We start from the raw sequence: 57,671 nt of genomic DNA, 5'->3' as shown, positions 1-57,671 counted from the left end.
TTCCGTCGAATTCGCAATTAGAATATAAGATAAGTCCTTTAGTTGCTTAGGCGCTGCACCTGAAGTGTCCTTTAGACTTTTCATGTGCTTATTGTAAAAAACTTTAACGTTAGAAATGTCTTGTGAAAAGAGAGCTTCACAAGACATTAAAAAAATAGAAATTAATAATACGTGTGTTAAATATTTATTCATAACTACATAAATACTGGGTCTAAAATATTATCTGCACCTCCTGCCGAAACACAGGCATTGTAATAATACTGATATGCCTCTTGAACCTCTTCATTATTTGCAAAACCATAGGCTTGATACTCTGCATTCATGGCTCTTGTTCCATACTTAACACATTCTATATCTGACTGAACTTCAATAGAATCAAAACTACTATTTGAAAAAATGCTCATTGTAAGGAATACAAATACACTAAAAAATTTTATCATAACTCATAATTTTTTACTCACGATATTGATATATTTATCACAAGTAGTGGTTAATACATAATTAAAGCAAAGTCTAAAAATTACAAAGTCTTGGTTGCAAAGCCAAAGGAGCAAAGTCATTAAAAAAACCAACGTTGGTTGTAGATTAATCTATATTGTTGGTGCAACAAATGAGCGACTTTGCAAATAACTCAAATTATTACTTTCAACTTTGTAAACCTACAAAAAAAAAAAAAAAATTGAGAAAATAGTTTATGTTAATTTTTAACTAAATCGCTGTGAATAAGTTTTTTAGGTGATTTTAGATTAGCAAACTACTGCTATGATTACAGACTACGGAAAAACCGTAATTTAAAGTAAGTATTCACCTTCTATTTTAACAGTTTTTCGTTTGGATATTTAAAAAACTCTTGAAAGTCAATCGTAGTAAATAATCTACAAATTTAAAACTGTTAACATTGACAAAAGATAATACAATTATTGATATATAGAAATCTAAATTTATGAAATGGATTCCGTATCAAATGTGGAATGACAACTAGTTGTTGCATAAAAGTAATAGTATTAAAATGAAATCTATAAGGTTTTACAAGTTTTAAAACAATTCTTCGTTACACTTCGACTTCGCTTAGTGACCACGCTCAAAATGACATTAGAATTACGACATAAAAAAGCCATTCAAAAATGAATGGCCCAAATATATTATTATAAAATAGAGGCTTTAAAAATCCAATACACCATCTAATTCATCAGAAGGATCGGTACCTTCTTCGCCATTACCTTTCCATTTTGCACAATCTACTTCTATAGAGAGGTCTGCAGGTTTTTCAAAGTTTCCTTTAGAAATTCCTAATTCTTCATCTCCATAGCAAGCCTTCATATACATTCCCCAAATTGGTAAAGCCATAGAAGCACCTTGTCCATAAGAAATATGTCTGAAATGCGCTGCTCTATCTTCGGCACCAACCCAAACACCTGTAACCAAATTGGGAACCATGCCCATAAACCATCCGTCACTTTGATTTTGTGTGGTTCCTGTTTTTCCTGCGATAGGGTTTGTTAGTTCGTATGGGTAGCCTGTAATAATTTCTTTATATAAAGTTTGGTTGGCTCTCCAGCTATCTCTCAATCGGCTTCCCGAACCAGATTCTACTACACCTTGCATTAAGTTTACCGTTGTATAGGCCACTTCAGCACTTAAAACATCTTTAGTTTCTGGAGTAAATTGATACAATACGGTTCCGTTTTTATCTTCAATACGTGTGACCATTACAGGTTTATTATACACCCCTTTATTGGCAAACGTAGCATAAGCGGCTACCATTTCGTAGACACTTATATCTGGTGTACCTAATGCAATTGCTGGAACAGCAGGAATTTCAGAATCGATACCTAAATTTCTAGCCATATCAACTATAGGTTGTGGTCCAACTTTATCCATTAATCTAGCAGTAATGGTATTTACTGAATTTGCTAAAGCGTCTTTAAGCGTGAGAAAACCGTCATAGCGACCAGATGAATTTTTGGTTGTCCAAGGATCAGGGTTTCCATACTTACCAGCTTCTATTGTGATTTGTTGTCTTGGTAAGGTATCACAAGGTGATAAATGTAATTGATCTATGGCTGTCGCATACACAAAGGGTTTAAAAGTAGAGCCTACTTGTCGTTTCCCCAGTTTTACATGGTCATACTGAAAATGTCTAAAATTCATACCGCCAACCCAAGCCTTGACATGGCCTGTTTGCGGGTCCATAGACATCATGCCAGGTTGTAAAAACGATTTGTAGTAACGCATAGAATCGATAGGCTTCATAATCGTATCTATTTCACTTGGCTGGCCATCTTTCCAAGCGAAAATGCTCATTTGTGTCGGTTTTTCAAAAGAGGCTTTGATATCCTTTTCAGATTTACCTTGAGCTTTCATCACTCTCCAGCGTTCTGAGCGTTTCATGCTCGAATTCATTAAATCTTTGATCTCTTGAGGGTCGAGGTCAAGAAATGGTGCTGTTTTGTTACGATCTGGCGTATTTTGATTATCAAACTCTGCTTGAAGTCTAGGCATATGACGACCTACAGCTTCTTCGGCATAGGTTTGCATTCGCGAATCTATAGTCGTGTATATTTTGAGTCCGTCATTATATAAATTATACCTCGAACCATCTGGTTTGGGATTGTTTTTTATCCAGTCTTTCATGAATTTATCTAAGTATGCTCTAAAATAAGTTGCAGTACCTTCACGGTGAGATTCTGGTGAATAGTTTAAATCTAATTCTGTTTGCTGAAGACTGTCTTTAACGGCTTCAGTGATGTACTCATATTTGTTCATTTGAGCTAATACCACATTACGTCTGTTTTTAACACCTTCCGGATTGCGATGCGGTCTCGGATTGTATAAGGATGAATTTTTAAACATCCCAACGAGCATAGCCGATTCTTTAAGTTCCAAATCTTTAGGTTCTTTTCCAAAGTAAATACGTGACGCACTACGAATACCATCGGCATTGTTTCCGAAGTCATAAATATTGAAATACATCGCAATAATTTCTTCTTTGGTATACTGGCGTTCTAAACGGATGGCAATAACCCATTCTCTAACTTTTTGAAAAACACGTTGAATTTTATTAGAAGAGACCTGCTTGGTAAATAATTGCTTTGCCAATTGTTGCGAAATAGTACTGGCTCCACCACCACGACCCATTTTTACAATAGCTCTCATAGTCCCTCTAAAATCAATACCTGCATGTTCGTAATGTCTAATATCTTCGGTAGCGACTAAGGCATCGACGAGTTGTTTTGGCAGCTCTTCATAATCTACAGGTGTTCTGTTATCGTCTAGATAAAATTTCCCCAGCGTTTTATTGTCTGAAGAAATGATTTCGGTGGCTAAAAATGTTTTAGGGTTTTCTAGAATGGTGTGATCTGGCATTTCTCCTAAAAGTCCCCAAGACGCTAAGAGAAACATAAAAAAGAATGCAAAAACACCACCTCCAAATAGCATCCAGAAGCGTTTAATATATTTTGAAAAGTCTTGAGTTTTAGCCTTAGTAGGCTTCTTTTTTGCTACTGTTTTTTTTGCCATAATCAATGAGTTTGCGAATGCTCTATTCTAAAACCAACATCAGTGATGCCTTCTAAATTATCGATGCCATAGACATTTCCGTTTTGTCTCATCGCATGTTGTATATTGACGGTATACTCTCCAGATTCATTAAAAACAAAAGGCGTTTCATAGCCTTTATACCACAATTTATTTTCTTTAACATCTGTAAATCCTGTTCCTAAAAAAGTACCATCTGGATGAGTCATTTTATATTCTAAAGTATCTTTTAAAGTTTTTCCGTTAGGATAATTAAGCTCTACAATAAGAAACAAATTATTGTATTTATAAGCGTCTGTATTTCTTAAATTAACAAACAAATTATAAGCCTTTATTGAGTCTGGAGGCGTCACCTTAAATTCAATTTTATTGTCTTTATTCCATTGGTTGGGCACCGATTTGTATTCATCAAACACTCGGTTTGAATCACAAGATGTCACTATTATTAAGATAACTAAACCAATGACCCAATAGTTACTTTTTTGCATTACTGTTATTTGGTTTTTTGTTATGCCGTCTTTGTTTCCCTCTATTATTTCTACGTTTCTTTTTGCGTTTTGGATTATCGAAACGTGTTAAACTATCTTGACCAACAACGTTTTCAAACTCTGTTTTAGTATCTTCGATAAGTTCTGAAGCATATTCTTCTAGGCTTGCAACTTTTTCTTTCCGTTTATTTTTATCAATAATTTCATTGGCTTGATCTGTCGTTAATTTATGCCAATTCATCCATTCGCCTTCATAGGCATACCACATATGACCTTTAAAAATGTCTGTTTTTTGACATACAGCTTTCCCTTTTTCAGTATACAATCTGGTTTCGGTTTTAGGAAACGCTTTTAAAGCGTCCAGATAAGCATCTAATTCATAATTTAAACAGCATTTTAGTTTTCCACATTGACCTGCAAGTTTCAAAGGATTTAATGACAATTGCTGGTAACGTGCTGCCGAAGTGCTTACAGACCTAAAATCGGTTAGCCATGTGGAACAACAGAGTTCCCTTCCGCAGGAACCAATACCACCAAGTCGTGCAGCTTCTTGACGAAACCCAACTTGTTTCATTTCAATTCGGGTTCTAAACTCTCGGGCAAATACTTTTATTAATTCTCTAAAATCGACTCGTTCTTCAGCTGTGTAGTAAAATGTGGCTTTACTGGCATCACCTTGATATTCGATATCTGAGATTTTCATTTTAAGCTTTAAGTCAATGGCAAACTGCCTTGCTTTGACTTTCATAGGTTCTTCTTTGTCTCTTGCTGCAGACCAAATATCGATATCTTTTTGTGAGGCTTTTCTATATATTTTTAGAACATTTTCCTCATCATTAATATCAATTTTTTTGCGCTTCATTTGCACTCTTACCAATTCTCCTGTAAGGGTTACCATACCAATATCATGACCCGATTTTGCTTGGGTAGCAACGATATCTCCTATGCTTAGTGTTAAATTTTCTGTGTTTTTGTAGTATTGTTTGCGTCCGTTTTTAAAACGTACTTCAATACCTAGAAAAGGTTCTTGACCTTGTGGTAACGACATATTGGCCAACCAATCAAAAACAGTGAGTTTATTACAGCTATCTGTGCCGCAAGTTCCATTGTTTTTGCATCCTTTGGGTTGTCCATCTTTTCCAGTTGAGCAACTGTTACAACTCATGAAATGTTATATATAATTTGGTATCATGATTACAATACCAAATGACGATTAATGTTTCTTTTGAAATGTAAAGATAAGATTATTTATTCATAAAAATAATGAAAGAGAACTAAGCTAAATTAATAGTCGGTTTTTTAATACAAATGCTTTATTTTTAAAAAGTTATAAAAATAAATGCTCACCTTTTTACTTAGTTTCGATGAATAGCTATAAACTTAAAACCAACTATTATGACTTCCAAAATTACACACCTTCTCTTTATCCTTTTAACTTCTGTATATTGCTTTGCTCAAACACCAAGTTTTGAAGCAACAGAAGGAGCATTTGTTTTTAATCCCGAAAAAAAACCATGCTTGACCGAGCAACAGAGAAACGACATGCGCCTAACCGTTGAGACCGGCATCGCTAGTTTAAAACATCAAAATAGGTTGTCTTTTTCTGAAGAACGACGCGGTAACCATCCTCTTTTTAGCTGGCCTATTCAAAAAGCAAACACTGTTGATTTTAATGATGTTTGGGCTATATCAGGTTATGTAGATCATGATTCTGAATTCAATAACAACTTGTTAGATTATAATTGCGGATCCAGAACTTATGACACCTCTAATTACAACCACCAAGGACTCGATGTATACACCTGGCCGTTCACCTGGAAGCTAATGGACGATAATGGCGTGGAGATTATTGCTGCTGCTCCCGGACAAATCGTTGCCAAAAGTGATGGCGCGTTTGATCGTAGTTGTGATTTTAATACCACAACACCTTGGAATGCTGTCTATATTCAGCATAGTGACGGAAGTGTTGCCATTTACGGACACATGAAAAATGGGTCTGTCACCACAAAAAACATTGGTGACATGGTAACCGAAGGCGAGTATTTAGGTATCGTAGGGAGTTCAGGAGTTTCAACGGGACCTCATTTGCATTTTGAGGTCTATGAAGGTGTCGTAGATAATGTTCTTACTGGTTTAATCGATCCGTTTTCTGGGAGTTGTAATAGTATGAATGCCGACTCTTGGTGGGCAGACCAAAAGCCCTATGTAAACCCTAAAATTAATGCCGCCTTGACCCATAGTCAGGTTCCTAATGTTTTTCCGCCTTGCCCAACAACCGAAACACCACATATAAGCAATACATTTGAAACAGATGATACTATTTATTTTGCAGCTTATTTAAGAGATCAAACTGCGGGTGATAACATTCAGCTTGAAATCATTAGACCCGATAACTCCTCTTTATTTGGCAATTGGAATATCACCGTAGGAACAACAGCTTCTTCCTGGTATTACTATTGGTATTATTCTGGTTATTTTGATATGGTAGGCGAATGGAAATGGCAGGTTACTTTTGCAGGAGAAACCGTTACACATACCTTCAATGTCTCTAGTGCTTTAAATGTTGATCAATCAGACTTTAATCAAACTTCGGTTTATCCAAATCCGTTTAATGATGTCGTGACAATTTCTTCAGTTAAAAAAGTAACATCGGCAACTGTTGTTGATGTATTAGGAAAATCGATCCTTTCGCTCAATAATACTTCGGAAGGTATTAACAGTATCGATCTTTCTCATCTGTTAAATGGCATGTACTTTTTAATCATAGAAAGTGAAACCAAGGAAACCAAAACAATCAAGCTCATAAAAGAATAAATAGTAAGATAAAAGGCTCCAAATTGGAGCCTTTTATTATTTTGAAAATGAATCAAAAATATTTCTTAAATCCTTTTTATAGGGTAAATGATCTGCTCTTCCTTTTTTGAAAATATCATTGCTGTTTCCTTGTCCCTTTCGCAAAGCTTTTTGTTCTTCATAAGGCAATCTATTAATTTCCATACAAGGAGTTGAACAGCAGTTTTCCATTTGAGCTTTACAGTCATCACACTGAATAAATAGTAAGTGACAGGCTTCGTTAGCACAATTGGTGTGCATATCTGCTGGTTTTCCGCATTGATGACAATGAGCAATTACATCATCACTAATGCGTTCAGATCGGCGTTGATCAAATACAAAATTTTTACCAAGAAACTTATTTTCTAAATTATTAGCTTCAACTTGTCTCACGTAATTAATAATGCCTCCCTCTAGTTGAAATACTTTTTTAAAGCCTTTGTGTTTATAATAGGCACTTGCTTTTTCACAACGGATTCCACCTGTACAATACATCACTAAATTTTTGTCTTCCTTGTGATCTTTTAAATCTGCTTCAATCAAATCTAAAGACTCTCTAAAGGTATCTACATCGGGAGTAACCGCATTTTTAAAATGCCCTATTTCACTTTCGTAATGATTACGCATATCAACCAAAACGGTGTTTGGATCTTCGATAAGTTCATTAAACTTTTCAGCATCAACATGAACACCTTTATTGGTCACATCAAAAGTGTCATCATTTAAACCATCAGCAACAATCTTATGACGCACTTTCACTTTGAGTTTTAAAAAAGCAAAATTATCATGTTCTATAGCAATATTTAATCTTACGTTTTCTAAAAATGAAATGGTGTCTAGGTGATTTTTAAATGCTTCAAAGTTTTCAGCAGGGACAGAAAGCTGCGCATTAATCCCTTCGTGAGCAACATAGATGCGACCTAAGACGTCTTGTTCGTCCCAGGCTAAGAACATGTGATTTCTAAAAATTTCGGTGTTGCCAATTTTGGCGTACTTATAGAAAGAGATTGTTAAGCGTTCTTTTCCCGCTTGTTCAATAAGTTCGGCTCTTTCTTTAGCACTTAAGTTATTGTACAGTTGCATGCTATACTAATTTTAAGGTTAAAGATTAATTTGAATTGCAAAGGTATTCTTTTTAGAAGAAAATCAAATTATGGTAATAAAAAAGCCCTTCAGACGATCTGAAGGGCTTTTTTGAGGACTAACTCGTTATTAATATTTTTAAAATGTGTGTCTTAAAAACAAATAACGAGCTATCCGCCATCGGTTTTGCAGTGACTGCTTACTGATACAGTTACCGAAATGCCTAAGGCATTGTTAAAAATAATTTTTCTTAAAAATTTCATTCCTCTGTAAGAATTAAATTTCGGATAAGCCATTTAAGGCTTGGTTTTCATAGCAAGATTTCCCAATCTCAATTAGTAGATGCAAAAAGTTTAAAAAGGTTGCGTCATAACCCCAAAAAAAATTAAAAGTTGTTGTATTTTAGCTATCCGCTTCAAACGAATATTCAATTAAAACATTAAGATCAATGAGCAGTGAAAAAGACGCAAAATTAAAAGCGCTAAAATTAACATTAGACAAATTAGACAAAGCCTACGGAAAAGGAACTGTAATGAAAATGAGCGACCAAGCAGTGGTCGATGTCGATGCGATTTCTTCGGGATCCTTAGGACTTGATATTGCTTTAGGAGTTGGCGGTTATCCTAGAGGCCGAGTTATAGAAATTTACGGACCAGAATCCTCTGGTAAAACCACATTAACTCTACATGCTATAGCTGAAGCGCAAAAAGCAGGTGGTATTGCCGCATTTATTGATGCCGAACATGCTTTTGACCGTTTTTATGCTGAAAAATTAGGTGTAGATATTGATAATTTAATCATTTCTCAACCCGACAATGGGGAGCAAGCACTTGAAATTGCCGATAATTTAATTCGCTCAGGAGCCATAGATATCGTGGTCATTGATTCGGTGGCAGCATTAACTCCAAAAAGTGAGATAGAAGGTGAAATGGGTGATTCTAAAATGGGATTACACGCACGATTAATGTCTCAAGCTTTAAGAAAACTAACTGGATCCATTAGTAAAACCAATTGTACCGTAATATTCATAAACCAATTACGTGAAAAAATTGGAGTGATGTTTGGTAACCCTGAAACCACTACCGGTGGAAACGCATTAAAATTTTATGCTTCAGTACGAATAGACATTAGACGCTCTACTCAAATTAAAGAAACCGATGGTAATGTTGCTGGAAATAAAACCCGAGTAAAAGTGGTAAAAAACAAAGTCGCTCCACCTTTTAAAATGTGTGAATTTGATATCATGTATGGGGAAGGAATCTCAAAAGTAGGAGAAATTTTAGATCTTGCTGTAGACCATGAAATCATCAAAAAAAGTGGTTCCTGGTTTAGCTATGGTGACACCAAATTAGGTCAAGGTAGAGATGCTGTTAAAGCCTTAATTAAAGATAATCCAGAACTTATGGATGAACTCGAAGAAAAGGTGCGTGCTATTGTAAATGCCGTAGACTAATCACTTAAAGAGTCTATAAAACACTATTAAAATTAAAAAAATCCCTCTTTTTGGGATTTTTTTTGTTTTTAGACGCAACCTTTCCTTAAGTTGTGCATCTATTAATAGAAATCATATGTATTTCTTAACATTAAATGAAGTATGAAAAAGATAATTTTTTTAAGTTTTTTAATGGTTTCGCTGTTCTCTTGTAAGATATCAGACGATACCCCAAATTTCTATTATGAAGCGCAACCTGTAGTAAGCGCAACACTGCCAGATTCATTTCAATTTGGTGAAACCTATGAAATCACTATGACTTATATGAAGCCTAGTGGTTGTCATGTTTACAACAACTTGTATTATGATGTTGATTTAAACCAACGTGATATAGCTATAGTTACAGTTGTTTTTCCAGATGAAGATTGTGAAGAAATTGCTGAAGAGGAAGAAGTTTCGTTTAACTTTAAAGTGAATAACACAGGAATTTACACGTTTAGATTTTGGCAAGGACCAGATGACAATGGTGTGGACACTTATCTGGTTGTTGAAGTACCAGTAGAAGAATAAACTAACTAAACCTAACCATTTGAGTTTAGAACAACTCATAGAGCGATGTAAAAAAAATGATGCTCAAGCACAAAGTCAACTATATAAGCTATATGCGAGTAAACTGTTTTCGATTTGCTTGAAGTATTCGCGCAACTATGCCGAAGCTGAAGATAATTTGCAAGATGCATTTATCACCATTTTTAAAAAAATTGATCAGTTTAAAAACAAAGGCTCGCTCGAAGGTTGGATGAAACGTATTACCATCAACACTGCTTTACAACGGTATAGAAGTGCTGGTGTTTTTGACATAATTAATGAAGATCAAATTGAAGACGTAAGTGTCGAAGTTGATGATGATAGTATAAGTATTGATTTTTTGCTTAACATCATTCAAGAATTGCCAGACAGGTACCGATTGGTTTTTAATTTATACGCCTTAGACGACTATTCGCATAAGGAAATTGCAAGCCTGTTAGCTATTTCGACAGGCACCTCAAAATCAAATCTGGCAAGAGCTCGATTGATTTTAAAAGATAAAATAGAACAATACAAAGCGAGACCCAACTCGCAAAGTTTATAATGAGTGAAAAGAAGCACATAGACAAACTCTTTAAAGAGCAACTTAAAAATTTTGAGGTTGCTCCTCAGGATGCTGTCTGGGAAAATATTGAGCGAGAGCTTCATCAAAAGCGTAAAAAACGCAGAGTAATTCCTATTTGGTGGAAGGTTGCTGGCATTGCTGCTGTATTAGCCTTATTGTTTACAGTAGGTAAAGTGTTATGGACTAACAACACCAACAATCAGGAAAATCTTGAGGTCGTAGATACCGAAAAAGCCAATGATAAATCTATTAACGATCTAAACAACAGTTCTAATACTTCTAATGAGGATACAACTCCAGAGGACACGTATAATAATACTGTTGTAGACTATGATACATCTGAAAAGGCAAATGACAAGCATTCTGAAAATAATTTAAACACCACTTCAGAAGATGAACATACGAATTCCTCTATAGCAACCTCAAAACAGAAGAAAGATAAGTCATCTATACATCCCAAAAAATCACAACAAAAAGAGGCTTTTGCTAATACTGATGTTCAGCAACAAAAGACCAACACTAAAGAAAAAGAAGCGACTGTAAACACTACCACTAAAAATGCAGTTACAAATCGTTCTAAGACTGATGAGGAACGCAATCAAGACGACCATCAAAACCCTGTCAAAACAAACAAAACTGAAATTGATAAGCTCATCAAAACATTAAAAGATTCAGAAACTACTAAGGTTACCTCATCTGATAATTCAGAAAAAGACAAGGTTAAACAGGAGACTGCAATTGATTCGGCTGCTGTAAAAACGGCATTAACAGAAAAAAATGCTATTGAAAAAGCTATGGCTGATGCCGAAAACAATGAGGATTCAACCCTTATAACTGAAGCACCAATGAAACGCTGGAGTGTTGCTCCAAATGTGGCTCCCGTATATTTTAACACCTTAGGAAAAGGGTCTTCTATAGATGATCAGTTTGTTGATAATACCAAAGAAGGTCGTGTCAATGTGAGTTATGGTCTTAAAGGCAGCTATGCCATCAATGAAAAATTAAAAATTAGAGCTGGAGTTAATAAAGTTGATTTGGGATACTCTACCAATAATGTGCTGGTATTTGATGCTGCTGGCCGAAACCCAAGTGTTAGTGGAAGTGCACAACTTGGAAACATTAGATTTCACGATTCTTTAAGTAGTAATAACGGGTATGTAAGTGCTGATAATTTTAGTTTCGCTACAGGACCAGAAATTTTATTCACTAAAGAACAAGGTTCATTAGATCAACAACTCGGTTTTATAGAAGTTCCTATAGAATTAGAATACAGTATTATCGATAAAACATTCGGCCTCAATGTGATTGGTGGTTTTAGTACACTCATTTTAAGTAATAATGAAGTGTATGCTGTTCAGGAAAATGGCAGTAAAACCCTATTAGGTGAAGCCACAAATATTAACGATATGAGTTATAGTGCCAATTTTGGAATTGGTGTCAACTATAATGTTTCAAAACAATTACAATTTAATCTTGAACCCATGTTCAAGTATCAAATTAACACCTTTAATAATACGTCTGGCGATTTTAAGCCATTCTTTATTGGTGTTTATACAGGACTTAGTTTTAAGTTTTAGGTTTTTTAGTTGGTTAGATAGTTATTGCAAACTTAATGCAATGATGACGAAAAGCTGCTCTGTGCCAAGAGCAGCTTTTTTGTGTTTAGTTATGAAACGCCTTAAGCTGGTTTAATAGTAGGTTATGAGCCTTTGTGTTGGTTGGTTTTGTATCGTCTATTGTCAATCCTTCAGTAGCAATAAATTTATGGACTTTAACTCGCATAACTCCAGGACTTCCGCTAAAAAAAGTATAGGAAAACCGCTTTTTATTATCGGCAAATGTGATTGGTACAATCGGGATTTGGTGATTGATGGCCATTCGAAATGCACCATCTTTAAATGCGTCTAAAACTATAGACTCTTCAGGAACACCTCCTTCAGGAAAAATACAAATACTCATCCCTTGTTTTAAACGTCGTTGCGCTCTTAAAAATACAGCTTGCCGGCTTTTAGGACTGCTTCTGTCTACTAAAATGCTCGTCCGTTTATAGAAAAAACCAAACAATGGGATTTTAGCTAATTCCTTTTTTCCAACAAAAACAAACGGATTTTTAACCGTAACCAACATCAACATAATATCGGCCATAGAAGTATGATTGGCAATAAACATATAGCTTTTTCCAGGTTCGGGTGTTTGTTCTCGCTCAATTTTTATACGAAAGCCCATACCAATCAAAATAAAACGCGCCCAAAAACGCGCCAGTTTAAAAAAGTATGGATACCAAGATTCTTTTAATATAGACAGAACTAAAATTGGTAATAAGAGTAGTATTGGCAGCGCCACCAATATATAGAACCAAATACGATATAAAATCCAAAAAATATATTTAAAAATCTTCATCAGCGCCAAAAGTACATAATTGTTTTGAGCTATTTAATTAAAAAAAATACCTTTGCTGACGATATAAGTTTGAAGCTTTATATCAGCTAATAATTAATTAAAAGTAATTCTGCTTTTGCGGAAAGAGAACATGACAAGAATACTTACAGGCATACAAAGCACAGGAACACCACATTTAGGAAATATTTTAGGTGCCATTTTACCAGCAATTAAAATGGCTAACGATTCATCCACAGAATCGTATCTGTTTATTGCTAATATGCATACCTTAACTCAGATAAAGGATGCCGATTTATTACGTCATAATACCTATTCGGTTGCAGCCACCTGGTTAGCTTTTGGTTTAGACATTAACAAAACTGTATTTTACAGACAGAGTGATATTCCGCAAGTGACTGAGTTAGCTTGGTATTTAGATTGCTTTTTCCCGTATCAACGCTTAAAGTTAGCCCATGGTTTTAAGGATAAAGCCGATCGTTTAGATGATGTAAACTCTGGGTTATTTATGTATCCTATGCTGATGGCTGCCGATATTTTATTATATGATGCTCATATTATTCCGGTAGGAAAAGACCAATTACAACACATAGAAATGACGCGTGATGTAGCGACCCGTTTTCATACTAAAATGGGCGAAACCTTTGTTATACCTGAAGGAAAAGTACAAGAAAACACGAAACTCATTCCTGGAACCGATGGTGAAAAAATGAGTAAAAGCCGTAATAATTTTATCAATATTTTTCTTCCTGAGAAAAAACTACGCAAGCAAATCATGTCTATAGAAACCGATAGCACACCACTTGAAGATCCTAAAGACTGGAGCACCTGTAACTGTTTTGCAATTTATAAGTTATTAGCTTCGGAAGCAGAAATTGCAACGATGAAAACCAATTACGAAAATGGTGGTTATGGTTACGGTCATGCGAAGCAAGCCTTATTTGAATTGATACTTGAAACATTTGCAACCCAACGTGAACGTTACAATCACTATATGGAAAATCTCAACGAAATTGATTCTGCATTAGCGGTTGGAGCCGAAAAGGCAACACGTGTCGCTAATGATGTTTTAAAACGTGTTCGCGAGAAAGTTGGTTATTAAATTAACTCAAACAACTTCCCTGGAAGTGGTCGTATCACACCTTTTAATTCCATAGTCAATAAAATACTGGCAACTTTAAAAATTGGCATCTTACAATGGATGGCTATGGTATCTAACAATTGCTTATTGTGAGCCTTCAAATAATTGTAAATTATATTTTCTTCGGAAGTTAATTCAACAAATAATTGCTTTTGAATGACAGGAGTAACTGCATCTTCTGGTTTCCAATTGAGAATGTAGGGCACATCCAACGGATGAGACAATACGTGTGCCTGCTGTGTTTTGATTAAATTATTGCATCCTACACTCTGACTGTCTGTAATACGACCAGGAACCGCAAATACATCACGATGGTAAGAATTTGCGATATCTGCAGTGACTAAGCTTCCGCCTTTTTCGGCAGATTCTATTACAATTGTGGCTTCACTTAAACCTGCTATGATGCGATTTCGTTTTAAAAAATTATTGCGGTCAAAAACAGATGTACTCCAAAAATCGGTTAAAAAACCACCATTTTTTTCAACATCAGCAACATACCTTTTGTGCGTTTTAGGATAGATTTGATTTAATCCATGAGCCAGGCAACCAATGGTTTGTAAGTTGTGTTTAATCGCCCAACGATGTGCTGTGATATCGGTTCCGTAGGCAAAACCAGAAACAATCACAGGATTAAAAGGTGTTAATTCTTCGATGAGCGTTTTACAAAACGATAAGCCATAAGTAGTAATTTTTCGTGTGCCAACAATACTAATAATACGTTGGTTTTTGAGGTTCATCTGACCTGATTGAAATAACAGAATCGGACTATCAATACAATGTTTTAATTTTTCAGGGTAATTATCATCTGTAAAATACAGACAATTGATGTTGTTGGCTTTAATAAATTCTAGTTCCTGTTCCGCAGCTTTCATATGCGCAGATGCAAATAGCCCTTTTATTGTAGTAGCTCCAATACCATCAATTTTAAGAAGATGATGTCGCTTCTCTTTCAAGACAGCTTCTGCCGAACCACAATAACGTATTAGCTTTTTGGCTGTTAGGTCTCCTATTTTTGGTACATGTTGTAAGGCTAATGCATAAATTAAATCCTCTTCTGTCATTTTTATAGTCTATTTTCTATATGCAAGAAACAAAATTAGACTGTTAATAAATAGTTTGGACTTAATTTTATTCGCTTTCAAAAATTTTTAACTTTGTTTTTATGCAATTAGAAACTTACATCAGCGATTTATTATACCGATACGATTGTGTGATTGTTCCTCAGTTTGGAGCATTTTTAACTCATCGTGTTTCGGCAAAAGTACATGACACAACCCATTCATTTTATCCGCCAAAAAAAGTATTGTCTTTTAATGAGCAGTTACAGACAAATGATGGATTATTAGCTAATTATATTGCTGAAATTGAAAAAGTACCGTATCCGGTTGCTGTTGAAAAAATCGCTAAACAAGTCAAAGCGATTAAGTCGTATTTAATTGAAGGAGAGACCATTGCATTACAAAATATTGGTGATTTAATCCTGAATACTGAAGGAAAAGTTAATTTTGAACCGTCGCAGCACATCAATTACTTGACAGATGCTTTTGGTTTATCTCAGTTTACGTCTTCTGAAATTACCAGAGAAGTCTACAAAGAACAGGTCGAAACTATTGAAGAAGCCATTCCTTTAACGATTACTCCTGAAACACGTACAAGCAGACCTTATTTAAGGTATGCGGCTATTGCTTTAATTGCCTTAACCATTGGAGGTTTTGCAGCCTCTAAGTTCTATGGAAATCAAATAGAAAGCCATAATGAAATTGCTCAAGATGAAGCAAATGAGCAGTTGGATGCTCAAATTCAGGAAGCCACTTTTATAATTGATAGTCCGTTACCAGCCGCAACACTTACAGTTGAAAAGCCAAGTGGAAATTACCATATTGTAGCAGGTGCTTTTCGTGTGGAAGCAAATTCTGATAAAAAAGTACAGCAACTAAGAACTCAAGGATTTAAAGCCCGTAAAATTGGTGTGAACCGTTACGGACTTCATGAAGTGGTATATTCTAGTCATACTGATAGAATTGAAGCACTTAAAGCATTACGATCTATCAAACGCACCAATAATCCTGATGCCTGGTTACTGGTAAAAACTGTTGATTAATCCCATTATTGTTACCTTCAAAGTTATATCTTGAGTCTCAAGACCTATCACTAACTAAGCCTGTATAATTTTACCTGCCTAATTAGTGCTTCTATCTTATACTCCAGATTCATTGCAAATGAGGATTGTATTTGTTTTCTAAACTCTGGGAAACTAAAAATCGTAAATCGCTTAATTAAGATTTAAAATCACCTTACCTTTGCACTTTCAAACCGTTTAAGATGTCCGTCTACGCGGAACAAAATTTGATTTTTTTATGGAACCAAGAACTGCATTTCAGTCTAAGACAATCATGACCGATTTGGTACTTCCTAGTGAAACCAATCCTATAAATAATTTATTTGGTGGCGAACTTTTAGCACGTATGGATCGCGCTGCAAGTATTGCTGCTCGTCGTCACAGCCGACGTATTGTAGTCACCGCTTCTGTAAATCACGTTGCTTTTAACCGATCTATACCTTTAGGAAGCGTTGTGACAATAGAGGCTAAAGTTTCTAGAGCCTTTACAAGCTCTATGGAAGTGTTTCTTGATGTTTGGATAGAAGATCGCGAATCTGGTGAATGCATCAAAGCAAATGAAGCCATTTACACTTTTGTTGCTGTTGATGAAACTGGTCGTCCTGTAAAAGTGCCTGAACTTGTTGCTGAAACCAAACTGGAAAAAGAACGTTATGAAGCCGCATTGCGTCGTAAGCAATTAAGTCTGGTTGTTGCAGGTAAAATGAAACCAGGTGATGCTACCGAATTAAAAGCCTTATTTTTTGATTAACCTTTAGAGTTTAATGTTTAGCTACCACTGTAAATTCTGATTGATGGAGATCTCTCTGAGTGTTATCTTATGCTTATCAAACTCCCGTTCGTCAATCATATAAACAATTTTTTTACTCATTATAACTTCATAAAACATCGCTAAAAAATAGTCTTTTTCTTTATTCAAGTTTTCTAAGAAAAAATCGATGGTTATTATTTTATCTTTATGCTTTTCTATAAAGGATAGGTCTTTTCTAAGGGTTTGTGCTTTCTGATCGGTTTCCATAGCATCAAAATCTTGATATTTCTTGAATATAAAACCTGTTTGATTTATGTTTTTAAAACTAAAAGTATAATATCGAATTGTATCATTAATGGTTTTATTTGGATGGATGTAATGAAAAACCCTGTTTCGATCTTTAATCTTAACTGAATCATTTTTCCTTAGAAAAAAATAAAGTGTGTCTGTTTTAGAAAAACGTTTTACTGATGCTTCAGCTAAAATCTTTTTTTTAAGGTGTTCTTCAATGTTATAATAACCCTTAGGTCCAAAAAAGCATGAAATTATTTTCACATCAATTTTGATGATAGAGTCTTTTGTTTGAGCATAGCCTAAACTAGAAGTAAATAAGACCAAAAAAAGCAGAATTGACTTCATAGCTCTTGAATTATTTGTGTAGTGTAAAATTATTCGTTCAACTTCTAAGGTTTAAACCCTTTTACGTCATTCTGAACTGGTTTCAGAATTTCATAACGGAACAGTTTTTCTTGTGAGACCCTGAAACGAGTTCAGGGTAACGCTAGCGAGGCTATCACATTTTGTAAATCCATAAGTTATATTTCAAAATGCTATCACATTTTGTAAATCCATAAGTTATATTTCAAAATGCTATCACATTTTGTAAATCCATAAGTTATATTTCAAAATGCTATCACATTTTGTAAATCCAACCTGCTGGATTTTGAGGTTTGGAGTCTTTAAAAATACCAAAGCCCAGCATGGTTTCACCTTCATTATTGGTAAACACTTCACCAATAGCCTGATTGGTTACTATTTTATCACCTTTTTTTACATAAACCTTTGATAAATTTCTATAGGCTGTAATATAGTTACCATGTTGCACCAAAACTGTTGGATTCGAATATTTTTGTCCGGCAACCGCCAGAACTTCACCATTAAAAACAGCTCGTACTCTGGCATTTTTTTCAGTAGCAATTCTAACACCGTTACTGTTAATCTTAACCGTAGGATCAATAGGTGATTGTTGTGTGCCATAGCGTACTTTTACAACGCCGCGTTCAACAGGCCAAGGAAGCTTTCCTTTATTTGAGGCAAAATTTCTACCTGTTAGTTTTTCTTCAGGTGTTAAGGCAAAGCCTTTTGAAGTGGATGATTTTCCTGCTTTTTTATTTGATGCTGCAATAGCTTCTTTAATTAACCTATCGATTTCTTTATCAATAGCGTCAATTTCCTGTTGTTTCTTTTTAATCTTAGAAGCATAAGCACTTTGATCTTTTCGAATAGAAGCCATTAACTTTTCCTGTTCTTTGACTTCTTTCTCTAGCTCTATTTTAGCGATTCGGTTTTCGGCAACAAGTTTATCTTTGTCTTCCTTTTGACGTAATAAGTCGGTATTTAACTCTTGTAATTTTTGCGTCTTAGCTTTGATTAAATCGCCTTGTTCTTTTTGATAATTAGCATATTGCTTAATATATTGCAATCGTTTGTAAGCCTGTTTAAAATCATTGGAAGACAATAGAAACATGACTCTACTTTGCTCCGATTTGCTTTTATACGATTTGACAAGCATTTCAGAATATTGCTTTTTAAGCGTTGTTAGCTGATCTCTTAAACTGGAAATTTCATTCTGATTAGCATTGATCTCTCGAGTCAATAAATTGGCTTGGTCGTTTGTTACTTTAATTAAATTTCGCCTAACATTAACTTTATAATTAAGATCTTCAATAAGCGATACAACCGATTTTTCTTCTTTTTTATTGGTAAAAAGTAACGCGTTTAATTGCTGAAGTTCTTTTTGATATTTAACACGTTTTGCCTCTAAAGCTTTTTGCTTATCGCTTTGTGCTTCCGAAGAAAAACTATTCAGGAGTAAAAACAGACACAGAATGTAAGTGATTTTATTTCGCATTGTCTAGGATTATTTCGTCAAAACCTGAAGGGATTCTAAAAGGAAACCTCACGTCTTCATTAATGGAAACCGATTTATACTCTAATACGACATTTAATTCTTCACTATCTTCGACAGCAATAATTTTAATGTTTTGTGGTAAAATCTCTTTGTCGACATCTTGATATCCCAGATAGTCAATCTGTAAAAAACGCATTTTTGAAGGTTGCAATAATTGCTGAGAGTCCATTTTAAAGTGTGACGGATTAAACAATAAGAACAACTCTAATAAAAGGTCTTGATTTTTAGGTTGTAAAATATAGGAATTCTCACTGGTTGAAATGGCATAATCGGAATCTCGTAAAGCATAAAGCGGCTCTCCAATTAATAAACTCTGAACCTTATCATAATTTAACTCAATGCCTAAAAGATCACTTAACAGTTGATAATTTCCATCAAAATATTGGTTGTTGATTTTATCATAAAACTGAACTCGGTCTGGAGTAATCATAGCTCTTGCGAGTCCTAAAGTCGCACTAATCCAAATGGTTTTGTCTTTTTCCATGCGGAGGTTGACGGTGTAAGAAGACTCTTTTAAATCTTCTATAACATCAATTTTAACTTTAGCCTGCAGCGTTTTAAACTTAGCGTCTTGCTTTTTATTTTCTCTAATAAGTTGCTTTACCGTTAGTTTAGAATCCACCTGACCAGAAGCGACAACACTTCTTGCCGATTTACAGGAATTGGCAAATACTAAAAACAAACAAACTAAACTGCATTTTATGATCTTCATATATTATTGTTCTTTCAATAAGGCTTCTGCCTTTTTAGCAAACGCTTCAGATTGGCTAATATTATTGGTTTGTTTGTAAGCCTCGCTTAGTTGTTTGTAGAAATCGGCTTCCATATTAGGGTTTTCGATAACATAATCCAAGCCTATTTCTAAGCTTTCAATGGCTTTTTCTGGCTGTTTTAATTTATTGTTGGCCACGCCGTTAATAAGGTACAAAATAGGTTGTGCTGGAAAAATATCTAAAGCTTCCTTACTTTTTTGAGCTGCTTGCGCATCTTTGTTTAAATCGATTTGAAGCAGCAATACATCCCTAATAATCTTAAACTCATTAGGTTCTTGTTTTAAGGCATCTTGATAATATCCTAAGGCTTTTTCTTTATCATTCGACTTCAGATAGTAATCGCCTAGTTCTAGTAAGGTTTTAACGCTTTTGTCTTCGCTAACCAAGGCTGTAATTTCTACTAAATCGGATTCGTACTGCGGATTTTGCCCCACAAACTTGACAAAATCATTAAGCACTTTTGTTTTAGCTTCGGGTTTTATCATAGGACTGGTTAAAACAACTTTCATGGATTGGATCGCATTATCGGTATCGTTTTCATCCAGATAAAACTTATAAAGTGCTAAATGTACCAGCTGAGATTCTGGATTTTGTTCGAGTAAGCGTTTGGCAGCATCAAATGCTTTTTGGGTTTCCCCAGTTTCGCTATATCTATAAATAAGTCTGAGGTAAGTCGATTCATCTTCAGGGTTACTTTTAACACGAGCTTCGAGGTTTTCTATACGGTCTTCATGATTCCCTGTGATGTTATAAATTTGATTTCGTAAATAATCTCGATCTTCACTATAACCGAGTTGTTCATCCATTTCATCAAGCAGCTTTAAGGCATCTTTATATTTTTCAACACGGATGTAGAGTGAGGCTAAATCTTGTTTGTAATCGGGATGAAACTTCACAAGTTGTTTGACGGTTTTAAGTGCTTTGTCCATTTCATTTTGCTGAATATAGACATCGTACAATTCGTCTAAGTACCATTCGTTATCTGGCGCTTTAGAAACGGCTTTTTTTAGCGCATCTTCAGCAGCACCAAAATTTTTAAGTGCCTTATAATTTTTCCCAAGCTCGAAATATAATACCGGATCGTCATCTTTAAGGTCAATGCACTTTAGCAAGGCATCGGCAGATTTCTGGTAATTTTCAATTCCTTTCTGTTTCAGCGCTTCAAAAAAGTACTCTTGAAACTTATCTTCTACATTCCCTAAATCATCATCCGGACGCTTGTTAAAATCAACTTGCGCCAATGTATTCAGCGGAAATAAAAATATTCCGAGACATAGAAGTAGGATGTAGTGTTTCGTTTTCATCATTATTTAAAATTCAAAGAAATCTTTAAAATACATCAAAGATGCTTCGCTAGGCTCTGAAAGCTATTTCAACAATTATTCCAAAACTGAATAATCGCCAATGCTTATGGCTTTAAAATCGCCATTGTATGACACATGATTACCAATCATAGCTTGGTCTAAAATAGCATTTTTAATACTAGTATGGTTTTGTATTAAGCTATTTTTAACGCTAGAATTGTCTATTACACAATTGTTTCCAATAGAAACATTAGGTCCAATGGTTGAATTATTAAGGGTCACACCCTCTCCAATATAACAAGGCTCAATAATAGTACTGCTGTTCTTTTTTATGGACTTAGCAATCATTTGCTCTTCGCCATCAGTAGATAAAAAGCCTAACATTTTAGCATTCGTTTCTAGGGTAACAGCTTTGTTTCCGCAGTCCATCCACTCATCAACAGTTCCCGTTTTAAAAATTTTGCCATCGGCCATCATTCGTTTTATACCATCATTAATCTGGTACTCTCCTCCATTCATAACGTTTTCATCAAGGACTTCTTGTAGCTTATCTTTTAAAACTTCAACATCTTTAAAATAATAAATCCCAATAACAGCCTGATCACTCACAAAAGTTTCTGGCTTTTCTACCAATTCAACAATCTCATCTTTAGCATTCAGTTTTACAACACCATAAGCTTCAGGGTTTGCTACTCTTTTGGTCCAAATAACGCTATCGGCATCTGGATCTAAATCAAACTCTGCACGAATTAGAGTATCGGCATAAGCAATTACGGCAGGACCAGATAATGAAGGTTTAGCACACATAATCGCGTGACCCGTTCCTAGAGGTTGGTCTTGACGATAAATTGATGGTTTTGCACCTAAACTGGTTGCCAAGTGTTTTAAGCTTTCAACAACATCATCTCCAAACCAAGCCGGATCGCCCAGAACGAAAGCAATTTCATCAATAGGTTGCTTTAAAACCTTTGCAATATCTTTGACTAAACGATGTACAATAGGTTGCCCCGCAACTGGAATTAGTGGTTTTGGGACTGTTAAACTATGTGGACGCAATCGAGAACCTCGACCAGCCATGGGTACAATTATTTTCATTGGAAAATTTATTTTTCATTCCCTCGAAGGAGGGAATCTTATTATTTAATAATTATTTTATTTGAGATTCTTCACTTCGTTATTAATAACATTCTAAGAAACGCCAGTACTTCCAAAACCTCCAGCGCCTCGATCTGTTTCAGACAATGATTCTACCTGCTCCCATTCGGCGCGTTCATGTTTTGCAATGACCAATTGGGCGATGCGCTCACCGTTATTAATGGTAAAATCTTCGTTAGACAAATTTACTAAAATCACACCTATTTCACCTCTGTAATCGGCATCGATAGTTCCTGGTGCATTGAGCACTGTAATTCCTTTTTTTGCTGCCAAACCACTACGCGGTCTCACTTGTGCTTCTATACCTACTGGTAATTCTATAAATAAACCTGTGCCAACAATACTACGCTCCAGAGGTTTTAAGATTCTAGGTTCAGACAAGTTAGCTCTTAAGTCCATTCCTGCTGACGCTATAGTTTCATAATGCGGTAAGTCGTGATTGGATGTGTTAATGATTTTAATTTGCATATGTTTAGATTCTTAGCTGTATAGTGAATAACTGATTAATTTCGGTTTAATAACATTTTGACTTCTTTTCGCTCTAAATACATAACTAAAGCTATAAAGATCAACAAAAATACAGTTCCTAATAACATATTTCTATCGAAATGATAATAAGTTATAAAACTTAATCCTGCACTTAAAAGTAAGTATATTGAAATTCTAGAAATATGGTAAGGCACAGGGTAATATCGCCTTCCTAACAGATACGAAATAAGCATCATTAATCCGTAAGCAATTAAAGTCGCATAAGCACAAGCCATAAACCCTATTTTCGGAATAAAAATAAGGTTAAAAGCAATGGTAATTGCGGCTCCAATTAAAGAAATATACATACCAAAGCGTGTTCTATCGGTTAATTTATACCAAATAGAGAGGTTATGGTAAATCCCTAAACAAAGGTTGGCAAGTAATACAATTGGAACAATATCAAGCGCTAATAAATAACTTTCTTTTTTAATAAAAATAGGACGAAGCAAATCAATATAAACAACGACGATCATCAAACCAAGACTCCCTACAATCGTAAAATATTTTAAAATGGAGGCATAGGTTTGAGTTGCATTTTCTTTATCAGAATGGTTAAAGAAAAACGGCTCAGCTCCCATTCTAAACGCTTGAATAAAGAGTGTCATAAAAACAGCTAATTTATAACAGGCACTGTAGGCGCCATTGACAAACTCGCCTTCCATCTCTGGCAAAAGCCATTTGTCTAAATTTTCGTTAATCACAAAGGCTAATCCGGCAACCATAATGGGCCATCCGTAGTTTAGTAATTGTTTTAGAATAGTGATATCAAATTTTAATTTGGCCTTGAAAAAATATGGCAGAACCAACACTAAAACAACCGCACTAGCTATAAGATTAGCAATAAATATATACTCCACATTATTAGCAACACTGAATAAATTTCTGATGCTATCAGAACCATAAGTCGTCGATAATAAAAGTATGTTTAAAACCACGATGATTAGAACGTTTATCAATTTGATAGCCGCAAATTTTACGGGTCTTCCTGTGACTCTCAAATAAGCAAACGGAATCACTATTAGAGTGTCTAATAACGTTATTCCGACCAGTAAGTTATAAAAATCGGTATTGATTCTTAAGGTTTCAGAAATAGGAACTCTAAATAAAAAAAGTAGTATTCCGAAGCACAATGTACTCAGCACAATGGTGATCATTGCTGTAGATAAAACGGTATTTTTATCTTTATTTTTACTGAAAAACCTAAAGAAAGAGGTTTCCATTCCGTAGGTTAAAATGACATTAAAAAAAGCTGCAACGACGTAAAATTCGGTGTTTTCAGAATAGCCTTCATTTGGAAGTACATCTGTATGTAATCGTACTAATAGAAAGTTGATGAGTCTCGGCAAGACTATAGCCAAGCCATAAATTATTGTATCTTTAAAAAAAGTCTTAAGTACGCTCAAGTGTTTTTATTTATTCTGCTAAAAGTACGTTTTTAGCAAACGTGAACCAAAGAATGTTATTGCTTGTTTGGTGGAGCGCCAGGATAGTTGACAGACATTTTTTCAATGATATTAGAAATTTTATAATACAGCGTTTTATGGCCCTTTTTGTAAGAAACAATACATTCGTCATGATTTAAATCGAATGGAATTGGCTTTGTCTTAACAGGCATTTGATTGACGTATTCTTCCTTAGCATCATGACTTAAGATGATGTCTTTTTTTTGATTTGTTTCTGTTTTAAAACGACCAATTAATACTGTGTCTTGATTAGGGTTAGCCTCTAACTTTGTGGCCTTTCCTCTAAAATAAACACTGTCAAAACGGGTAGACGTATTTGTTACCGGAATAAAGATATTTAAACCCGAACCTCCTTCTTTTATGCCAGCGGTCCATTTTTGGTAGTACACTTCTCCAAATTCGACAGGTGCATTTTGCTGTAATTTTTGAGCTGAAGTACATTGTAAAAAACTCGTTATAAAAACAAGCATTAGTAGAATAGACGATAGTTGTTTAATGACTTTCATAGCTATTAATTGAATATTATAAATATAAGATTTCAAAATTAATGCCATAAAAAAAGTCTTGCTATAGAAACAAGACTTAAAGTTATTAATTCTAGAATTTTTTAATCCTCATCATCATCAAGAGTTGCCATTCCTGATGAAGCACTCTTTAAGTATAAAGATGGAGGTCCATTTTCATAGTAGGTTCCAGCGACTTCATTAAGCTGAGTAATTTTATAGTATTTAGTGACTCCATTTTCAATATAACTAATTACACATTCGTAATCTTGAAGCATAAACGGATAATCGGCAGGGCGTTCTGATTTTTTAAAGGTATAGCCTTTTGTAGTGTTTTGAAGTGTGGCGATATACTTTTCGCCTTTTTCTTGTAATTTCCCTTTTAAGTTTCTAAAGTAAATGCTGTCTATGGTAACATTTTGATCTACATTAGTTAATGGAAGAAATACATTTAAGCCAGTCGTACCTATTTTAATACCTGCATACCATTCTTGAAAAGCAACTGGTTTAATATTAAATGGTGTGTCTTGTTCAAATTGTGTGGCGACTACTTTTGAGCTCGCACATTGAAAGGTCGTTGCAATGACTGTTACAAAAAGTATAGCAAAAGTCATTTTTTTGAATAATTTCATGTCAATTGAGGTTAAGATTTGGGAGGGCAATATATATAAAAAAAAGCTAACCAGTCGATTAAAAGTATATTTTATCGACGAAATACACATCAATTAAGCGATTTTTTAATTCATACAGCCTCCTAAATTTAAATACAACTTTAATTAAAAGCTGATTGCCAAATATTTATAGAGGCTTATTAAATTTAAGTTAGCGTATTTTTAAATCTGTAGCCCTTTTAAGATTGAAAGTTCGTTTTTGATTTGATTTCTAATAAAAATCACCATTACAATTAAAACGATTACTGCCGAGCAAACGATATATGTATAAAAGCCTTCGGAAAGTTCCCTTTTAAAAGTTGGCAGTAATAATATAAAGCCGAAGCTATAGAGAATGATAATGATAGGTGTTGTTACATAATGAGTTCGTATTCTACTTTTATAATAAGAAATTATTGTGGTACGAAAAACCGATGAATTTTCGGTAACATCAATAGCTCTCAATTTTTTAATGCTAAAGTATTCAACAAATATTCTTACTAGTAATGAACTCATCATCAACAATAAAGCAAAGGTAACTATTGTATCATTGAAGGCTTCAACATAGAAAAAAAAGCCTATTAATATTAGTATCGTAGTCCATAAAACCCAGTTAGTTATAGCCTGTTTTTTACTAAGGCCTTTCATTTTATCAACTATCAATTTTGAACCTTGTTCGGGTGTATTTGGTTGTGGTTGGTTTTCCCATTGGGACTTTAAATCTTCAAACATTGTCATTTTTTAACGCATTTAGTTAATTCACTTTTAATTCTATGGATTCTTACTCTAATAGTATCGTGAGATAAGCCCATGATTTCTGCTATTTCTTTTTGTGGTAGTTCTTCTAATTCTAACAAAATAATAGTTCTATTTTCGCTATTTAATTGGCTTATACATACATAAAGTTGCTTGAGTTTTGCTTCATTATCATTAGAAATATCATCCTTAAATTTTTCTAGTTGATTGCCTTGTGCGGTTAATCTAATTGTTCTCTTTTTCCTTAATTCTAATAGACATGTATTTACTGCAATTCTGTAAATCCATGTTGATATACTCGATTGGTTTCTAAACGATTCTAAATTTTCCCATACTTTAATAAAAACATCCTGAGTTAGGTCATTTGAAAGCATCGTATCGCCATTGGTATATCCTAAACACAAACGCATCACTCTAGAATAATTAGCATCATAGACCGTTTTAAATTGGTGCTCTAAGGGTTTTTTCATTTATTAATGTAATTCTTCTTTAATTCTATTTAATAACCATCCTGGCTGATCAAACATAATGAAATGTGCAGATTCTTCAGCAAACTTTATGGTATAGGCTTTTAAATTTTTATACTGTGTTTCATAGGTCTTCGTCACTAGATCTTTTCCATAGGGTTCAGTTGCAGCCAGAACGGTAATTGGAACAGTAATTTTAGAAATGGACTCTCTCAAATCTAATTTAAGCAAATCGGTATAACCATATACATAAGTTTTTCGGTCTGCTTTAAGTATCCAATCTCTAATTAAAGTATGTTTATCTTTATTTAATGACATTGCAGTTGCCATTTGGGTTGCCATCGCCTCAAAACTAATCGCATCCATTTGTAATAGCCTTTTATTGTATGGGTTATCATATACTATAGTTTCACTGTTAAAGTTTGGCATCATTAGGGCACCCGTTGAAGGCAATGCATCAACAACAATAACTTTAGTGTATTTGGCATTCTTTTCAGTAGCTAACCATAATCCTAATGTACCTCCCAAACTATGTCCGATAATTGTTGCCTCATCCAGTTTATGGTGTGAAATATATTGGCTTATACTATTCCTGATTTTGGGAAGCCATGGCGTCTCTATTGGAGCGACATCACCAAACCCTGCAAATGTAAAAATATGACACTCATAAGTTTTAGATAAGTCGGCTACGACATCTTTCCAAACATCTCCAGTACTGGTAAATCCTGGAAATAATAATATTGGATCTCCTTGACCTTTAACTTCAACTTCAAAAGCTTTGGTTTGAGCTTGTAAGGTGATACTAAACACAACAAAGGTAAATAGCATCTTGTTTTTAATTGTTTTCATACTGTAAATTTTAATTGATTTTTCTCTTTAGATACAAAATCACTAAAATGTTACAGAAAAATATTCAAGCATAAAAAAACCCAACACCTTAAGTGTTGGGTTTTATCTTTTTGTGTGATGCTGAAACAGGTTCAGCATGACGAATAAAACTAGTCATTATTCAATTCTCACGCTTAATTATTTAGCGCTTCTGCACCACCAACGATTTCAAGAATTTCGTTAGTAATTGCAGCCTGACGTGCTTTATTGTATGTTAATTTCAATTGATCTCTCAATTCTGTTGCATTATCTGTTGCTTTATGCATTGCTGTCATACGTGCTCCATGTTCTGAAGCAAAACTATCACGAATAGACTTATATAATTGAGTCTTTAAAGACTTCGGAATTAGTTGTTCAACAATTTCTTCTTTTGAAGGTTCAAAAATATAATCAACATTAGTATTGGCTTCACCTTCCATAGGAACAATTGGTAAAAATTGCTCATTCATAATGATTTGCGTTGCTGCATTTTTAAACTTATTGTAAACAACTTCAATTTTATCGAATTCGCCTTCAACAAACTTATCCATTAACATTTGTGCAATTTCGGCAACATTATCAAAAGTTAAATCATCAAAAATTTCACTTTTGTTTGCAATAACCTTATTTGTCTTTTTAAAGGCGTCATTCGCTTTTTTACCTATCGCCAAATAAGAGACCTCTTGTTCTGCATACTTTTCTTTAGTAAGATTTGTAGCCTCTTTAATGATATTAGAGTTAAATGCACCTGCAAGCCCTCTGTTAGAGGTAATCACTACTAATAATACGTTTTTTACTTCACGTTGCGTTGCAAACTTACTTCCAGAATCCCCATCTAAAGTCGCGCTTAAACTTTGTAAAAGTTCGGTCAACTTATCTGAATATGGACGCATTGCAGTAATAGCATCTTGAGCCTTCTTCAACTTTGCTGCCGATACCATTTTCATGGCACTGGTAATTTGCATCGTTGATGATACTGAAGATATTCTGTTACGTATTTCTTTTAAATTTGCCATTCTATTTTTGTCATTCCGCACTAACTGCGGAATCTATTTTAATTGAACTTCAAAACCTGAGATTCCTGCCGAAACAGGAATGACAATTATGCTCTATACTTTCCTGATAAGTCTTTAGCTACATTGGTTAATGTATCTGTAACTTCATCAGTTAATTTTCCTGCTTTTAATGTGCTTAAAACATCAGAATGTTTCGCTTTTAAGAACTCGATAAAATCTCTTTCAAATTCTTTCACTTTATTTACAGGAACATCTTTTAATAAGTTTTTAGATCCTGCATAAATAATTGCTACTTGATCTTCAACAGTAAACGGATCGTTTTGAGCTTGCTTTAAAATCTCAACATTACGCTTTCCTTTTTCAATTACATTTAATGTAACAGCATCTAAATCTGATCCAAATTTCGCAAAAGCTTCTAGTTCACGGAACTGAGCCTGGTCTAATTTTAAAGTACCAGATACTTTTTTCATAGATTTAATTTGTGCATTACCACCAACACGCGATACCGAAATACCTACGTTAATTGCTGGACGTACACCAGAGTTAAATAAATCTCCATCTAAGAAAATTTGTCCATCGGTAATCGAAATTACGTTTGTTGGAATATATGCAGAAACGTCACCTGCTTGAGTTTCAATAATTGGTAATGCTGTTAAAGATCCACCACCTTTTACGATTGGTTTTAATGACTCTGGAAGGTCATTCATTTCTTTAGCAATAGCGTCATCATTAATGATTTTTGCAGAACGTTCTAATAATCTTGAGTGTAAGTAGAAAACGTCACCAGGATACGCCTCACGTCCTGGAGGACGACGTAATAATAACGATACCTCACGGTAAGCTACGGCTTGTTTTGATAAATCATCAAATACAATTAAAGCAGGTCTACCTGTATCTCTAAAATACTCTCCAATAGAAGCTCCTGTCATTGGTGCATAAACCTGCATAGCAGCAGGATCTGATGCATTTGCAGCAACTATCGTGGTGTATGCTAAAGCACCTTTTTCTTCTAAGGTTTTAGCAATGTTTGCAACCGTTGATGCCTTTTGACCAACAGCTACATATATACAATATACAGGGTTACCTGCATCATAAAATTCTTTTTGATTTAAGATCGCATCAATACAAACTGTTGTTTTACCTGTTTGACGGTCACCAATAACCAACTCACGTTGACCTCTACCAACTGGAATCATGGCATCAATTGCTTTAATTCCTGTTTGTAATGGTTCAGTAACTGGCTCTCTATAAATAACACCAGGTGCTTTACGTTCTAATGGCATTTGGTAAGTTTCACCAGCAATTGGTCCTTTACCATCTATAGGATTTCCTAAAGTATCTACAACACGTCCAACAATACCTTCACCTACGTTAACAGATGCGATACGACCAGTACGTTTTACTGTAGAGCCTTCTTTTACTCCTGTTGCTGTACCTAATAATACAATACCTACGTTATCTTCTTCAAGGTTAAGTACGATACCTTCTAATCCGCCATCGAATTCTACTAACTCACCATATTGAGCGTTAGATAATCCGTAAGCACGTACAATACCATCACCTGCAGTTAATACTGTTCCAACTTCGTCTAAAGAAGCACCTGCTTCAAATCCTGAAAGTTGTTGTTTTAAGATTGCTGATATCTCAGCTGGTTTTACTTCTGCCATTTTATTTAGTCTTTAGCTTTTAGCTGTTAGCTACTAAAAATAACTAACCTAAAACTATATTAATTTAATGTAAATTCTCTTTTTAATGTATTCAATTTATTCGCTACACTTGCGTTATATTGTATGTCTCCAACACGCAAAATGAAACCTCCAAGGATGTTTTCGTCAATACTGTTTTCAACTTCAACATCTTTTCCTGTGAGTTCTTTAACTTTAGCTAAAACTTTAACTCTTAAGTCATCGGTTAAAGGAACAGCAGTAGTTACTTTTGCAACTTGAGTTCCTTTTAACTCATCATATAAATGATTGTAACTTGTGGCTACATCGCTTAGGAGAGCTAATCTTTTATTTGAAATTAAAGTATCAATCAAATTAGCGGTCATTGCATTAGAACCTTTAAAAACTTCTAACAATACTGCTTTCTTTTCTGATGATCTTACTACAGGACTTTGAAGCATTTCGCTTAAGTCTTTACTGTTTGCAATTGTAGTTGCTATTAGCTTCATATCAGTGTTTACAACCTCAGCTGTTTTTTGATCTGATGCCAAGCTTAACACTGCTTTTGCGTAACGTATTGCTGCTCTTGCTCCTGCCATTGTTTCTTAGTTTAGTTTTGCTTCATTTAACATTGACTCAACCAACTCTAGTTGTTTGTCTTTGTTAGATAATTCTTGACGCACTACTTTTTCGGCAATCTCTACAGATAAACCAGCCACGTGATTTTTTAATTCTGCCATAGCAGATTTCTTTTCACTTTCGATAGCCGTTTGTGCTTGAGCAATCATTTTATTTGCTTGCTCTTGTGCTTCTTCTTTAGCATCTGAAATCATTTTAGCTTTAATTTCGCGTGCTTCTTTAAGCATGGTTTCTCTTTCTAATCTTGCTTCTTTTAAAATGCGTTCATTATCTGCTTGAAGATTTTCCATCTCTTTACGAGCGTTTTCAGCAGAAGCTAATGCTGTTTTAATCCCTTCTTCTCTATCGCTTACAGCGCCAAGAATAGGTTTCCAAGCAAATTTTCTTAAGATTAAAAGCAAGAACAAAAATGTTATTGCTGTCCAAAATACTAAACCAAATTCAGGTGTAATTAAATCCATTTGTTTTGTTTTAAGTAACTTAAATTTTAAAGACACAGAAGCAACCAACCGTTACTTCTGTGTTTCTTTTCATGTTTACCCTTGTAAGAAAGCAACAACAACACCAAATAGTGCTACCGCTTCTACGAAGGCTGCTAAAATTAATGCAGAAGATTGGATCTTTCCGTGCATTTCTGGTTGACGAGCCATTGCATCCATAGCAGACCCACCAATTTTACCAATACCAACACCAGCTCCAATAGCTGCTAAACCAGCTCCAATAGCTGCAATTCCAGTAATAGTCATAGTTATAAAATTTAAATTAATTAATGATGATCTTCAGTTGCCATACCAAAATATAAGGCAGACAATATTGTAAATATATATGCTTGTATTGCTGTTACAATAATTTCAATAACTGTAATAAATAATGAAAATGCTACAGATACCGGAGCGATTGCTACAGTTTTAAATACAAATATTAATGACATTAATGCTAATATGATAACGTGTCCTGCGGTAATGTTAGCAAACAAACGAATCATTAACGAAATAGGTTTTACAAACATTCCGATAATTTCTATTGGCATTAAAAATATTTTCATTGGTACAGGAACTCCTGGCATCCAAAAGATGTGTTTCCAGTAATTAGAGTTACCGCTTAATGTTGTAATGATAAATGTAAAGACAGCAAGTGTACATGTAAAAGCAATGTTTCCACTTAAGTTGGCGCCATTTAAAATTGGAATTAATCCAAAAATATTATTGATCCATATAAAGAAAAATATGGTTAACAAGTAGGGCATATACTTCTTGTATTTGTGCTCTCCAATCATTGGCTTCCCAATTTCATCTCTAACAAATACTATAAGTGGCTCTACAAATCCGGCGATTCCAGTTGGAACACCATCCTTTGATTTTTTATAAGATCTGGCTGCTGTTAAAAAGATTAATAACAATACGATGACAGATACCCACATCATAAATACATTTCTAGTGATAGAAAAATTTAAAGGCTTGTGAGCGTTTACCGGGTGGTGTTCTTCATCAAATGCAACTGTTGTAGCGTTGGCATCTAACTGATAGATTTTCTCGTGAAACTTAACGAATTTTCCGCCATTCTTCTCTACGATAACCTTCCCAGTATCATCATGATGAAATTGGCTTGAAGAAAACGTTGTTAGACCGTTATCTGTCCATAAAATAATAGGTAATGATAAAGAAACCGGCTTGCCTTTCCAATCCCATAAATGAAATTCGTGAGCATCTTTAACGTGATGCAAGATCATTTCTTTGGGGTTGAACTCTTCTCCTTCTTGAGGATCACTATTATCAGATGCGTATCCAGCAAATGAAACTGCTAAAAATAGCACTGAAAATAATACGTTTTTAAAAGTGTTTAATGTCATCTGGTATCGCTTAAAAATACGCTGCTTTAAATTCGGTGCAAATGTACGTACATTATATTAATTGTCAAACAATAATTTGATGATAATTTTATACGGTGATTTTTAAGGGATTATGGAACTCAAATCCTTATTTTTTCTGAAGGAATTTTACAACCGAGAAGACTTCAAAAGCCAGGTAAATAAAATAAGGAATAAAGAAGTTAGCTAAGTCGACGCCTTTTTGTTCAGGTTTAGATAAAATCCATGGTAATAAAAACACCATAGTCAAAATCATTTTAACGAGCATGCCAAAAATAAACGTATTAAACACTTCGGTTTTCCCAATAGCGTCTCTGTAATTAATTAAGGTGTAGATAATTACAACAGTTATAATGTGAAACACATAAATCTGCCATAGCGGGAAAAACAAAAGCACATCCTTGGCAAAATGATATATTAGATAACTGTGTATAGCAAACAATAAAGCGCTAAGCGCTATAAGCTGAATAAGAAAATTGACTTCTCTCTTTTTAAAAAGATCATTCATGTATTAATCGTCTTTTGAGGCTGCAATAATACGTCTTATTATGTAAACTATAGATATGATTACTGACGATAATGAACCCGCAAGCGTGTAGAGATTGTGCTCATTGGGATAGGCTTCGTCGAGTTTATAACCAATAAAAGTCCCAATCCCAATTATAGCAACCATTTGAATAACAATCCCCGAAAACCTTGCGTAGGTATTAAACGGTTTGTCCTTTTTCTGGGTTTGGTCGTTGTGGTTTTTGGATGCTTGTTTGTTGTCCTGCTGCATTAGTATTGCTTAATTCTTTAATAGCGCCTTTCATTGAGCAAGTTGCATTAAAAGTTGCTCCTGGTTCGACCGCTAATTTACCAACAATAACTTCTCCTTCAACATGTGCTGAAGATTTAAGTGATAAAGTGTCAGACAATAATAATTTGCCCATAAATTTCCCTTCAATATCTGCATTAGCACTTTTTAAAGTTCCGTTTATAAGGCCTGTTTTTCCAATGACGACCTTTCCTGGTGTTTTGATATTTCCTTGAATTGAGCCTTCAATTCTGAAATCACCCTCGCTAACAATATCTCCTGTTATTACAGTACCTTTAGCGATTGTGTTTTGTTGTGAAATTGTTTCTGAAGCCATACGTCCTGTTTTTTTATCTGAAAACATAGGTCTAAGTTTATTGAGATTCTAGGTATTCGTTTAAGTTTTTATGTCGTTGTACAATTTCGTAGTTAGGCGAAGAAATTGAATAAAAATTTCGGTCAATTTTGTTTTTGTTTTCTTTTAGGATTTCAGCAAAACCAGAGGCTCCTTGAATGCTTGTTAATCCATGAACCACCACAAAAGTGGTATTAGGATCGTAGACATCTATAGAGGTTGACAGCTCAAAATAATTTACTTTAGAAATGGCATCATCTAATTGTTTGACAAAATCTTCAATTTGATCTTTTTCGTCATTCGCAAAGGGGTAAAGTACATTAAAATGCTTTGCAGTGTCATTACTTACAAATTCTTTTTTAGCTAAAATAGGTATAACCATTTGCATGATCTCTTGAGCGCGTTTTCCTTCTTCGGAATTTGGATAGGTTAAAGCCACAAAATTAACTCCCTTTTTGTAGGCTTCAAATCCGTTTAATCGTCCGCTAGCTGAAGCTTTTAAAATTTCAAATTTAGGCACTATTGGGTCGCCTTCAAACTGGGAAATATACACCTCTGATTGGGCGATAACTTCGGCATAATTTTGCTCGCCAAACTGTTTGAACAAACCTTCGTACAAGCGTTCTGGACTATTTTCATCCTTGGCAAATTCAGATTTTGGGTTCAACAGTATTTTTGCATAGCGCGATTCGGGATAATTTGTTACGATGTCATTTTTCATCGCATCGGCTTTAGCTGTTAGCCCTAATTCGGTATATATTTTGTGTAAATTGTATTTAGAAGGAAGTATTAAACGATCTTCGGGATTATTTTCCAGCAAGTTTTCAAGTTTGACACGAGCCAATTCATACTCTTTAAATTTTTCCTTGTAAATCACACCCAATTGATAATAAGCATAGTTTCGCTCTTTGGCCAAACTGTCAATTACTTTTTGATCTGATGGTATTGTGGCTATATAAAACTGCGGATCAAAACGCTCTTCTTCTGAAGCGTTATCAGCAAGGTTAATCGTTTCAGTATTGGTGTTTCCTCGCGCTTTAGTATCAGACAATCGCCAATTATCTTTCAGCTCTCGATCACCCCAGATTTTTATAAATTCATTTTTTCCGTAGGCAACAGTCGTTTGGTTATAAAAGTAAAATTCGCTGTTGGAACCTCCAGGATTATCACGAGTGGATTTCCCTTTTTGATTGGCATTTTTGCTATCAAAGGCTTTAAGACCAGAAGCATTAGACTTTTGACGTTCTTCGGCTTCCTTGCGTTCCTTTTCGGCTTCTGCCAAGGCTTTTAATTCTTCAGTATAGGTTGTAAAATAGGTTAATCTTTCAGCTTCAGAAAGGTTCACTAATCTCAAAATACTATCGTTAACCTGAGCAATATCTTCATAATAAATAACGTCATCTAGATTTTCTCGTTTCCTTTGAATGATACGATACGGCCTAGAATTGAGCTTCATATTGGTCATCGTGCTATCATAATAAGCGCCCGCAATCTTGTATTGTGCTTTATCAAAACTCATATCACCAAGCGTTTCATAATCTCGTGACATCAATTCTTTATCACCTAAATTGGTTCTCAAAGACTTATTATAATAAGCAATCGCCATGGAGTCCCTTTGATTTGCTCTATGGAATTCGGCAATGCGATAGTAAATTTTATCTAAAAATGGGCGGTTTTCACGATCTTCCTCCAAATCGGTTAAATAATCTAAAAACGCAACTTGATCTCCATTTTCCATATCGAAGTTATACGATTTTGCTAAATGGGCATTGATGTAGTAAGGTCTTGGGATTTTACGATGCAAATCAATCACCTTATCGAATGCGATATTAGCGCTGTCTTTTTCGCCAAATTCATTATACAATTGACCAATGATATAATTAAAACGGGCTTCTTCTTTCCTTTTCTTAGTGTATTGAGCGGCAATTGCCAATTGTGTTAAAGCACTGTCTTTAGATTTGACATTGATATAAGCCTGAGCCAACATCGCTGTGGCATCTGCCAAATCCTGGTCGTCAAGCGCTTCCTGGTCTAAGAGGCGCTTCAGATTTTTTATAGCAAGTTCGTTATTTTCGAGACGAATATTTGTTTTCTCTCTCCAAACCTTAGCCGTATTAATCTTATCACTCGCAGGATATTTGTATAAAATATAGTTGAAGGCTTCTAAGGCAGGTACAAAGCGTTGGTCAAAATAGCGCGCTTGTCCCAATAGTAAATAAGCTTCATCTATTTGAGGATTGTATTCTTTCCCTTTAATATTCATACCATGCTTTTGAACCGCCTTAATGGCTTTTTCTTCAGCACGTTCAAAATCCTGATTTTTAGATTGACCTGGTAAAACAATTTCGTCGGTAAGCTGCATGCGCTCTATGGGCAGCATTTCCCAAAAATTATCTGTGGCAGCATTATCAACAGTTTCTCTTCCTTTTTCTAAGGCGATATTACCGTTGTATAAAATATTATACTTGGTACCTAAAGCATGAAAATTCCGATTAATAAACGTGTCTTTTTTTCGCGAACAACCCGTTGCAAAAATTGTAAGGCAAAGTAGTGATATTATGACTTTTAAAGATGTATTCAAGTGGTTTAGTTTTTGTAAATACTATAACTAAAATCGCTTGCATATATTATGCAATGCTGTAAAAATAAGCATCTTTTTGAATTATCGTCGAAAAACAACAGGTTTTTAGATGTAAGCGTGACCTTAAATAACCTCAGAACCTGAGAAATGAGCCTCCAATTCTTTTAATGTCGCTTCATTAGTTGCCAAGTCTTTAACAACTGCTCCTTTTTCTAAAACAACAATTCGCTCACAAACCTCTGTAACATGCATTAAATCGTGACTTGAGACGAGGACTGTTACCCCTTGCTTTTCGGCTAGGTTTTTAATGATGCCTTTTAGACGAATTTGCGTGGTTGGATCTAAATTTGCAAAAGGTTCATCTAAGATGATGACTTCTGGATTTCCAATAAGTGCAGCGACAATTCCGGCTTTTTTCTGATTTCCCTTACTTAAATCACGTAAGTATTTTTTCTGACCGAGAATTTCTCCGTGAAAAAAGTCTTCAAACTGAGCGATTAAACTATCAACATCTGCTTTATTTTGTCCACGAAGTTCGCCAATAAAATAAAAGTATTCTTCGGGAGTCAAATAACCAATAAGAAAGGTTTCATCAATAAATGCCGAAGTAAATGGTTTCCAGTCTTCGCTTTCGTGAACTAACACGTTATTGTTTTTGATGTGACCCGTTGTTGGCTGAATAAGATCCAGAAGCAGACTAAAATAGGTGGTTTTTCCGGCACCATTATTTCCTACTAAACCAAAGCTTTGGCCTTTAGGAATTTCTAAATGTTCAATATTTAGAACTTGTTTGTCGCCATATGTTTTTGAAAGGTTTGCTGTTGTTATCATAATTAATTAGTCTGTTTATAAGCTTTCAAGGTTTTATACTTTTCAGATTTGTATATTTTTTCAATAATATCAAATACTTTATTTCTAAATAATAGGCCTGCTAGTCCCACAATGGCTACGAGCGCAAATCCGAATAATTCGCCTACTGCAAAATGACCAATAGCGTATAAAATCATAGGTAATACAATTTTTGGAATGGTTAATAGCAAGGTTTTTATATTAAATGCTTTCTTATCTCCAAATGCTTTTTTATTGGAGGTTAAGTCAATTGGGGTTTTGATGTAAGCGCCTCCCCAAAGTACGATATGGGCATTAACACCAACATTGTAAATTCCTCCAACGATTACTGCTGCGTAGGCCTGCCATCCGAAGTAAAGATAAAAGGAAGAAAGTATGGTAGATACAATAGTAGCAATAACGATTAAGTACCACTTAGACGAAATATATTCTTTATACTTTATGTTTTGACTCATCATTAACGGATAATAAGCACTGTCCCAACTTGGCACAAACTGACCGAAACTAAACAGGAAACCTCCAGTGACAAATATTCCTGCAAAGACTCTCCAAAACGGACCGTCATAGGCTTCTACGGCACCTGTAAAAAAGAGCAATCCGTAAAAAAGGAAAATCACACTCATCATCAAAGTTGTTTTAGACCTTTTGTTTCTTTTAATGAGTTTGATATCGTTTTTCAAAAAGGTAGACATGCTTCCAAACCTGTTGAGCCATGTGAAGTCTTCTGTTTGAGCAACCACATTTTTCTTTGCTAGTCCAGCGTCTAAGTAGAAATTATTTCTAAAATAAGTAAAAGCCGTTTTGTACAATACAATAGCTAAAGCAATAGTAATTATAGCCAAATAAGGTAAATTGTAAAAGGCTTGGAAAACGGGTGCTGTATAAACTGTAATATCAAAAATATCATAATAAGCTAATCCGATAAGGGTAATAATTGAGCCTATAATTCCGTAAAAAACAACATCTTTATTATTAACAAACACGTTGATAAAGTTGTTGCAAAAGATAAGTCCCATAATTGCCAGATGCCAGCCTATTACATTAACGATCGAATAGCCTTCAACAACTAAAACAATTGAAAACGGAATAAAAAAGAACGCATGAACACAATTAAAAAAGGAGATTATTGTTTTATTCAAGGCAAAATTAACAACCTTCCCTTTTTTTATAGGCAAGTATAATAAGGGTTTGATGTTTATTATGGGCATATTTTGCAAAAAATAGCGAAACACCAAATCGATGAAGACATAAAATATCAAAAACCTGTTGACGACTTCTAATGGATCGGCATCTAAGTGCTTTTCGATAAGATAGAAAGCACCAACACCCAATCCTAAAAAGTAAAGAATCATTATAAAGGCAAATATTAGCATAATTATTTTTAATGCTAAATTCATTTTAAAAGATGCTGATCTAAAAAAAGATTTCCATTCTAGGCTAAAAAAATGTTTTAGTCTCATGTTACTTGGTTGGGTTTTGACAGTTTTTCTAAGAATATGAAACATTAGTGCAATTAAATTCTGTTTTGTTACATATTATGTCCATAAAATTACAACTCAACAATCGATTTCTTATTTTTACAAAAAAATAAATCAATGTCACAATTTCATAAACTCACTATACAAGACCTTACAAAGGAAACCGAAAAATCTGTAACCATCACCTTTAATGTTCCTCTACATTTAAACCCTGATTTTCATTTTAAAGCCGGACAATATATCACTTTAAAGACAACCATTAACGGACAAGAAGTTAGAAGGGATTATTCGCTTTGCTCCTCTCCAAAAAGTGGCCTGTTAAAAGTGGCTGTAAAAGAAGTAGAAGATGGTACTTTTTCTGCCTATGCTAATCACCAGTTAAATGCAGGTGATGTGCTGGAGGTCGCGCCTCCAAAAGGCCGTTTTGTATTTGAACCTAACGATTCTAAAACTAAGAATGTTGCCTTATTCGCAGCAGGAAGTGGTATCACACCTATATTGAGCATTATTAAATGTGCTTTGGAAGAAGAAGTACTCAGTAAAATTATTTTAGTCTACGGAAACAAAACCCCTAAAGACACTATGTTTTTGAACGAATTGTTAGCACTTCAACATCAATATAGTACGCGCTTCTCGATACAATTTGTGTTTAGTCAATCTGATGAAGAAGATGCTATGTTTGGTCGTATTGAAAAAAGCACAGTGAATTATGTGATGAAAAACAAGTACAAGCATATTGATGTGGATGCCTATTACCTATGTGGTCCTGAAGCTATGATTCACTCCGTAAAAGATGTACTTACCAGTCATGATATTAGTGAAGAACGTATCCATTTTGAATTATTCAAAGCCGCCAAACCAGTAATCGTTGATGAGAATGCTTCGGTCGCAAGTGGAAAAACTAAGGTTACTGTTTTGTTAGATGATGAAACGGTTAGTTTTGAAATGTCGCAAAAACAAACGGTTTTAGAGGCAGCTCTCGATGAAGATATTGATGCGCCTTATTCGTGCCAAGGTGGTATTTGCAGTAGTTGTATTGCTAGAATTACTGAAGGGGAAGCAACCATGCGCCAAAATAATATTCTTACCGATGGCGAATTAGCTGAAGGACTGATATTAACTTGTCAGGCACAACCAACAACACCAACACTTTTTGTAGATTATGATGATGTTTAGCATACCAATCATCTGATTATTATGTTTTTAATCGGATTTATAGTGCGTTTCGTCGAAAATCACGTAGATATTCCTACAAATTCTTGATGCATTCTATTAATCAAAATACCTTCGTCTCTGATTAGAATTTAATCTTAGGGATTATCTTAAAAATTCTAAATCTTGCCTCATTCTTCTGGAATGGGGCTTTTTTTATTTCAAACTAGCCACTAACTTAGAAACAACAGTGCTTGGTGCTACTGTTCGTATCGCATTTTCGTATCCTTTTGGAAAGGAATTGCCATAAATTGATGTAGGGATTTTAGGATATTGCTTCCTATCGGCTACAAGTGCCGTATCCATAGATTGATTAAAAGGCAGAAAACCAGCATAAGGATGCGTTACACCCCAAATAGTAATTACCTTTACACCTAACATAGCAGCAAGATGCGCATTACCAGAATCCATAGCAAGCATCACATCCAAATTAGAAATAATATCTAATTCTTGCTCGAAAGAAAACTTGCCTGCCATATTCACCACAGTGTCAAATCGGTTTGAAATTGATTCTAAGGTTTGAGCTTCCTCGTTTCCAGCGCCAAAGAGCAGTATTTTATAAGAATTTGAAAGTTGACTAATAACCGTTTCTAAGGCATCTAAAGGGTACATCTTTCCTTCAAAAGCAGCAAAAGGCGCAATGCCAATCCATGGCTTCGTATCGGTTCCGATATGCTCGAGGTATTTTGAATCTAATTTGGCTTTCTTCGGAAATACAGGTTGGCTTAAATCGACAGGAAATCCTAAAGCTTCAAAAACATCGGCATAACGCTGATGTGTTGTTTTAAGAGCTTTGAAAGATTGACCGTTTACTAAGGCCTTTTTTTCTTGTCGGCCTTTATCAATTTGCACGATTGGTTTTCCGAAGAAAAAGACCTTTAAAATCTTACTTCGCAATACATTATGTAAATCTGCAACAGCATCAAAATGCAAAGCTTTAAGCGCTCTGGATAGTTTCCAAAGCCCAAAAACACCTTTATGCTTTCCTTTAATATCGGCTTCATAAACCGAAACATTAGGAATAGCTCTAAATAATGGTTTAAAAAAAGGTTGGGTTAAAACCGTTAAATGCACCTCGGGATATTGAGTCACAAAAGCGCGCAATACAGGAACAGTCATAGCAACATCTCCCATAGCTGAAAGACGAATAACTAGAATGTGTTTAGGTTTTGGCATCTCAACAAATCAGATGAGATCCTGAAACAAGTTCAGGATAAGGTGTCCTTATTTTTGTGAACGTAGCACAGGGTTTAGCTCGTCGTCATTATACATTTTCATTTGCTTATACACTTTCATGTACTTATCACCATTGTGAATATCATCTAAAAGCGTATCAATAGCGGTAGATAAATCGACACGTTGCTCTAATAAGATATTTAATTTTTTCTGACAAGCCTCACGATGCGCTTCAGAAGCATCTACACGTGTAGCCTCTTCATTCATATGATAGATTTTAAGTGCTAAAATTGATAATCTATCAATTCCCCAAGCCGGACTTTCAGTATTAATTGTGGCATCAGATTTAGGAGTAACATCTTTATATTTATCAAGAAAATAACTGTCTATATATTCGACCATATCTGTTCGGTCCTGATTGGAAGCATCTATTTGACGTTTCAGTTTTAAAGCAGCAACAGGATCTATTTGTGGATCTCTTATAATATCTTCATAATGCCATTGAACGGTATCTATCCAGCACTTTCTATACAGTAAATGTTCTAAAAGATTAGCGTCTTTGTCGTATGCATTATTAAATGGTTGGTCAACCGTATTGACGATATGATATTTCTTAATCACATCTTGAAATATGTTATTAGCCTTTTCTGAAAACATAATATAAAATTTTAAAGTGCAAATATATGGGTATTTATTAACTTTAGCGTTTATAAAAGTAACGCAAAGCTATGCATATTCATAATCTGTCTAAAGAACAATCTATTTTAAATTCTTTTATTTCTGAAATCAGAGATGCCAACATTCAAACCGATCGTATGCGTTTTAGACGTAATATTGAACGCATAGGTGAAGTGCTTTGCTATGAGATGAGTAAAACTTTAGATTATAGTCCTAAAACAATTACAACGCCATTGGGTAAAAGTGACACTCATATTTATAATGATGAGATCGTTTTATGCTCAATTTTAAGAGCTGGAGTGCCACTTCATAGCGGACTTCTTAATTATTTTGATGATGCTGAAAACGCATTTATTTCGGCTTACAGACATCATAAAGACAACCCTGAAACCTTTGAAATTATTGTAGAGTATCTGGCTTGCCCGAGTTTGGAAGGAAAAACACTTATTCTGGCTGATCCTATGTTGGCAAGCGGACAATCTATGGTGGCAACTTTTGAAGCCTTAAAGCCTTTTGGAACCCCAAAAAATATTCATCTGGTAAGTGTGATTGGTGCTCAAGACGGTGTAGATTATGTTAATAATCACTTCGGAAAGGATACCCATTTGTGGATTGCTGCTGTAGACAAAACTTTAAGTGACAAAGGTTATATTGTTCCTGGTTTAGGCGATGCTGGTGATTTAGCTTTCGGAAAAAAACTACAACATTAACATCGCAATTGGTGTTAAAACAATGACCCAAAGTAAGGTTTCTTTAAACCAGTTTTCGGTGATGACTTCTATATAATTGGTCATAATAATTGACAAAGGTGCAAATAAAAAGATAAACTCGCTTCCGTCTTTAGAAGGTGCTACAGCTAGAATTCCTAATCCTATGATAGCAGATATTATTATTAGTTTAAATGATGGCCTGTAACTTTTCATTTGAGACCTGATATTTTTTATATAATAGAACAACGCCCAGAGTCCAAAAGATAATATTAAGGTGGATCCTACAATAATTTGTTTGGAATTTAAGGCACTAAAATCAAAGCTAAAATCAAATAAACCACTGGCAAAATCAACAATATTAATTTCAGAAATAATCAGATAAGACACTGCTATTACAGCTACGGTTGTAATTCCGATTAAAGGAATAATATAATTTTTTAAGTCGGTAATGGCATAAATTAAAAGCGCTGCAAGAACCAATATAAAAAATAGCGACGACCAAAAATAAAATAATGTTGCAACCGAAACCCACACCGATGCATCGAAGAGTTTTTTCTTGATGTCTTTTTGAGTCCTTAAACTAATTAATCGTCTCATTGCTAATAAAACAAATAGATTGGCAACAATGATTTGGGAATTTAAAATGGTTGGAGGAATAATGGCAAAAAACAATACAAAAAGAAAAATATTATAACTGTTTTTTTTGGTTAAGCTGTTTCGTGTTACTAAAAAATCGAATACAAAAACAGAAAATAAACAGATTAAAAAAACACCTGTTTGCTCTACAAACGTGTACAGATTGGCGTCTTCTGAAAAGGCTTTAATTCTAGTCAGCACAAAAACCAGCAACAGCATAATGCTTACAACGATGTAATGAATTGGTTTTGCTTTGCTAAAAAAATTTGAAATCATTGCTATGGTTTTGACGCTTTACTATTTTAAAATGAAAAAAATACGTAATTTTGCACTGTAAATATATGATTATACCCTTGAAGCTCTATAAGAGTTTCTAAAAATATCACTATAATGAAAGACTTTTTTTACGCAATACAAGACCTATTTGTAGACTTTTTATTCGCTCCTTTTGATGCCCTTAGAGCATTAGAGCTTGAAAACTGGTGGTCTGCCAACTTAATTTCATGGATCTTTATCATCATTGGTATTGTTGCTATGGTGTATTGGATGTTACAATTGAAAAAATTCAACAACAATAATGAGGAGGATAAAAGTGTTACTTCTCATTCATACTTATAAATCGAAACCAATATCTTTTCGATAATTCATCTTATCAAAGTGTAGTTTATCTATAGTTTGATAAGATTTTTTTATGGCCTCTTTATAAGTATTACCATAGGACGTAATAGCCATTACTCGTCCTCCAGATGTTACAATTTGACCGTCTTTAACAACAGCACCTGCATGAAACGGAATCGAATCGCTTATCGTTTCAAGACCTGTAATTACTTTGCCTTTTTCATAAGCCTCTGGATAACCGCCTGATACCAACATTACGGTGGTTGCTGCGCGCTCGTCAATTTCAATAGCAATCTCGTTTAATCGTTCTTCAGAAATTGCTTTAAAGATGGTAACCAAATCGGTTTTGAGCCTAGGTAGTACCACTTCGGTTTCAGGATCACCCATTCTTACATTATACTCAATAACTTTTGGCTCGTCACCAACCTTTATCAAACCAATAAACACAAAGCCTTTATATGGCAAATTATCTTTTTGAAGTCCGTTAATTGTAGGTTTAACAATACGTTCTTCTATTTTATCTAAAAAATCATCCGTTGCAAATGGCACAGGAGACACGGCTCCCATTCCACCAGTATTTAAACCCGTATTACCTTCGCCAATACGTTTATAATCTTTGGCTGTAGGCAGTATTTTATAATGCTTCCCGTCGGTGATTACAAAGCAGCTTAATTCGATACCATCTAAAAACTCTTCAATAACCACCTTTGAGCTTGCCGCTCCAAATTTGGCATCTACTAACATGTTTTTAAGTTCGGTTTTTGCTTCGGCTAAATCATTGAGAATTAAAACGCCTTTTCCAGCTGCAAGTCCGTCGGCTTTTAATACATATGGCGGATTTAAAGTCTCAAGAAACAAATACCCTTCTTCAACCGTATTGGCGTCAAAACTTTGGTATGCCGCTGTTGGAATTTGATGTCTGTATAAAAATTCTTTAGCAAATTCTTTGCTGCCTTCGAGTTCGGCAGCCGCTTTTTGCGGACCAATAACAGCAACATGTTTTAACTGCTCGTCATTTAAAAAGAAATCATGAATCCCTTGAACTAGTGGATCTTCTGGACCAACAACAACCATGTCAATATTTTTTTCAAGCACCAAGGTTTTGATGGCGTTAAAATCGGTTACGTTAATAGGTACATTCGTTGCGATTTGTGCTGTTCCAGAATTTCCGGGAGCAACAAAAAGGGCGTCACATAAAGGACTTTGGACTGTTTTCCATGCGAATGTGTGCTCTCTTCCTCCAGAACCAAGAATTAAAATTGTCATGCTTTCGTTTTGTTTCGGTAAAAATAATCGTTTTTAGCGTTTAAGTAAACTTCGCAACAAGACTTTTTTTTCTTTACTTTACAATAAATACAAACACTGTCTTTTTTTTGAACATTTTTGATTTTTCTTTACGACTCAATGGTTTTCCTTTAGATAAGGCAAAAGCCGAATTGACTCATATTCAGAATACAAACGAAAGTGATTTTGAGGCCTATATCTATAAGAAACGAGACGAAATTCTCGCTTATCATTTAGAACACAACACCTATTATAAGGCTTTAGTGAAAACACATCCTAAAGACTGGAACTCTGTGCCTGTTATGACAAAGCTCGATTTACAAATTCCTTTAGAGCAGCGTTTATCAAAAGGGTTTACAAGTACATCGGTTTATATAAACAAGACGTCTGGCTCTTCAGGGGATCCTTTTATTTTTGCTAAAGATAAATTTTGTCACGCGCTGACTTGGGCTGTAATTCAGAATAGATTTGGATGGTATGACCTAGATTTCAACACCTCAAGACAAGCCCGGTTTTATGGTATTCCGTTGGATAAAAAAGGGTATTATAAAGAACGTTTAAAAGATGGTTTAAGTAGGCGTTTTCGGTTTTCGGTTTTTGACCTGAGTGATGCGGCATTTGAAAAATTTCTGAAAAAATTCGAGTCTACTTCTTTCGATTATATCAACGGATATACGAGTCCGATAGTACAATTCGCAAAGTTTCTGGAACGAAAAAATCTCATTTTAAAATCAATTTGCCCAAGTTTAAAAGCCTGCGTGGTTACGTCTGAAATGTTATTTGAAAAAGATAAAGCATTAATGGAAACCTGTTTTGGAGTCCCTATTATAAATGAATATGGCGCTTCGGAATTAGATTTAATTGCATTTCAAAATCCAGATCACGATTGGCAGGTAAACAGTGAAACCTTATTGGTTGAAATTTTAGACGACGCTGATAAGGTCCTTCCTTATGGTGAAGAAGGCCGAATTGTAATAACATCACTATATAATAAAGCACATCCTTTTATTCGCTATGATATTGGCGATGTGGGCGTGTTATCAAAACAGAGTAGCTTAAAAAAGCCCATTTTAAAAACTCTGGTTGGGCGTACTAACGATATTGCCATTTTACCTAGCGGAAAAAGAGCTGCTGGCCTTACCTTTTACTATATTACAAAAAGCATTATTGAAGATGATGGCAATGTCAAAGAATTTGTTGTAGAGCAACTAAAAACACATCTTTTTAAGGTGACATATGTTAGCGCTGAATCACTTTCTGAAGACCAAAAAAAAACGATTACTCAAGAAATGGAACACTATCTAGAAAAAGGACTCACCATTACTTTTGAACGGGTAAGCGCATTAAAACGATCTAAAAGCGGTAAACTTAAACAGTTTACATCTTTAGTAACCGATGCATTATGAAGCAGGAAGTTTTAATCATTACGAGTTATTTCCCTCCTGAAATAGGAGCAGCTTCCAATCGGATTTTTCAATTGGCAAACGGCTTACAGGAACAAGATTTTAAGGTACGTGTGTTAACGCCTTTACCAAACTATCCTACCGGACAAATATTTAAAGATTATAAGGGTAAATTCACTCATATTTCCGAAGAAAATAACATGACCATACACCGACTTTGGATCTATGCAAGCAACTCTAAAAACAAGATTTTGCGCCTTATAGCTATGCTATCGTATAGTTTTAGTTTGGTTTGGTATTTTATGTGGCACAAAATTCCGAAAACGGTGATTATTCAATCACCTCCACTTCTAGTAGCGTTTACAGCCTTATTGTTTTTAAGACGTAAACATCGAAACCTCATCTTAAACGTGAGTGATCTTTGGCCTATTGCTGGCTTAGAATTAGGAGCTTTAAAAAAGAATTTTAGTTACCGAATACTAGAAAAAATTGAGCGTTATAATTATAAAAAAGCCCATTTAATCTTAGGACAAAGTGAAGAAATTATAGCGCATGTGACCACGATTGTTCCTGAAAAGCCAACGTTTTTATATCGGAATTATCCCGAATTTAAGCCGCCTTCAATCCCGTACCAAACACCCTCTGGGAAGCTTAAAATTGTTTATGCAGGATTATTGGGGATTGCCCAAGGTATTTATAAACTTTGTAATGAATTAGATTATGCGGCTATTGAATTACATATTTACGGTTCGGGAGCCGAACAGTCTAAAATAGAAGCTTTTATTGCAGAGCATCCTGATTTACCTGTTTTTTTCTACGGACGCGTGAGTAGAGAGGAACTTCATGAGCTATTGATGGGCTATGATGTGGCGATAATTCCTTTGTTAAATAGAATATATGGAAGTGTCCCTTCTAAAATATTTGAATATGCGCGTTTAGGTTTGCCTATGCTTTATTTTGGAGGCGGTGAAGGAGAAAGCGTCATTAGAACGCACCAATTAGGTTGGGTGGCTGAAGCTGGGGATTATTCCGATTTAAATGCTGTTATTTCTAAAATTGAAATCGGTGATATTTCCGAAGCACAAAAGCAAGCGATACAAGAGGTTGCTGTTTCTCAGTTTGACTTTAACAGTCAATTACAGCAGTTGGTTGGATTAATTTAGTAGGCTTTATCTTCGCCTTTGACAGCGTTAGCAAACGTTTGAATAATTATTTTTAGGTCTAAAAGTAAGGACCAGTTTTCTATGTAAAAAATATCGAGTTTCACTCTGCCAATAATATCTTTATCAGATTCTATTTCGCCTCTAAAGCCGCTTACCTGCGCTAAGCCTGTAATACCCGGTTTTACAAAATGTCTAACCATAAACTTATCTATTCGCTTAGCATACATATTTGTGTGGCTTACCATGTGCGGTCTTGGACCAACAACAGACATATCTCCAAAAAGCACATTAAAGAATTGTGGTAATTCGTCGATGCTGGTTTTTCTTATGAATTTACCAATTTTTGTAATTCTTTGGTCACCTCTTGTTGCCTGGTATAAGTGAGCATTTTTATTGGGTGTCATCGACCTAAACTTATAGCAATCAAATTCTTTATAATTGAATCCGTTTCTCGACTGTTTAAAAAAGATAGGCCCTTTAGATTCTAATTTTATGAAAAATGCAAGAATGGGAGTTAACCATGACAAAATAAAAACGATTACAGCAAAAGAAAATGCGATATCAAAAACGCGCTTCACCACTTGGTTAATTGAATCTTTAAGAGGCATATTTCTTAAAGAGAGTATAGGAATATAATCGTAATTCTCATATTTCAACTTTTTTGAAAATATTTCCTTATTATCAGGTATAAATTTGAGGATTATTAAATTGTTATCAGCAAAATCAACAACTTTGAGTAATTGTGAATTGTTCAATGCGCTTATAGAGCAATATATTTCGTCAATCGATTCGTTCTTAACAAACTTAAAACAATCATCAAGGTGGGATTCGTGCTTATCTTTAAAAGTAAAAGTCTTTTTAAGGTCGTATCCGTACTCAGGATTCTTATTAAAGAAATTTTCAAGCGCTAAGGTTTGTTTGTTTTTTCCTAATATGACTGTTCTTCGTCTATTACCTCCAAAACTAGATCTGTATTTTTGAAGTAGGTAATACATCACAAACTTGAAAAACGTTATAATTAAAAATGATAGTAAAACATATTTAATTATAGAAGATGAGCTAATTTGAAATTCATGGAAAAACCCAGAAAAGGCAAACACTAATAAGGTAAATAATACTAATTGCCTAAAAATTAATGTTAATATGGTGACCTCACGTGTATACCTGTAAACCTCATAAAATTTTGAAAACATGGATAATGTAATCCAAACCAGAGTTGTTACAACTAAAAATACTAAAGGATCTATAGTTCTGAAAAAATAGAGTATTCCTAGCCCATTTAAAATACTTAAATCGATTAAGTATGAAATTGGTCTTATATACCCAGAATATCTTCCGTGTTTAAACGTACTCAATTTATTTTTTTATATGGTTAGAAAAATCTTTATGATCTCTTTTATTAAGTTCAATATCGGTAAAATTCTTAAAATAGTTGAATGTTTTTAACATTCCTTCAGCTCTATTTACTTTTGGTTCCCAATTTAATAGCTTTTTTGCCAGAGAGATATCAGGCTGTCGCTGTAATGGATCATCTACAGGAAGATTTTTATATGTTATTTTTTGATACATTCCTGTTAGTTTTATAATTTCTTCTGCAAAATCCTTTATGGTTATTTCTTGAGGATTTCCAATATTAACCGGATACGCATAATCACTAAACAATAATTTATAAATCCCATCTATTTGATCGTCGACATAACAAAATGATCGGGTTTGAGAGCCATCTCCAAAAACAGTTAAATCTTCACCTCTAAGCGCTTGCCCCATAAAAGCGGGAATAACTCGACCATCGTTAAGTCGCATACGTGGGCCATAGGTATTAAAAATACGAACAATTCGTGTTTCTAATCCGTGAAATCGATGATAAGCCATCGTAATAGACTCTTGAAATCGTTTGGCTTCATCGTAAACACCACGTGGTCCAATCGTATTTACATTACCATAATAATCTTCGGATTGAGGATGCACTAATGGGTCTCCATAGACTTCAGAAGTAGAGGCAATAAGCAACCTTGCCTTTTTTGCTTTAGCTAAACCTAAAAGATTGTGTGTGCCTAAAGAGCCCACTTTTAAGGTTTGTATTGGAATTTTTAAATAGTCTATTGGGCTTGCTGGAGATGCAAAATGTAATATATAGTCTAAAGATTTTTCTATAGAAATATGTTTGGTGACATCATGCTCAATAAACTCAAAACTACTATTAGCTTCTAGATGTGTTATGTTTTTAGGATCACCAGTTATAAAATTATCCATTCCAATAACATAAAATCCCTCATCTATAAAACGATCACATAGATGCGACCCTAAAAAGCCTGCGGCTCCTGTAATAAGCACTCTTTTTTGTATCATAAATCTGTTCTGCCTATTGACCTGTAGTGAAACCCTTCGGTTTTCATTTCACTATTTTCGTATAAATTTCTCCCATCAAATATGACAGGCGATTTCATAAGTTGCTTCAGTTTATCAAAATCGACACTTCTAAATATACTCCATTCTGTACAAATTATTAAGGCATCAGCATCTTTGGTAGCTTCATACATATTGGGTGCATAATGTAATTGGTTTCCTAATTTTCGTTTGACATTAGACATGGCTTCAGGGTCAAAAACATTTAGCTTGGTATTATGTTTTAAAAGTTCTTCTATCATATAAATTGCTGGAGCTTCACGAATATCATCAGTTTCTGGTTTAAATGCCAAGCCCCAAATAGCGAATGTTTTTCCTTTAATGTCCTCATTAAAAAATGATAAGATTTTAGGAATTAATATTTTCTTTTGAGTATCATTCACTTTTATGACAGCATTGAGAATATTAAAATCGTAATTATGGTCTTTTCCAGATTTATGAAGCGCTTTAACATCTTTTGGAAAGCAAGAGCCACCATAGCCAATTCCAGGAAACAAAAAACGCTTACCAATACGAGAGTCGGTTCCCATACCGACGCGAACCTTATCGACATCGGCACCTACCTTTTCACAAAAATTAGCAATTTCATTCATAAATGTAATCTTTGTTGCTAAGAATGAATTTGCTGCGTATTTAGTAAGTTCAGCAGATTTTTCGTCCATAATAAGAATTGGGTTTCCTGAACGAACATAAGGCTTATATAACTTTCTCATGATTTCAGAAGCTTTTTCTGAGCTTGAACCAATGACAATACGTTCTGGCTTTAAAAAATCATCTACAGCAAAGCCTTCTCTTAGAAACTCTGGATTAGATACCACATCAAAATCTACATTCGTTTCGTTGGCAATAACTTGAGAAACTTTTTCTGCGGTACCAACCGGAACGGTACTTTTGTCAACTATTATTTTATACGACTTAAGTAATTTACCAATACTTTTTGCAGCACCCAAAACATAAGACAAATCTGCCGACCCATCTTCATCTTCAGGTGTTGGCAAAGCTAAAAAAATGATATCACCATGTTCTACACCAGTTTCTAGTGATGTAGAAAAACGTAATCTATTCGCTTTTATGTTTCGTTCAAATAAAACATCCAAATGCGGTTCATAAATAGGAACATTTCCCGCAACTAGTGTTTTTACTTTATGTTCATCAATATCTATGCACAAGACATCATTTCCTGTTTCGGCTAAGCATGTTCCAGTTACTAAACCTACATAACCTGTGCCAATTACTGATATTTTCATTTACTTATTTTTAAACAAAAATAAGAAAGTATAGCGATAAACCAACTCTTGAGATGAGTTAATAAATCTTATTGTTATATGCTGAAAAAGATTACATTTGTGTTTAAGTTTTTTCATGTAATGGTGAACATATGAAAGCATACAAAATTATAGAGTATTTTCTGTCCAAAGTAAAAAAAGAAAAGCATGTTTTATCCTATCCTTTTTCTTTTAAAGAGCTTTTTACTATTTTAGGTGATAAAGGGTTTTCGGTTATTCGCGGTATGCTTTTTATCAAACCTTTCTTAAAACAGTCAAAAGGTGTTATATTTGCTGAAAAAGGTGCTAAAATTCAATTTGGACATAAAATAAAGACTGGTAGTGGTTTAAACCTAATGAAACACGCTTATATTAATGCGTTAAGCTATGATGGTGTTGAAATTGGGAATAATTTCACTCTAGGAAAATATGCTATAATTGAATGTACTGGTGTTTTGAGAAATGTTGGTAACTCGTTAAAGATTGGAAATAATGTTGGTATCAACCATTATTGTTTTATAGGTGTTAGAGGCGATATCGAAATTGGTGACAATGTGATTTTTGGTCCTCGAGTCAATATTTTTTCAGAAAACCACAATTACGAAGACATTGATACGCCTATTAAAAATCAAGGAGTAACAAAAGGAAAAACATCCATTGGTAGCGATGTGTGGATTGGTGCTAATGTTTCAATTATGTCTGGTGTATCTATTGGTGATGGTTGTGTTATAGCTGCTGGAGCAGTTGTAACAAAAGACGTGCCCGCCTATTCCATTATTGGAGGTGTGCCAGCTAAAATAATTAAGTCTAGAAAATCATAATATTATGAGTAAAATAAAATTACCTTCTGATGTTTCGATTATTACAACTTACCGTTGTAATATGGAATGTAAAATGTGTGATATTTGGAGAAATCCAACTAACAAAAAGTATGAAATTACAGCAGAGGATTTAGAAAAATTACCAAATTTTAAGTTTACTAATATTACAGGAGGCGAGCCTTTTATGCGTAGAGACCTTGAAGATATTATTGAGGTTATGTACAGAAAAAGTGATCGTGTTGTAATTTCTACGGCTGGTTGGCATACCGCTAAAATACTTAAAATGGCTAAGCGTTTTCCTAAAATTGGTGTGCGTGTTAGTTTGGAGGGAATGGAAGAAATCAATAATGATCTTAGAGGAAGAGATACTGGTTTTCAAAGAGGTTTAAAAACCTTAATGGGATTAAAGGAAATGGGAATTAAAGATATTGGTTTCGGGATGACGGTTTCCAATAAAAATTCGCATGATCTTATTAACCTTTATGAACTGAGTAAACAAATTGATATGGAGTTTGCAACTGCAACGTTTCATAATTCATTTTACTTCCATAAAGACGATAACGAAGTGACCAATAAAGATGAGGTGATTAGCAATTTTGAACAGTTAATCGATATGTTACTTAAAGATAACAATCCTAAAAGCTGGTATAGAGCTTACTTTAACTTAGGACTCATCAATTATATTAAAGGAAAAAAGAGGATGCTACCTTGTGAGGCTGGCTCTGTTAATTTCTTTATTGAACCTTATGGTGACGTTTATCCTTGTAATGGTTTAGAAAAAAAATACTGGAAAGAATCTATGGGTAACATTCGTGATTACGATTCTTTTGAAGACCTCTGGTTTAGTGAACAAGCCGATAAAGTTAGAGGCTTAGTAAGAACCTGTCCAAAAAACTGTTGGATGGTAGGTACAGCAGCTCCAGTTATGAAAAAATACATCAAACATCCAACCAAATGGGTAGTTAAAAACAAAATAAAAAGTCTTATTGGAAAACCTGTTTGCAAAGAGCATATTCCTTATGCCGATGTTGGTCAAGATCCTTTACAAGGTGATTTACGTGAGGTTGACGTTAATACCTTATAACTCAGTTTAAAATTATTATATTTAGTGCAAATTATTTTCTATGAAATTAAATTTGCACTTTTTTTTGTTTCTATTTTTGTGTACAACATCTTATGCTCAAATTGGTTTTGAAGAGCATATTATAGATTCTCAATCTTCTAATCTTAATAATATTAGGGTTACAGATCTTGATAATGATGGCGATATAGATATTATTGCCTCTATTGGTAATAGTATCCTTTGGTACGAAAATAGCAACGGATTGGGTGTGTTTTCAAATCCTCAAATCATAATACCAGATTATTCCAGATTATTGGAGATAGGGGATTATGATAATGATGGTGATATCGATTTTTTATACTATGTTGATGTTGATTTGGACAATTGGCCTTGGAGCACAGATCAATATAAGATTCGAGTGAATAGTGGTGATGGTTCTTTTACAGAACGTGTAAATATTGGAGGCGTTTTTGATATCATACATGATGTAACTCGTTTTCAAGACTATGATAATGATGGAGATTTAGATGTATATATTGCTGGTAGCTCTGCTAATGATGGTACGGCTGAATCGACTTATCATGAAAACCTAATAGGAAGTACTGATTCTCCACCGTTTTATGGGTCGGAAGACTTAAACAACCCTGTTCTTTTTGGTCCAGTTTATATCGATATTGATTATGATTCTGATGGCGATTTTGATGTTTTTAGTGGAACAAGGTATTATGAAAACGTTTCTGGAATCACAAGTTTAAGTAATCCAATCACATTCGTTAGTTATGCAGGTAACTACTGGCCATGGAATACGTCTTTAAACGATATTGATGGTGATGGCGATCTAGACTTTGTAGCGTCATTAATAATAGGTTCAACCAGCACACAACAAATTGGGAAAATAGTATGGAATGAAAATTTGGACGGCGCCCTTGATTTTGGTCCTGAACAAGTTATCTCAATGGACGTTGGCAGACCTTTCTATCTTGAACCAAAAGACATTGACAATGACAGTGATGTAGACATAATAGGAGCATCAGTCGATGACCATATTCTTTTTTGGAACGAAAACTTAAACGGTCTAGGAGAATTTTCTGGGACGCAAATTATAGCAAACAATATTAATGGTGGGAAAAACAAGGTTGCTATAGGAGATCTCAACAATGATGGGGCTTTGGATTTGGTATTCTCGAAACTAGACGGACAAGTGGTTTGGTTAGAAAATATTAGTAGTTTGTTGAACAATGAAATTACTGGAGGGGTTAATTTAGACATCAATAATGATTCTTGTAATTCTAATAATTTTCCATTAAATAATATGATGGTAACTACTACTAATGGAAATAACTCTTATGCGTCTTTTACGGATAGCTCTGGTGCATATCAAATAAACACGAGTTCTGGTAATTTTGAGACATCTATCTCAACATCACTGCCACCCTACTACGCCTCCAACCCTAATTCTTATACTACAAATTTTATTGGTGCTGGTAATAGTGAAGTTTTAAACTTTTGTGTTGAATCCCAAGTGGAAACAAATAATTTAAGTGTTTCATTATACCCTTTAAATGAAGCACGTCCTGGCTTTGTTGCTAACTATCAAATAGTCTATAAAAATATAGGAACAACAACTTTAGACGGTTCGGTTTCTATAGGTTTTGATGATTCTAAGATGAGTTTTACAAGTGCTAGTGAAAGCCTTCTAAGCCAAACATTAGACAATATTTCGTTTGAGTACCTAACCCTTGTTCCATTTGAAGAGAGAACTATAAATGTTACTTTTACTATAGAGGCGCCTCCAATTGCCAATAATGATGACGTTGTGTCTTTTACTGCAAACATCACTCCAATTCAAGGTGATTACTCAGAGGAAGATAATGTGTTTAATTTAAACCAAATATTAGTAGGTTCTTACGATCCAAACGATATACAAGTGTTAGAAGGAGATGTTATTACTTTAGAGCAAGCTGAGGAGTACTTACACTACATCATACGTTTTCAAAATACTGGGACTGCATCGGCAATTAATGTAAAAGTCACCAATCAAATTGATACTAATCTGGATTGGCGCACTTTACAAATAGAACATGTAAGTCATCCTTTTTCTGCTGAAATGCGCTCCACAAATTCCATTGAATTTGCGTTTGATAATATTCACTTACCTGATAGTACTTCGAACGAACCTGATTCTCATGGTTATATTCAATACAAAATCAAACCTATTAACTCTATAGCTTTAGGAGATGTAATACCTAATCAAGCTAACATTTATTTTGACTTTAATCCACCAATAGAAACCAATACTGTTACAACAACAGTAGCCGATAATTTATCTGTTAATGAACACGCCTTTGATGATTTTATTATTCATCCCAACCCAACAAAAGGTACACTTAGCATTGATACAGATACTTCAATTTCAAAAATCATAGTCTTCAACCAACTTGGTAAAATTATGACTACAGCTGTAAATAGTACTACTATTGATTTATCTAATCTATCACAAGGCTTATATTTTGTGCGTATTGAAGCTGTTAATGGTCGTTCTTCTATTAAAAAAGTAATTAAACACTAAAACTCCTTTGATAGATTATCTTATTTTCGCATCACATCCTTTAAACAAAAATTATTGTTGCATATGAAAATAATCGTTTTAGGTACTAGAGGCATTCCAGACATCCTAGGAGGCGTAGAAACCCACTGTGAAGAGTTATACCCTAGAATTTCTAAGCTGGGTCATGACGTTACTATAATTACCCGAACGCCTTATGTTAAAGACCGAACAGTTATAGCTTATAAAGGCGTTAGACTCAAACATATTTTTGCGCCAAAACAAAAAAGTATTGAAGCTATTATACATACATTTTTAGGGGTTATGTATGCAGGTTTTAAACGTCCAGATGTATTACATATTCACGCCGTTGGTCCAATGATTATGACGCCTTTAGCTAGACTACTAGGGCTTAAGGTTGTGGTGACCAATCATGGTCCTGACTATGACCGTCAAAAATGGGGGAAATTAGCCAAAACCATCTTAAAACTTGGAGAATCTTTTGGAACCAGAACTGCTCACAAACCTATCGTGATATCTAATGTGATTAAAAGCATTCTTGAAAAAAAATACAACCGACATGATGCGGTCTTAATTTATAATGGTGTAACCATCCCAAAATTGGCTGAGCATGATGATTACATACATTCTTTAGGTTTGGAAAAGCATCAGTATATTATTGCTGTTGGGCGTTTTGTAGAAGAAAAAGGGTTTTCTGATTTGATCAAAGCTTACTCAAATATTACAACACCTTATAAACTTGTACTTGTTGGAGATGCCGATCACGAAACAATTTACAGCAAGCAACTAAAAAAAGAAGCCAAAGAAGCTGGTGTTATATTAACAGGTTTTATAAAAGGCGAGCAATTACATCAAATTTTTTCTCATGCGCAGTTATTTGTTATGCCATCGTATCACGAAGGGTTGCCTATTGCACTTTTAGAAGCGATGAGTTATAATCTTAATGTTTTAGTAAGTGATATTCCTGCAAACTTAGAAGTTGCTCTAGATGAAAGTCATTATTTTGAAGTTGGAAATATTGAAGCTATTAGCGGTTCTATTTTAAACGCCTTAAAGCACCCTTCAAAAGCAAAAATTGACAATTCTAAGCTAATTCTTGAAAAATACAATTGGGACACTATAGCAGAAGACACTATAAGTGTCTATAAGTCGCTTTAGTTTAAATTTCTAATAAATCCAGTTGACCAAGAATTATAATAACTCTATAAATTAAATCTTCAAAATCGTCTTCTAAATCTTCATTTCCTTCTTTATCCTGATTGCGTTTTAGTTTAGCTAATAATTCTAACACAACGCTTTCAAATGATTTCACATCTGCTTTATTGTCCATATCCAGAGCTTCATAACTCTTTTCTAATTCATCGACATCTGCAGAAAGTGTCTTTATAATATCACTCATAAATTTGGTGTTTTTAATCTCTTAATAATTTCAAATTTATCATTTTATTTTAAACAATTACACATATTAATAATGAATTATTAGGATCTTAAATTGGCTTCAATAAATGCACGCTCTAATTGGTTTGCTTTTTCAGAGTTACTGGAGCACCCATGTCCATTACAGTCTTCAATATACATCTCTTTTTGTGTACTTTTAATGGCGTTAAAAAACTTGATTGAGGTTTCCTTAGGAGTTATTGTGTCAGCTTCCTGAGTTCTCAAAAACAAAGGTGTTTCTATTTTATCAGCAAAATTCAACATGTCAAAATAAGACAAGGTATGATGCAACTCATCTAAATCGATCTCATTTAATTTGGCTTCATGAATAAATATCTTCATGGGCCATACTTCTTTATCGTAGCTATACATATCTGTTAAAAGAGGGAAGCCAA

59 protein-coding genes (2 of these 59 only partly in view) are annotated in these 57,671 nt (G+C 34.4%); 17 read left to right on the top strand and 42 right to left on the bottom strand.

Annotated features, from left to right (window positions below):
- The 5 genes from N4270_RS06435 to N4270_RS06415 form a co-directional block, all read right to left on the bottom strand.
- Positions 1–192, bottom strand: the beginning of a protein-coding gene (locus tag N4270_RS06435; protein WP_260096114.1) for a GLPGLI family protein. Its footprint begins 507 nt before the window's first position; the window shows 192 of its 699 coding nt (coding positions 1–192); its start codon is at positions 190–192; the stop codon falls past the left edge of the window.
- Between the two features lie 2 nt (positions 193–194).
- Positions 195–440 (bottom strand): hypothetical protein, encoded by a 246-nt coding sequence (locus N4270_RS06430; RefSeq protein WP_260096113.1) that lies wholly within the window; start codon positions 438–440, stop codon positions 195–197.
- A gap of 721 nt (positions 441–1,161) precedes the next feature.
- Positions 1,162–3,519: a penicillin-binding protein 1A gene (locus tag N4270_RS06425; RefSeq protein WP_260096112.1), complete on the bottom strand. Its 2,358-nt coding sequence runs from the start codon at positions 3,517–3,519 to the stop codon at positions 1,162–1,164.
- Positions 3,520–3,521: 2 nt separating this feature from the next.
- Positions 3,522–4,025 (bottom strand): gliding motility lipoprotein GldH, encoded by a 504-nt coding sequence (locus N4270_RS06420; protein ID WP_260096111.1) that lies wholly within the window; start codon positions 4,023–4,025, stop codon positions 3,522–3,524.
- Positions 4,012–5,190: a regulatory iron-sulfur-containing complex subunit RicT gene (locus tag N4270_RS06415; RefSeq protein WP_260096110.1), complete on the bottom strand. Its 1,179-nt coding sequence runs from the start codon at positions 5,188–5,190 to the stop codon at positions 4,012–4,014. Before N4270_RS06415 ends, N4270_RS06420 begins: the two co-directional genes overlap by 14 nt.
- Positions 5,191–5,420: 230 nt before the next feature.
- Here N4270_RS06415 and N4270_RS06410 point away from each other — a divergent pair, with 230 nt between their 5' ends.
- Positions 5,421–6,839, top strand: coding sequence for a peptidoglycan DD-metalloendopeptidase family protein (locus tag N4270_RS06410; protein WP_260096109.1), 1,419 nt, complete (start codon positions 5,421–5,423; stop codon positions 6,837–6,839).
- 36 nt (positions 6,840–6,875) lie between these two features.
- On the opposite strand, the gene N4270_RS06405 is transcribed toward N4270_RS06410, so the two are convergent.
- Complete coding sequence (locus tag N4270_RS06405; RefSeq protein WP_260096108.1) at positions 6,876–7,940, bottom strand: rhodanese-related sulfurtransferase; 1,065 nt, start codon at positions 7,938–7,940, stop codon at positions 6,876–6,878.
- A gap of 170 nt (positions 7,941–8,110) precedes the next feature.
- Positions 8,111–8,236 (bottom strand): hypothetical protein, encoded by a 126-nt coding sequence (locus N4270_RS06400; RefSeq protein ID WP_260096107.1) that lies wholly within the window; start codon positions 8,234–8,236, stop codon positions 8,111–8,113.
- 152 nt (positions 8,237–8,388) lie between these two features.
- On the opposite strand from N4270_RS06400, the gene recA reads away from it, so the two are divergent.
- From recA to N4270_RS06380, 4 genes are all read left to right on the top strand, one after another.
- Positions 8,389–9,393 carry a recombinase RecA gene (gene recA, locus N4270_RS06395; RefSeq protein ID WP_260096106.1) on the top strand — a complete coding sequence of 335 codons (1,005 nt, stop codon included), beginning with the start codon at positions 8,389–8,391 and terminating at the stop codon, positions 9,391–9,393.
- Positions 9,394–9,534: 141 nt separating this feature from the next.
- On the top strand, positions 9,535–9,942 hold the full coding sequence (locus N4270_RS06390; RefSeq protein WP_260096105.1) for a hypothetical protein: 408 nt from the start codon (positions 9,535–9,537) through the stop codon (positions 9,940–9,942).
- A gap of 19 nt (positions 9,943–9,961) precedes the next feature.
- A complete protein-coding gene (locus N4270_RS06385) occupies positions 9,962–10,504 on the top strand; it encodes an RNA polymerase sigma factor (protein ID WP_260096104.1) in 543 nt (180 codons plus the stop codon).
- Entirely contained in the window at positions 10,504–12,102 is a 1,599-nt protein-coding gene (locus tag N4270_RS06380; protein ID WP_260096103.1) for a hypothetical protein, read from the top strand. The genes N4270_RS06385 and N4270_RS06380 overlap by 1 nt, the downstream gene beginning before the upstream one ends.
- An 85-nt stretch (positions 12,103–12,187) precedes the next feature.
- Here the strand turns inward: N4270_RS06380 and N4270_RS06375 are convergent, their stop codons facing one another.
- A complete protein-coding gene (locus tag N4270_RS06375) occupies positions 12,188–12,925 on the bottom strand; it encodes a 1-acyl-sn-glycerol-3-phosphate acyltransferase (protein WP_260096102.1) in 738 nt (245 codons plus the stop codon).
- Between the two features lie 130 nt (positions 12,926–13,055).
- On the opposite strand from N4270_RS06375, the gene trpS reads away from it, so the two are divergent.
- Positions 13,056–14,024 (top strand): tryptophan--tRNA ligase, encoded by a 969-nt coding sequence (trpS, locus tag N4270_RS06370; protein ID WP_260096101.1) that lies wholly within the window; start codon positions 13,056–13,058, stop codon positions 14,022–14,024.
- Here trpS and dprA read toward each other — a convergent pair.
- Entirely contained in the window at positions 14,021–15,124 is a 1,104-nt protein-coding gene (gene dprA, locus N4270_RS06365; RefSeq protein WP_260096100.1) for a DNA-processing protein DprA, read from the bottom strand. The two genes, trpS and dprA, sit on opposite strands and share 4 nt — an antisense overlap.
- 101 nt (positions 15,125–15,225) lie before the next feature.
- Between dprA and N4270_RS06360 the strand changes: the two genes are divergently transcribed.
- Both N4270_RS06360 and N4270_RS06355 read left to right on the top strand, forming a co-directional pair.
- Positions 15,226–16,164, top strand: a complete 939-nt coding sequence (locus N4270_RS06360) for an SPOR domain-containing protein (RefSeq protein ID WP_260096099.1) — start codon at positions 15,226–15,228, stop codon at positions 16,162–16,164.
- Positions 16,165–16,420: 256 nt separating this feature from the next.
- Positions 16,421–16,933 carry an acyl-CoA thioesterase gene (locus tag N4270_RS06355; RefSeq protein ID WP_260096098.1) on the top strand — a complete coding sequence of 171 codons (513 nt, stop codon included), beginning with the start codon at positions 16,421–16,423 and terminating at the stop codon, positions 16,931–16,933.
- Between the two features lie 21 nt (positions 16,934–16,954).
- Here N4270_RS06355 and N4270_RS06350 read toward each other — a convergent pair whose 3' ends face one another.
- The 24 genes from N4270_RS06350 to N4270_RS06235 form a co-directional block, all read right to left on the bottom strand.
- On the bottom strand, positions 16,955–17,572 hold the full coding sequence (locus tag N4270_RS06350) for a hypothetical protein (protein ID WP_260096097.1): 618 nt from the start codon (positions 17,570–17,572) through the stop codon (positions 16,955–16,957).
- 274 nt (positions 17,573–17,846) lie between these two features.
- A complete protein-coding gene (locus N4270_RS06345) occupies positions 17,847–19,064 on the bottom strand; it encodes a murein hydrolase activator EnvC (protein WP_260096096.1) in 1,218 nt (405 codons plus the stop codon).
- The gene (locus N4270_RS06340; RefSeq protein WP_260096095.1) at positions 19,054–19,836 is read right to left on the bottom strand and encodes a DUF4292 domain-containing protein; all 783 of its coding nucleotides are present in this window, start codon (positions 19,834–19,836) and stop codon (positions 19,054–19,056) included. Before N4270_RS06340 ends, N4270_RS06345 begins: the two co-directional genes overlap by 11 nt.
- 3 nt (positions 19,837–19,839) lie before the next feature.
- Positions 19,840–21,204 (bottom strand): lipopolysaccharide assembly protein LapB, encoded by a 1,365-nt coding sequence (locus N4270_RS06335; protein ID WP_260096094.1) that lies wholly within the window; start codon positions 21,202–21,204, stop codon positions 19,840–19,842.
- Between the two features lie 72 nt (positions 21,205–21,276).
- On the bottom strand, positions 21,277–22,296 hold the full coding sequence (locus N4270_RS06330) for a sugar phosphate nucleotidyltransferase (RefSeq protein ID WP_260096093.1): 1,020 nt from the start codon (positions 22,294–22,296) through the stop codon (positions 21,277–21,279).
- A gap of 93 nt (positions 22,297–22,389) precedes the next feature.
- Complete coding sequence (gene dut, locus N4270_RS06325) at positions 22,390–22,824, bottom strand: dUTP diphosphatase (RefSeq protein WP_260096092.1); 435 nt, start codon at positions 22,822–22,824, stop codon at positions 22,390–22,392.
- A 35-nt stretch (positions 22,825–22,859) separates the two neighbouring features.
- The gene (locus tag N4270_RS06320; RefSeq protein WP_260096091.1) at positions 22,860–24,290 is read right to left on the bottom strand and encodes an oligosaccharide flippase family protein; all 1,431 of its coding nucleotides are present in this window, start codon (positions 24,288–24,290) and stop codon (positions 22,860–22,862) included.
- A gap of 56 nt (positions 24,291–24,346) precedes the next feature.
- The gene (locus tag N4270_RS06315; protein ID WP_260096090.1) at positions 24,347–24,904 is read right to left on the bottom strand and encodes a hypothetical protein; all 558 of its coding nucleotides are present in this window, start codon (positions 24,902–24,904) and stop codon (positions 24,347–24,349) included.
- A gap of 53 nt (positions 24,905–24,957) precedes the next feature.
- A complete protein-coding gene (locus tag N4270_RS06310; RefSeq protein ID WP_260096089.1) occupies positions 24,958–25,485 on the bottom strand; it encodes a hypothetical protein in 528 nt (175 codons plus the stop codon).
- Positions 25,486–25,686: 201 nt separating this feature from the next.
- Positions 25,687–26,235: a hypothetical protein gene (locus N4270_RS06305; protein ID WP_260096088.1), complete on the bottom strand. Its 549-nt coding sequence runs from the start codon at positions 26,233–26,235 to the stop codon at positions 25,687–25,689.
- Positions 26,236–26,237: 2 nt separating this feature from the next.
- Positions 26,238–26,729 (bottom strand): RNA polymerase sigma factor, encoded by a 492-nt coding sequence (locus N4270_RS06300; RefSeq protein WP_260096087.1) that lies wholly within the window; start codon positions 26,727–26,729, stop codon positions 26,238–26,240.
- Between the two features lie 3 nt (positions 26,730–26,732).
- Complete coding sequence (locus N4270_RS06295) at positions 26,733–27,575, bottom strand: alpha/beta fold hydrolase (RefSeq protein WP_260096086.1); 843 nt, start codon at positions 27,573–27,575, stop codon at positions 26,733–26,735.
- Between the two features lie 173 nt (positions 27,576–27,748).
- A complete protein-coding gene (gene atpG, locus N4270_RS06290) occupies positions 27,749–28,609 on the bottom strand; it encodes an ATP synthase F1 subunit gamma (RefSeq protein WP_260096085.1) in 861 nt (286 codons plus the stop codon).
- Between the two features lie 86 nt (positions 28,610–28,695).
- Entirely contained in the window at positions 28,696–30,276 is a 1,581-nt protein-coding gene (gene atpA / locus N4270_RS06285; protein WP_260096084.1) for a F0F1 ATP synthase subunit alpha, read from the bottom strand.
- Between the two features lie 59 nt (positions 30,277–30,335).
- Entirely contained in the window at positions 30,336–30,872 is a 537-nt protein-coding gene (atpH, locus tag N4270_RS06280) for an ATP synthase F1 subunit delta (RefSeq protein ID WP_260096083.1), read from the bottom strand.
- Between the two features lie 6 nt (positions 30,873–30,878).
- On the bottom strand, positions 30,879–31,373 hold the full coding sequence (locus N4270_RS06275) for a F0F1 ATP synthase subunit B (RefSeq protein WP_260096082.1): 495 nt from the start codon (positions 31,371–31,373) through the stop codon (positions 30,879–30,881).
- A gap of 75 nt (positions 31,374–31,448) precedes the next feature.
- Complete coding sequence (atpE, locus tag N4270_RS06270; RefSeq protein ID WP_230934552.1) at positions 31,449–31,658, bottom strand: ATP synthase F0 subunit C; 210 nt, start codon at positions 31,656–31,658, stop codon at positions 31,449–31,451.
- A 20-nt stretch (positions 31,659–31,678) separates the two neighbouring features.
- Positions 31,679–32,761: a F0F1 ATP synthase subunit A gene (gene atpB / locus N4270_RS06265; RefSeq protein ID WP_260096081.1), complete on the bottom strand. Its 1,083-nt coding sequence runs from the start codon at positions 32,759–32,761 to the stop codon at positions 31,679–31,681.
- 127 nt (positions 32,762–32,888) lie between these two features.
- The gene (locus N4270_RS06260; protein WP_260096080.1) at positions 32,889–33,287 is read right to left on the bottom strand and encodes a hypothetical protein; all 399 of its coding nucleotides are present in this window, start codon (positions 33,285–33,287) and stop codon (positions 32,889–32,891) included.
- A 3-nt stretch (positions 33,288–33,290) separates the two neighbouring features.
- Positions 33,291–33,557: an AtpZ/AtpI family protein gene (locus N4270_RS06255; RefSeq protein ID WP_260096078.1), complete on the bottom strand. Its 267-nt coding sequence runs from the start codon at positions 33,555–33,557 to the stop codon at positions 33,291–33,293.
- Positions 33,487–33,939 (bottom strand): polymer-forming cytoskeletal protein, encoded by a 453-nt coding sequence (locus tag N4270_RS06250; protein ID WP_260096077.1) that lies wholly within the window; start codon positions 33,937–33,939, stop codon positions 33,487–33,489. The genes N4270_RS06255 and N4270_RS06250 overlap by 71 nt, the downstream gene beginning before the upstream one ends.
- 10 nt (positions 33,940–33,949) lie before the next feature.
- A complete protein-coding gene (locus N4270_RS06245; RefSeq protein ID WP_260096076.1) occupies positions 33,950–36,511 on the bottom strand; it encodes a tetratricopeptide repeat protein in 2,562 nt (853 codons plus the stop codon).
- 123 nt (positions 36,512–36,634) lie between these two features.
- Positions 36,635–37,342, bottom strand: a complete 708-nt coding sequence (locus tag N4270_RS06240; RefSeq protein WP_260096075.1) for an ABC transporter ATP-binding protein — start codon at positions 37,340–37,342, stop codon at positions 36,635–36,637.
- Positions 37,343–37,344: 2 nt separating this feature from the next.
- The gene (locus N4270_RS06235) at positions 37,345–38,820 is read right to left on the bottom strand and encodes a DUF5687 family protein (RefSeq protein ID WP_260096074.1); all 1,476 of its coding nucleotides are present in this window, start codon (positions 38,818–38,820) and stop codon (positions 37,345–37,347) included.
- A 135-nt stretch (positions 38,821–38,955) separates the two neighbouring features.
- Here N4270_RS06235 and N4270_RS06230 point away from each other — a divergent pair, with 135 nt between their 5' ends.
- Entirely contained in the window at positions 38,956–40,014 is a 1,059-nt protein-coding gene (locus N4270_RS06230) for a ferredoxin--NADP reductase (RefSeq protein WP_260096073.1), read from the top strand.
- Positions 40,015–40,206: 192 nt separating this feature from the next.
- Here N4270_RS06230 and N4270_RS06225 read toward each other — a convergent pair whose 3' ends face one another.
- On the bottom strand, positions 40,207–41,226 hold the full coding sequence (locus N4270_RS06225; protein WP_260096072.1) for a glycosyltransferase family 9 protein: 1,020 nt from the start codon (positions 41,224–41,226) through the stop codon (positions 40,207–40,209).
- Between the two features lie 48 nt (positions 41,227–41,274).
- Entirely contained in the window at positions 41,275–41,883 is a 609-nt protein-coding gene (locus N4270_RS06220; protein ID WP_260096070.1) for a DUF4254 domain-containing protein, read from the bottom strand.
- 71 nt (positions 41,884–41,954) lie between these two features.
- Here N4270_RS06220 and upp point away from each other — a divergent pair, with 71 nt between their 5' ends.
- Complete coding sequence (gene upp, locus N4270_RS06215; protein WP_260096069.1) at positions 41,955–42,614, top strand: uracil phosphoribosyltransferase; 660 nt, start codon at positions 41,955–41,957, stop codon at positions 42,612–42,614.
- On the opposite strand, the gene N4270_RS06210 is transcribed toward upp, so the two are convergent.
- A complete protein-coding gene (locus N4270_RS06210; RefSeq protein ID WP_260096068.1) occupies positions 42,603–43,526 on the bottom strand; it encodes a DUF6427 family protein in 924 nt (307 codons plus the stop codon). The genes upp and N4270_RS06210 overlap by 12 nt on opposite strands.
- Positions 43,527–43,640: 114 nt before the next feature.
- Here N4270_RS06210 and N4270_RS06205 point away from each other — a divergent pair, with 114 nt between their 5' ends.
- Complete coding sequence (locus tag N4270_RS06205; protein ID WP_260096067.1) at positions 43,641–43,868, top strand: uracil phosphoribosyltransferase; 228 nt, start codon at positions 43,641–43,643, stop codon at positions 43,866–43,868.
- On the opposite strand, the gene purD is transcribed toward N4270_RS06205, so the two are convergent.
- Entirely contained in the window at positions 43,863–45,134 is a 1,272-nt protein-coding gene (gene purD, locus N4270_RS06200; protein ID WP_260096066.1) for a phosphoribosylamine--glycine ligase, read from the bottom strand. The two genes, N4270_RS06205 and purD, sit on opposite strands and share 6 nt — an antisense overlap.
- Before the next feature lie 107 nt (positions 45,135–45,241).
- Between purD and N4270_RS06195 the strand changes: the two genes are divergently transcribed.
- On the top strand, positions 45,242–46,558 hold the full coding sequence (locus tag N4270_RS06195) for a phenylacetate--CoA ligase family protein (RefSeq protein WP_260096065.1): 1,317 nt from the start codon (positions 45,242–45,244) through the stop codon (positions 46,556–46,558).
- A complete protein-coding gene (locus N4270_RS06190; RefSeq protein ID WP_260096064.1) occupies positions 46,555–47,718 on the top strand; it encodes a glycosyltransferase family 4 protein in 1,164 nt (387 codons plus the stop codon). The genes N4270_RS06195 and N4270_RS06190 overlap by 4 nt, the downstream gene beginning before the upstream one ends.
- Here N4270_RS06190 and N4270_RS06185 read toward each other — a convergent pair.
- Genes N4270_RS06185 through N4270_RS06175 form a run of 3 tightly spaced genes read right to left on the bottom strand, consistent with a single transcriptional unit; the run spans position 47,715 to position 51,371 of the window.
- Positions 47,715–49,073: an undecaprenyl-phosphate glucose phosphotransferase gene (locus N4270_RS06185; RefSeq protein WP_260096063.1), complete on the bottom strand. Its 1,359-nt coding sequence runs from the start codon at positions 49,071–49,073 to the stop codon at positions 47,715–47,717. The genes N4270_RS06190 and N4270_RS06185 overlap by 4 nt on opposite strands.
- 1 nt (position 49,074) lies before the next feature.
- Entirely contained in the window at positions 49,075–50,067 is a 993-nt protein-coding gene (locus N4270_RS06180) for a UDP-glucuronic acid decarboxylase family protein (RefSeq protein ID WP_260096062.1), read from the bottom strand.
- Positions 50,064–51,371 (bottom strand): UDP-glucose/GDP-mannose dehydrogenase family protein, encoded by a 1,308-nt coding sequence (locus tag N4270_RS06175; RefSeq protein WP_260096061.1) that lies wholly within the window; start codon positions 51,369–51,371, stop codon positions 50,064–50,066. The genes N4270_RS06180 and N4270_RS06175 overlap by 4 nt, the downstream gene beginning before the upstream one ends.
- A gap of 131 nt (positions 51,372–51,502) precedes the next feature.
- Here N4270_RS06175 and N4270_RS06170 point away from each other — a divergent pair, with 131 nt between their 5' ends.
- From N4270_RS06170 to N4270_RS06155, 4 genes are all read left to right on the top strand, one after another.
- Positions 51,503–52,210 carry a DapH/DapD/GlmU-related protein gene (locus tag N4270_RS06170; RefSeq protein WP_260096060.1) on the top strand — a complete coding sequence of 236 codons (708 nt, stop codon included), beginning with the start codon at positions 51,503–51,505 and terminating at the stop codon, positions 52,208–52,210.
- A gap of 4 nt (positions 52,211–52,214) precedes the next feature.
- On the top strand, positions 52,215–53,294 hold the full coding sequence (locus N4270_RS06165) for a radical SAM protein (protein WP_260096059.1): 1,080 nt from the start codon (positions 52,215–52,217) through the stop codon (positions 53,292–53,294).
- 40 nt (positions 53,295–53,334) lie between these two features.
- Positions 53,335–55,842 (top strand): T9SS type A sorting domain-containing protein, encoded by a 2,508-nt coding sequence (locus N4270_RS06160; protein ID WP_260096058.1) that lies wholly within the window; start codon positions 53,335–53,337, stop codon positions 55,840–55,842.
- A gap of 63 nt (positions 55,843–55,905) precedes the next feature.
- Positions 55,906–56,997 (top strand): glycosyltransferase family 4 protein, encoded by a 1,092-nt coding sequence (locus tag N4270_RS06155; RefSeq protein ID WP_260096057.1) that lies wholly within the window; start codon positions 55,906–55,908, stop codon positions 56,995–56,997.
- Position 56,998: 1 nt separating this feature from the next.
- Here the strand turns inward: N4270_RS06155 and N4270_RS06150 are convergent, their stop codons facing one another.
- Both N4270_RS06150 and N4270_RS06145 read right to left on the bottom strand, forming a co-directional pair.
- Entirely contained in the window at positions 56,999–57,238 is a 240-nt protein-coding gene (locus N4270_RS06150) for a hypothetical protein (protein ID WP_260096056.1), read from the bottom strand.
- Between the two features lie 80 nt (positions 57,239–57,318).
- Positions 57,319–57,671, bottom strand: partial view of an acetylxylan esterase gene (locus tag N4270_RS06145; RefSeq protein WP_260096055.1) — the 3' end only. The gene runs 601 nt beyond the window's last position; the window shows 353 of its 954 coding nt (coding positions 602–954); its start codon lies off the right edge, out of view; its stop codon occupies positions 57,319–57,321.

Source organism: Psychroserpens sp. SPM9 (assembly GCF_025153525.1).
Lineage (GTDB): Bacteria > Bacteroidota > Bacteroidia > Flavobacteriales > Flavobacteriaceae > Psychroserpens.
This window is presented reverse-complemented; position numbering and strand designations above follow the sequence as displayed.

Coding starts and splice junctions, on each gene's coding strand:
- N4270_RS06430 (WP_260096113.1), bottom strand. CDS start 440: ATGATAAAATTTTTTAGTGTATTTGTATTCCTTACAATGAGCATTTTT.
- N4270_RS06425 (WP_260096112.1), bottom strand. CDS start 3,519: ATGGCAAAAAAAACAGTAGCAAAAAAGAAGCCTACTAAGGCTAAAACT.
- N4270_RS06420 (WP_260096111.1), bottom strand. CDS start 4,025: ATGCAAAAAAGTAACTATTGGGTCATTGGTTTAGTTATCTTAATAATA.
- N4270_RS06415 (WP_260096110.1), bottom strand. CDS start 5,190: ATGAGTTGTAACAGTTGCTCAACTGGAAAAGATGGACAACCCAAAGGA.
- N4270_RS06410 (WP_260096109.1), top strand. CDS start 5,421: ATGACTTCCAAAATTACACACCTTCTCTTTATCCTTTTAACTTCTGTA.
- N4270_RS06405 (WP_260096108.1), bottom strand. CDS start 7,940: ATGCAACTGTACAATAACTTAAGTGCTAAAGAAAGAGCCGAACTTATT.
- N4270_RS06400 (WP_260096107.1), bottom strand. CDS start 8,236: ATGGCTTATCCGAAATTTAATTCTTACAGAGGAATGAAATTTTTAAGA.
- recA (WP_260096106.1), top strand. CDS start 8,389: ATGAGCAGTGAAAAAGACGCAAAATTAAAAGCGCTAAAATTAACATTA.
- N4270_RS06390 (WP_260096105.1), top strand. CDS start 9,535: ATGAAAAAGATAATTTTTTTAAGTTTTTTAATGGTTTCGCTGTTCTCT.
- N4270_RS06380 (WP_260096103.1), top strand. CDS start 10,504: ATGAGTGAAAAGAAGCACATAGACAAACTCTTTAAAGAGCAACTTAAA.
- N4270_RS06375 (WP_260096102.1), bottom strand. CDS start 12,925: ATGAAGATTTTTAAATATATTTTTTGGATTTTATATCGTATTTGGTTC.
- trpS (WP_260096101.1), top strand. CDS start 13,056: ATGACAAGAATACTTACAGGCATACAAAGCACAGGAACACCACATTTA.
- dprA (WP_260096100.1), bottom strand. CDS start 15,124: ATGACAGAAGAGGATTTAATTTATGCATTAGCCTTACAACATGTACCA.
- N4270_RS06360 (WP_260096099.1), top strand. CDS start 15,226: ATGCAATTAGAAACTTACATCAGCGATTTATTATACCGATACGATTGT.
- N4270_RS06355 (WP_260096098.1), top strand. CDS start 16,421: ATGGAACCAAGAACTGCATTTCAGTCTAAGACAATCATGACCGATTTG.
- N4270_RS06350 (WP_260096097.1), bottom strand. CDS start 17,572: ATGAAGTCAATTCTGCTTTTTTTGGTCTTATTTACTTCTAGTTTAGGC.
- N4270_RS06345 (WP_260096096.1), bottom strand. CDS start 19,064: ATGCGAAATAAAATCACTTACATTCTGTGTCTGTTTTTACTCCTGAAT.
- N4270_RS06340 (WP_260096095.1), bottom strand. CDS start 19,836: ATGAAGATCATAAAATGCAGTTTAGTTTGTTTGTTTTTAGTATTTGCC.
- N4270_RS06335 (WP_260096094.1), bottom strand. CDS start 21,204: ATGATGAAAACGAAACACTACATCCTACTTCTATGTCTCGGAATATTT.
- N4270_RS06330 (WP_260096093.1), bottom strand. CDS start 22,296: ATGAAAATAATTGTACCCATGGCTGGTCGAGGTTCTCGATTGCGTCCA.
- dut (WP_260096092.1), bottom strand. CDS start 22,824: ATGCAAATTAAAATCATTAACACATCCAATCACGACTTACCGCATTAT.
- N4270_RS06315 (WP_260096090.1), bottom strand. CDS start 24,904: ATGGCATTAATTTTGAAATCTTATATTTATAATATTCAATTAATAGCT.
- N4270_RS06310 (WP_260096089.1), bottom strand. CDS start 25,485: ATGAAATTATTCAAAAAAATGACTTTTGCTATACTTTTTGTAACAGTC.
- N4270_RS06305 (WP_260096088.1), bottom strand. CDS start 26,235: ATGTTTGAAGATTTAAAGTCCCAATGGGAAAACCAACCACAACCAAAT.
- N4270_RS06300 (WP_260096087.1), bottom strand. CDS start 26,729: ATGAAAAAACCCTTAGAGCACCAATTTAAAACGGTCTATGATGCTAAT.
- N4270_RS06295 (WP_260096086.1), bottom strand. CDS start 27,575: ATGAAAACAATTAAAAACAAGATGCTATTTACCTTTGTTGTGTTTAGT.
- atpG (WP_260096085.1), bottom strand. CDS start 28,609: ATGGCAAATTTAAAAGAAATACGTAACAGAATATCTTCAGTATCATCA.
- atpA (WP_260096084.1), bottom strand. CDS start 30,276: ATGGCAGAAGTAAAACCAGCTGAGATATCAGCAATCTTAAAACAACAA.
- atpH (WP_260096083.1), bottom strand. CDS start 30,872: ATGGCAGGAGCAAGAGCAGCAATACGTTACGCAAAAGCAGTGTTAAGC.
- N4270_RS06275 (WP_260096082.1), bottom strand. CDS start 31,373: ATGGATTTAATTACACCTGAATTTGGTTTAGTATTTTGGACAGCAATA.
- atpE (WP_230934552.1), bottom strand. CDS start 31,658: ATGACTATTACTGGAATTGCAGCTATTGGAGCTGGTTTAGCAGCTATT.
- atpB (WP_260096081.1), bottom strand. CDS start 32,761: ATGACATTAAACACTTTTAAAAACGTATTATTTTCAGTGCTATTTTTA.
- N4270_RS06260 (WP_260096080.1), bottom strand. CDS start 33,287: ATGAATGATCTTTTTAAAAAGAGAGAAGTCAATTTTCTTATTCAGCTT.
- N4270_RS06255 (WP_260096078.1), bottom strand. CDS start 33,557: ATGCAGCAGGACAACAAACAAGCATCCAAAAACCACAACGACCAAACC.
- N4270_RS06250 (WP_260096077.1), bottom strand. CDS start 33,939: ATGTTTTCAGATAAAAAAACAGGACGTATGGCTTCAGAAACAATTTCA.
- N4270_RS06240 (WP_260096075.1), bottom strand. CDS start 37,342: ATGATAACAACAGCAAACCTTTCAAAAACATATGGCGACAAACAAGTT.
- N4270_RS06235 (WP_260096074.1), bottom strand. CDS start 38,820: ATGAGACTAAAACATTTTTTTAGCCTAGAATGGAAATCTTTTTTTAGA.
- N4270_RS06230 (WP_260096073.1), top strand. CDS start 38,956: ATGTCACAATTTCATAAACTCACTATACAAGACCTTACAAAGGAAACC.
- N4270_RS06225 (WP_260096072.1), bottom strand. CDS start 41,226: ATGCCAAAACCTAAACACATTCTAGTTATTCGTCTTTCAGCTATGGGA.
- N4270_RS06220 (WP_260096070.1), bottom strand. CDS start 41,883: ATGTTTTCAGAAAAGGCTAATAACATATTTCAAGATGTGATTAAGAAA.
- upp (WP_260096069.1), top strand. CDS start 41,955: ATGCATATTCATAATCTGTCTAAAGAACAATCTATTTTAAATTCTTTT.
- N4270_RS06210 (WP_260096068.1), bottom strand. CDS start 43,526: ATGATTTCAAATTTTTTTAGCAAAGCAAAACCAATTCATTACATCGTT.
- N4270_RS06205 (WP_260096067.1), top strand. CDS start 43,641: ATGAAAGACTTTTTTTACGCAATACAAGACCTATTTGTAGACTTTTTA.
- purD (WP_260096066.1), bottom strand. CDS start 45,134: ATGACAATTTTAATTCTTGGTTCTGGAGGAAGAGAGCACACATTCGCA.
- N4270_RS06190 (WP_260096064.1), top strand. CDS start 46,555: ATGAAGCAGGAAGTTTTAATCATTACGAGTTATTTCCCTCCTGAAATA.
- N4270_RS06180 (WP_260096062.1), bottom strand. CDS start 50,067: ATGATACAAAAAAGAGTGCTTATTACAGGAGCCGCAGGCTTTTTAGGG.
- N4270_RS06175 (WP_260096061.1), bottom strand. CDS start 51,371: ATGAAAATATCAGTAATTGGCACAGGTTATGTAGGTTTAGTAACTGGA.
- N4270_RS06170 (WP_260096060.1), top strand. CDS start 51,503: ATGAAAGCATACAAAATTATAGAGTATTTTCTGTCCAAAGTAAAAAAA.
- N4270_RS06165 (WP_260096059.1), top strand. CDS start 52,215: ATGAGTAAAATAAAATTACCTTCTGATGTTTCGATTATTACAACTTAC.
- N4270_RS06160 (WP_260096058.1), top strand. CDS start 53,335: ATGAAATTAAATTTGCACTTTTTTTTGTTTCTATTTTTGTGTACAACA.
- N4270_RS06155 (WP_260096057.1), top strand. CDS start 55,906: ATGAAAATAATCGTTTTAGGTACTAGAGGCATTCCAGACATCCTAGGA.
- N4270_RS06150 (WP_260096056.1), bottom strand. CDS start 57,238: ATGAGTGATATTATAAAGACACTTTCTGCAGATGTCGATGAATTAGAA.